The organism is Pseudomonas sp. NPDC089547, from assembly GCF_050280665.1.
Lineage (GTDB): Bacteria > Pseudomonadota > Gammaproteobacteria > Pseudomonadales > Pseudomonadaceae > Aquipseudomonas.
In genome coordinates, this window is the sequence record NZ_JBNNVS010000026.1 from 1 (window position 1) to 57,671 (window position 57,671).

Here is a 57,671-nt window from a genome sequence, read left to right on the forward strand (position 1 = left end):
GCTTCAGGTGGTGTGAGGGCCGCCATGTTTTCGACACAGGCGCTGCAAACCCTAAGGGCATCGGCCTGGCGATCTGCGGTGGTTCGTCCGTCGTGGCCATCGACAGCCCGCAGGAGTGGTGGGCTTCGGTCAACCTGTCGACCGACCGCATCATCCCGCACTTCCAGAACCTGGCCGACGCCATGCACAAGCATGGCGCCAAGATCATGATCCAGATTACCCACATGGGCCGTCGCTCGCGCTGGGACGGCTTCAACTGGCCGACCCTGATGTCGCCGTCGGGTATCCGTGAACCCGTGCACCGTGCCACCTGCAAAACCATCGAGGTGGAAGAGATCTGGCGCGTCATCGGCAACTACGCGCAAGCGGCACGTCGCGCCAAAGAAGGCGGCCTGGACGGCGTGGAACTGTCGGCCGTGCACCAGCACATGATCGACCAGTTCTGGAGCCCACGGGTCAACAAGCGTACCGACGAGTGGGGCGGCAGCTTCGAAGGTCGCATGAAGTTCGGCATGGAAGTGCTCAAGGCCGTGCGCGCCGAAGTCGGTGACGACTTCTGCGTGGGCATGCGTATCTGCGGTGACGAGTTCCACCCCGATGGCCTCAGCCATGAGGACATGAAACAGATCGCTGCCTACTACGACGCCACCGGCATGCTCGACTTCATCGGCGTGGTCGGCTCGGGTTGCGACACCCACAACACCCTGGCCAACGTCATCCCCAACATGAGCTACCCGCCGGAGCCGTTCCTGCACCTGGCGGCCGGCATCAAGGAAGTGGTCAAGGTACCGGTGCTGCACGCACAGAACATCAAGGACCCGAACCAGGCCACGCGCATCCTCGAAGGCGGCTACGTGGACATGGTCGGCATGACCCGTGCGCACATGGCCGACCCGCACCTGATCGCCAAGATCAAGATGGGCCAGATCGACCAGATCAAGCAGTGCGTCGGTGCAAACTACTGCATCGACCGCCAGTACCAGGGCCTGGACGTGCTGTGCATCCAGAACGCCGCGACCTCCCGTGAATACATGGGCGTGCCGCACATCATCGAGAAAACCACCGGCGTGAAGCGCAAGGTGGTAGTGGTAGGCGCCGGCCCTGCCGGTATGGAAGCCGCTCGTGTAGCGGCCGAACGTGGCCACGACGTGACGCTGTTCGAGAAAAAGGACCAGATCGGCGGGCAGATCACCATCGCCGCCAAGGCCCCGCAGCGTGACCAGATTGCCGGTATCACCCGCTGGTACCAGCTGGAGCTGGCGCGCCTGAAGGTTGACCTGCGCCTTGGCACCGCCGCCGACGTGGCGACCATTCAGGACCTGCGCCCGGACGTGATCGTGCTGGCAGTGGGCGGCCACCCGTTCGTTGAACAGAACGAGCACTGGGGCGCTGCCGAAGGGCTGGTGGTCAGCAGCTGGGACGTGCTCGACGGCAAGGTTGCACCGGGCAAGAACGTGCTGGTGTACGACACCATCTGCGAATTCACCGGCATGTCCACGGCAGACTTCATTGCCGACAAAGGCAGCCAGGTCGAGATCGTCACCGACGACATCAAGCCGGGCGTGGCCATGGGCGGTACTACCTTCCCAACCTATTACCGCAGCATGTACCCGAAAGAAGTGATCATGACCGGCGACATGATGCTGGAAAAGGTCTACCGCGAAGGCGATAAGCTGGTGGCGGTACTGGAGAACGAATACACAGGTGCGAAGGAAGAACGGGTGGTTGACCAGGTGGTGATCGAGAACGGCGTGCGCCCTGACGAAGAGCTCTACTACGCGTTCAAGGAAGGCTCGCGCAACAAGGGCCAGATCGACGTGGAGGCGCTGTTCGCCATCAAGCCACAGCCGATCCTCAGCCAGCCGGGCGAAGGCTACCTGCTGTACCGCATCGGCGACTGCGTGGCCCAGCGCAACGTGCATGCGGCGATCTACGACGCCTTGCGCCTGTGCAAGGACTTCTGATCGCTCCGCCTCTCTAGAGGCGGGATTGGCCCCCCATGTAGGAGCGGCCTTGTGTCGCGAAAGGGCTGCGAAGCGGCCCCAAGATCTCCATAGCAGCATAGATTTTGGGGCCGCTTCGCGACCCTTTCGCGACACAAGGCCGCTCCTACATGGGGTCCGCGCTGGCCTTTGAGGTGGCGCAAGAATCCAGCTGTTGTGGGAGCCTCCCATGTTGAACACCCTTCTACCCATCCTGCTGTTCGCGGCCCTTGGCCTGGCAGTGCTCGGCGCCCTGCGCCGGGTGCGCATGTGGCGCCGTGGCCGGGCCGCCAAGGTCGACCTGATCGGCGGCCTGCTGGCCATGCCGCGCCGCTACCTGGTGGACTTGCACCATGTGGTCGAGCGCGACAAATACATGTCCAAGACCCACGTGGCCACCGCGGGCGGCTTCGTGCTGTCGGCGGTTTTGGCGATCCTGGTGCACGGCTTCGGCCTGCAAAGCAAAATCCTTGGTTACGCGCTGTTGGTCGCCACGGTGATCATGTTCAGCGGCGCCATCTTTGTCTTCAAGCGCCGCCTCAACCCGCCTTCGCGCCTGTCCAAAGGCCCGTGGATGCGCCTGCCGAAGAGCCTGCTGGCGTTCGCGGTGAGCTTCTTCATCGCCACCTTGCCGGTTGCCGGCATCCTGCCCGCCAACACCGGTGGCTGGGTGATGGTCGGCATCCTTGGCCTGGGCGTGCTGTGGGGCGTGTCGGAGCTGTTCTTCGGCATGACCTGGGGCGGCCCGATGAAACACGCCTTCGCCGGTGCCCTGCACCTGGCCTGGCACCGCCGCGCCGAACGCTTCGGCGGCGGGCGCTCCACCGGCCTGAAACCGCTGGACCTTGAAGACCCGAACGCCCCGCTGGGCGTGGAAAAACCGGCAGACTTCACCTGGAACCAGCTGCTGGGCTTCGACGCCTGCGTGCAGTGCGGTAAATGTGAGGCCATGTGCCCGGCGTTTGCTGCCGGCCAGCCGTTGAACCCGAAAAAGCTCATCCAGGACATGGTCATCGGCCTGGCCGGTGGCACCGACGCCCAGTTTGCCGGTAGCCCATACCCGGGCAAGCCGATCGGTGAACACGGCGGCCACCCGCACCAGCCGATCGTCAATGGCCTGGTCGACGCCGAAACGCTGTGGTCGTGCACCACCTGCCGTGCCTGCGTCGAGGAATGCCCGATGATGATCGAGCACGTCGATGCCATCGTCGACATGCGCCGCCACCTCACCCTGGAAAAGGGCGCCACCCCGAACAAGGGTGCCGAGGTGCTGGATAACCTGATCGCCACCGATAACCCGGGGGGCTTCGCCCCGGGCGGTCGCATGAACTGGGCCGCCGACCTCAACCTGAAACTGCTGTCTGAAGTAAAAACCACCGAAGTGCTGTTCTGGGTCGGTGATGGTGCCTTCGACATGCGCAACCAGCGCACCCTGCGCTCGTTTGTCAAAGTGCTGAAGGCTTCGGGCGTGGACTTTGCCGTGCTCGGCCTGGAAGAACGCGACAGCGGTGACGTGGCCCGTCGCCTGGGCGATGAAGCGACCTTCCAGCAACTGGCCAAGCGCAACATCCAGACCCTGGCCAAGTACAAGTTCCAGCGCATCGTCACCTGCGACCCGCACAGCTTCCATGTGCTGAAGAACGAGTACGGCGCCTTGGGCGGTGATTACCAGGTGCAGCACCACAGCACCTATATCGCCGAACTGATCGCAGCCAAAAAGCTCAACCTCGGCCAGCACAAGGGTGGCAGCGTCACCTACCACGACCCGTGCTACCTGGGCCGCTACAACGGCGAATACGAAGCCCCGCGTGAAGTGCTCAAGGCGCTGGGTATCGAAGTGCGCGAGATGCAACGTTCGGGCTTCCGTTCCCGCTGCTGCGGCGGTGGCGGCGGCGCGCCGATCACCGATATCCCGGGCAAGCAGCGTATCCCCGACATGCGCATGGACGACATTCGCGAAACCGAGGCCGAGCTGGTGGCCGTGGGTTGCCCGCAGTGCACCGCCATGCTCGAAGGTGTGGTCGAACCGCGCCCACAGATCAAGGACCTGGCCGAGCTGGTGGCTGACGTGCTGATCGAAGAGGAATCGCCCGCCGCCCCAAAGCCGCAAGCGGCCAAACGTGAACCTGCGGAGGTGCATTGATGAGCGACATTATCCGCCGCGACCCACGCGCCGAGTGGATCGCCCGTAACCGCCTGCACCCGCTGCATGCGGCCATGCAGACGCAACAGACCAGCTGGATGGGGCCCAATGGCCTCATCCGCAAGAACCCCCACGCCATTGCCGCAGGCTTTATCGGCCCGGCCGGCATCAAGCGCATCGACCGCAGCGGCGCCCAGCAGGGCACCGGTGTGGGCGGGCGGCGCACGCCGGCGGCCGAGGTCAAGTTGCCGCTGCACCAGGTACCTACGCCTGCGTTCTACATTGCCGTGGTGCCCGACATGGTCGGTGGCCGCCTGAGCAGCCACGACCGCGACCTGCTCGGCCTGGCCCACAGCCTGGCCGGCAGCGACGGTGCAGTGCTGGCGGTGGTGTTTGGCGAACACAAGGAAAGCAACTTTGCCACAGCCGGGGTCGACCGCCTGCTGGTCATCGAAGGCGAGGCGTTCGAAGGTTATGCGCCGGAGCAGTTGGTGCAAGGCTTGCGGGCTGTGGATAACCAGTTCACCCCGCGCCACTGGCTGTTGCCCGACAGCCGCACAGGTGGCGGCGAATTGGGTCGCCGGCTGGGTGCCGCGTTGGGCGAGCGCCCGGCGACGAGGGTGTGGCAGGTTAAGGACGGCCAGTGCATCGGCCGCGCCGGTGCCGGCCAGCAAGACCTGCAACGCGCCGTGCCACGCCTGATCCTGGCGGCGGCGGAGTGCGCCGAGCCGGTCAGCGAAACCCGTCACGAAGCCTTGCCGGTGGAGTTGTCCACAAGCGTGGCGCGCAGCTTGTCGCGCATCGAAGACCTGGGCTCGGTAGCCGTGGACCCGGCCACCATTGCCATGGCCGAGGCCGAGTTCATTGTTTCGGGCGGTAATGGCGTCAAAGACTGGGACCTGTACCACCAGGCCACCGCAGCTCTTGGTGCCACCGAAGGCGCCTCGCGGGTGGCGGTGGACGACGGCTTCATGCCGCGCAACCGCCAGGTGGGTGCCACCGGTACCTGGGTTACCGCACGGGTCTATGTGGCTGTGGGTATCTCGGGCGCCATCCAGCACCTTCAAGGCATCGGCGCCTGCGACAAGGTGGTGGCGATCAACATGGACCCAGGCTGCGACATGATCAAACGGGCCGACCTGTCGGTGATTGGCGACAGCTCGGCGATTCTCAAGGCACTGATCGAGGCTGTGGACAACTACCGCAGCGGCGGCCAGCGCGACGCGGCATAAGGGCACGAGCATGAGTACGAAAGTGATCAGCCTGGTTTCCATCGGTGCCCACCCAAGCTCCGGCCGCGCCCGCCGCGCCGAGCAGGATGCGCGTGCGGTGGAACTGGGGTTGCAGCTGGCTGGGGATAACTTGCAGGTGGTGCATGCCGGCGACCCGCGCGAAGAGGCGCTGCGCGCTTATCTGGGCATGGGCCTGGACCATCTGGATGTGCTGGAGCAGCCGGCCGGTGCCGATGTGCTGGGCGTGCTGGGGGATTACCTGCGCGACGCCGGGGCGCAGCTGGTGCTGACCGGCAGCCAGGCCGAGACGGGCGAGGGGTCGGGCATGTTGCCGTTCCTGCTGGCTGAAAAGCTCGGCTGGCCGTTGATTGTGGGGTTGGCCGAAGTTGAGTCGATAGAGAACGGCACTGCCCAGGTATTGCAGGCGCTGCCACGTGGCCAGCGGCGTCGGCTGAAAGTGCGCCTGCCGTTGCTGGCGACTGTGGATAACGCTGCGCCCAAGCCGCGCCAAAGCGCTTTTGGCCCTGCGCGCCGGGGTCTGCTGGCGGCGCGTAATGTGGCCATTGTCGAAGATGAGCTGTTGGCCGATGCCGAGTTGCAACCGGCCCGTCCTCGGCCCAAGCGTCTGAAGGTGATCAAGGCCAAGAGCGGTGCCGATCGCATGAAGGCGGCGACAGCCAAAGCCAGCGGCGGTGGCGGCAAGGTGCTGAAGGATGTTTCACCGCAGGAAGGCGCCGAGGCCATCCTCAAGCTGCTCGTAGAAGAGGGCGTATTGCGCTGAAGCCTTACGCGGTCGCCGTGTAGGAGCGGCCTTGTGTCGCGATGGGCTGCGCAGCAGCCCCGACAATATTGAGCCAGGTTCGAGATCCTGGGGCCGCGTTGCGGCCCGTCGCGACACAAGGCCGCTCCTACACTACCTGTTTCAAGCGTTTCTGATGACATTGAAGGCCCAAAAGGCCAGGCCCTCTACCACCGGCTCGAAGGTCACCCGCTCCCCCTCCTGCAGCGTTGCCCTGCCAAGTATCAAGATCGCACTGCGCGCCACGAAGTAGTCGCCACTGCCGTCATCAGCCCTGATTACCCCTAATCCGTTTACCGCATGGAACCACTTCACAGAGCCAGTCAGGCGCCTGTGCATAAGTGACCTCTTGCTAATGCCATAGTAATGGCACTCAATCAACCACGAAGCTCGCTCCAGCGAAACTGGCAAAAATGTCAGGTCCTGGGATTGTTGCCCACCGAATCTGTTCGCCAAGGTGTGGATAAAGTGTTGGTGCATGGCTGTGGGCTTTATAGGGCGGGGCTTACAGGTTTTTGATCATAAAATGATCAGTCTTCGTTGGACGGATTCAGAGCAGATAGATATGGCGGTGTCAGGTTTTGCCCACAATCGCTGTTGGCTGCCCTGTGGATAATCTGTTCGGCACTCGCTGAATGCCGCGCAGGGCATGGTCTGCGGAGAATTGATCAAATAATGATCAAAGATATTCTGATCCATGTTTATCAAGGCCTTGCATCGCTTATCCACAACCCGATCGCTGTACGGTCGTGTTTTGCTCACAAACTCTGTTGGTGTATCTGTGGACAAGATGTAGGAACTTCGCTGTAGCCCAACAAGGCCGAGGGCTTGCTGCAATTGATCAAATAACGACCAGTTTCACCTGGTATTTGTGCCAGTACGAAACCAGGTGGCTTGCCGTTAAGGTAGTCGAGAACATTGAAGGAGCTGTGGATAACCATGGCACGCGCTTACTCACCTTATGGCGTTACTGGGGGGCTCCGCCCGGCGACATTACTGGCTTTTTGCGGTCAACGTTTTGATCCGCTGACAGGCAGCTATCCGTTGGGCAATGGCCACCGCTTCTACAGCCCTGGCCTGAGGCGGTTCATCAGCCCTGACTCTCTGAGCCCGTTCGGAAAGGGGGGGATTAACGCATACGCCTACTGCCAGGGCGATCCTGTCAACTTTGTTGACTTAAGTGGACGTTTCCCCGCGATCATGGCGCCAATCAGAAACCTCATCACGGGAGTGATCAACCTGGCTATCAGTGCCGTGAAGGTGTATCGCAACTACCGTACAGAGCGGGACTTCGCCTTGAGTAGTGGTTACCCAGGAAGCCGCTCAGGAGTTTTCACGTACGGCACGCCAGAGCACACCGTCGCACCATGGTCTTCTGGGGATAAACTGCTCTCGGGTGCTGGAGTCATCAGCGCGTCAGTGAGTATTGGCACGGCTACCGGGCGGTTATTATCGCCGCAGGCCGAGGCGTTGGCCTGGGTTGATTTTGGGGTAGCCTCAGTTGCTACTGCCCTGTCAGCTTACGAGCTTTATGGGCTGGCAACATCATCTACCCAGCGGCGCTATCCCATCCAGCCGGTGGCATATCAGGTGCGTACCGGAGAGCGGCATCCAGATACACCGGTGTGAAAGCGCCATGCTTCAGCACATTTGCCGAAGCATGGCGGGTGTATCAGTTACTACTGCGCCTGCACTTCCTTCAGGTACGGCGCCGGCTCCGCCCCCAGATTGTTCAGCACCCGCTGGCTATACCAGTCAATGAAGTTGACCACACCAAACTCGTAAGTCTTCGAGTATGGTCCTGGCTGGTAAGCCGTGGAGTTGATCCCGCGCTGGTTCTCTTCCGCCAGGCGGCGATCCTGGTCGTTGGTAGCGTCCCACACCTTGCGCATGCGCTCCGGGTCGTAGTCCACGCCTTCCACGGCGTCCTTGTGCACCAGCCACTTGGTGGTGACCATGGTTTCCTGGGCACTGATCGGCCACACGGTGAACACGATGATGTGGTCGCCCATGCAGTGGTTCCACGAGTGCGGCAGGTGCAGGATGCGCATCGAGCCCAGGTCCGGGTTCTTGATGCGGCCCATCAGCCTCTGGCAGGCCTGCTTGCCGTCCATGGTCATCGATACCGTGCCCTTGAGCAGCGGCATGCGCACAATGCGGTTACGCAGGCCGTGGCTTTTGTGCAGGTACGGGATCTTCTCGGCTTCCCAGGCGGCGGCAGAGCTGGCCACGTGGTCCTTGAATTCCTGGCTGGCGCGCGGGTCGTTGGTGTCGTCCCACTCCAGCAGGGTTTGCAGCAGCTCTGGGTGCGAACCGGAGCAGTGGTAGCACTCGCGGTTGTTTTCCAGCACCAGCTTCCAGTTGGCCTTTTCCATCAAGGTGGTTTGCACCGCCACCTTGGTGTTCTCCATGTCGTACGGTTCCATGTAGTGCTCGAGGGTGGCCAGGAACTCGTCGATGGCGGGTGGGTTTTCCGCCAGGCTGATGAAGATGTAGCCACCGGCAACCTTTACGTGCACCGGCTTCAGGCCGTACTCCTTCATGTCGAAGTCGGCGCCCATTTCGGTGCCGGCGAACAGCAGGCGGCCGTCCAGTTCGTAGGTCCACTGGTGGTAATGGCAGACCAGCTTGGCCACCTTGCCCTTGTCGCTGACGCACAGGCGCGAACCGCGGTGGCGGCAGACGTTGTGGAAGGCGTGCACCTTACCTTCGGCGCCACGTACCACCAGGATCGGGTTCTTGCCGATCTGTAGGGTGATGTAGTTGCCTTTCGCCGGAATCTCGCAAGTCATGCCGGCGATCAGCCATTCTTTCTGGAAGATCTCCTGCATGTCGATCTGGAACAGACGCTCGTCGGTGTAGAAAGGCTGGGGCAGCGAGTAGGTTCGCTCGCGGGTCTGCAACATCTCGGCGGTGGCCTTGCGTGCAGGTTCCAGTGGATCGCCCAGGCTCAGGGTTGCGGTGACGTCCATCGTGTATTCCTCGGGGCCGTGTGCGGCCGGCAAAAGGTGGCTAATCATTGTTGTGGTGCCGCAAGGCTGTTTATCAGCAAACAGCTAGTTGTTTTGCCGTGGAGTGTGCGTCCGAAGCTGCCGCGAACCGTATCCATGGGCGACATGGCCGATGTGAATTACGACGCGCCAGCCCTTGTAGTGCGGGGCTGGTCGCGATAAGCACGCCGATGTCGCTGGCAGGAATGTGCGTCGCCCTCGGCTTGCGCATTATCCAAGCCATAAAAAGGCCAATAGTCGGCTGCTGGAGATGAACATGTCCGATACCTTCCTCAATCCGGTCACTACCCAGACCTGGGCCAACGGCCGCCACATCGTGCGCTGCGTCAAGGTCATCCAGGAGACCTGGGACGTGCGCACCTTCTGTTTCATGGCCGACCAACCGATCATGTTCTTCTTCAAGCCAGGGCAGTTCGTTACCCTGGAGCTGGAGATCGAAGGCAAGCCGGTGATGCGTTCCTACACCATCTCCAGTTCACCGTCGGTACCGTACAGCTTCTCCATCACCGTGAAGCGCGTGCCGGGCGGCCTGGTGTCCAACTTCCTCCACGACACCATGCACGAAGGCGCCGAGCTGCCGGTTCACGGCCCGGTGGGGTTGTTCAACGCCATCGACTTCCCGGCCGGCAAGACCCTGTACCTGTCGGGCGGCGTCGGCATTACCCCGGTGATGTCCATGGCGCGCTGGTTCTACGACACCAATGCCAACGTCGACATGGTGTTCGTGCACAGCGCCCGTTCGCCGAAGGACATCATCTACCACCGCGAGCTGGAACAGATGGCCTCGCGCATACCCAACTTCAGCCTGCACATCATCTGTGAGAAGCACGGGCTGGGTGAGCCATGGGCGGGTTATCGCGGCTACCTCAACCAGCGCCTGATGGAGCTGATCGCGCCGGACTACATGGAGCGCACGGTGTTCTGCTGCGGCCCGACGCCGTACATGACCGCCGTCAAGCGCATGCTCGAAGCGGTCGGCTTCGACATGAAGAACTACCACGAGGAATCGTTCGGGGCGACGCCGCCAGAGGCTAAGGCCGACGCGGTCGAGCACGCCGAGCAGGCCGCCGATGCGCCGGAAGTGGATGCCTCGGACCTCAACCTGGTGGAGTTCATCGGCAGCGAGAAGAGCATCCGCATTGCGCCGGGCGAAACCGTGCATGCGGCGGCTGCCAAGGTCGGGCTGATGATTCCCAAGGCCTGCGGCATGGGCATATGCGGCACCTGCAAGGTGCTCAAGCTGGGCGGCGAAGTGGAAATGGACCACAACGGCGGCATTACCGAAGAGGACGAAGCCGAGGGCTACATCCTGTCGTGCTGCAGCGTGCCGAAAGGGGATGTGCGGATCGATTACTGATCCGAAATTGCAGGGGGCTGCTTTGCAGCCCATCGCGACACAAGGCCGCTCCTACAGGAGATCGCGGTCCCCTGTAGGAGCGGCCTTGTGTCGCGATGGGCCGCAAAGCGGCCCCGGCTTTTTCAAGTGCGGAACCGGGCTACTAGGCCATTGAGGTCTACGGCAAGGCGCGACAGCTCGGCACTCGCCGCACTGGTCTGATGTGCGCCGGTAGCGCTCTGCACCGACAGGTCGTTGATGTTCACCAGGTTGCGGTCCACTTCCCTTGCCACCTGCGCCTGCTCTTCCGCCGCACTCGCAATCACCAGGTTACGCTCGTTGATCTGCGCCACCGCGCCGGCGATGGTATCCAGCGCCATGCCCGCGCCACGGGCAATGTTCAGGGTGGATTCTGCACGTTCGGTGCTGGTGCGCATCGACTCCACAGCCTCTTCCGTACCGCCCTGGATGCTGCCGATCATCCGCTCGATCTCACTGGTCGACTGCTGGGTACGGTGTGCAAGCGCACGCACTTCATCCGCTACCACGGCAAAACCTCGGCCCGCTTCACCGGCACGCGCGGCCTCGATGGCGGCATTCAGCGCCAGCAAATTGGTCTGGTCGGCCAGGCCACGAATCACATCGAGTACTTTGCCAATGTCACGCGACTGTTCGGCAAGGTGGGTAATCAGTTTGGCCGTAGCCTGCACATCACCGCTCATGCGCTCGATGGCGCCCACGGTTTCCATGACCAGGTCACGACCGTCGCCGGTGGAGCGGCTGGCTTCACTGGACGCTTCAGAAGTGCTCACGGCATTGCGCGCCACCTCTTCCACTGCGCTGGTCATTTCAGTCACGGCCGTGGCGGCCTGTTCAATCTCGTTGTTCTGCTGTTGCAGGCCACGGGCACTTTCATCGGTGACGGCATTCAACTCTTCAGCCGCCGAGGCCAGTTGGGTAGCGGAGCCGGCAATTTGTTGCAGGGTGTCGCGCAGCTTGTCCTGCATGCGGGCCATGGCACGCAGCAGGCGGGCGGCTTCGTCGGTGCCTTCGGTGCGGATGATGTGGGTCAGGTCGCCATCGGCAACCTGCTCGGCGCTCTTGAGTGCTTCTTCGATCGGTTTGACGATGCTACGGGTCAGCAGGAAGGCGCAGGCAAGGGTCAACACAGTTGCGGCGATCAGCAGGCTGATGACCAAAGCGAAGGCGGTGGAATACTGGCTGGCAGCCTTCTCGTTGGTGGCGCGGGTCTGGTCGGTGTTGATGCGCACCAGCGTGTCCATCACCTTGTTGACCTGCTCGGAGTTGGCCAGCAGGTCGCGGTTGAGCAAGGCGCGCAGTTCGTCGGTGCGGTCGGCCTGGCTCAGGGTGCGCATGCGAGATTCCAGTTGGCGGTACTGGTTGAGCAACTGGCCGTACTGGTCGAAGGCGGCCTGTTCGTCGGCGGCGCCGATCATCGGCAGGTAGGCCTGGCGGGCGCGGTCGATCTGGGAGTTGCGCTGGTCCAGCAAGTTCAGGGTATCGCGCTGGGTTTCCGGTTCGCGGTTGAGCAGCAGGCGGTAGGAGAGGGTGCGCATGCGCAGGTTCAGCGCGGTGAGTTCGTCGAGGATCTTGATACTCGGCACGCTGACCTGCTCGATGACAACGCCGGCCTGGCGGATGTTGCCCATCTGCACCAGCGAGAAGATACCAAGGCCTAGCATCAGCAGGCCGATAAGCGCGAAGCCGAGCAGCGCGCGCGGGGCGATATTCATGTTGCGTAGAGACATGGAGGGGAGGGTCCAGGCAAGGGAAAATAGTGCGCAAAGTGCGACAAAACATGACTTTCCGGGCTATCGGTCGTGACCGGCCAGTCTTGAGTGCGACCGGCAAAAAATGTGAGGTAGCTAACCTTTTCCTGACCGGCGGTTGATCCAGGTCGGAACAAGGGGGTGGTTACCCTGTCAATCTGCGGGCTAGACACCTTATGAATCCGATATTTAATGGCGATGGGCCGCACTTTTCTTTATCGTGTGCGCCCCTCGCAACAACCTGAGATAGACCCATGCTGGAAGCCTCCCTGAATCAAATCGAGCAACTGGTCAGCGACCTGATGCAGAAAAACGCTCAACTCACCGAGCAGAACACCGCCCTGGGCACCCAACTGGCCCAGGCCAAGGAAGAGAACGAAACCCTGCAGCTGTCGCTGATGGAGCAGGAAGAGAAGAACGGCGCTACCGCCGCACGTATCCAGGCCCTGGTCGAGCGCGCCAGCGCTGGCGTTGTTGGCGCATGAGATTGCATGAGCAGCCGGTCAATGTCGTGTCGATCCTCGGCAACGATTATTCGATCAAGGCGCCCGAAGGCCAGGAAGAAACCCTGGCCCAGGCAGTGCGGATGCTCAACACCGCCCTGAACGAGACCAAGCGTCAGTACCCGACCCTGATCGGTGACAAATTGCTGGTACTGGCTGCCCTTAACCTGTGCTCCAAGCAGGTTGAATTGCAGAAAGAACACCAGCAGACCCTTGCGCGTACCCAGGCGCAGATTGACGCTACCGTGGATGCCATCGTTCGGACCATCGCGGAGTCCTGATCGATAGCCGGGGGCGCTTCGCACCCCTATCGCGACACAAGGCCGCTCCTACAAGGGAACGCGATCCCTGTAGGAGCGGCCTTGTGTCGCGATAGGGCTGCAAAGCAGCCCCAATTGCCCCACTCATTGTTCCAGGTCACTGGATTAACTGGATACGCAAGTGTATACACTTCTCGCAAAACAATAATGTGCGGGGAGTAGGGGCATGCGTATCTGGCGTAAAAGCATCCAGTGGCAGTTGATCACCAGCATGGGCGCCGCCCTGCTGGCCAGCATCCTTGTGGTGGTCATCATCTTCACCGTGGCGCTCAACCGCCTCACCGAGCGCTACTTGGTCGACACTGCCCTGCCTGCCAGTGTCGAGGCCATCCGCAATGATATCGAACGCATGCTCGGCCAGCCCCTGGTGGCGGCTGCGGACATTGCCGGCAACACCCTGTTGCGCGACTGGCTGGCCGCCGGTGAAGACCCCGCGCAGGCCGCCCGATTCATCGAATATCTGGACGCTGCCAAACAGCGTAACCGCGCCTTCACCACCCTGTTTGTCTCGACCGAAACCGGTCACTACTACAACGAGAATGGCCTGGACCGCACCCTCAGCCGCAGCAACCCCAAGGACAAGTGGTTCTACGGCTACATCGACAGCGGTGCCGAGCGCCTGATCAACATTGACATCGATGGTGCTACCGGCGAGCTGGCGCTGTTCATCGACTACCGCGTGGAAAAGCACGGCCAGTTGGTAGGCGTGGCCGGTATGGGCCTGCGCATGACCGAGCTGTCGAGGCTGATTCACGACTTCAGCTTTGGCGAGCATGGCAAGGTCTTCCTGGTACGCAATGATGGCTTGATCCAGGTGCACCCGGACGCTGCTTTCAGTGGCAAGCGCCAGCTCACCGAACAGCTCGGCACGGACGCAGCCAAGGCGGTAATGGCGGCGGGCGAAGGCCTGCGCAGCAGCCGTTTCAGCCGTGACGGCGAAAGCTACCTGGCGCTTGGCTTGCCCCTGCGTGACCTCAACTGGACCTTGGTGGCCGAGGTGCCGGAGTCGGAAATCTACGCGCAAATGCATCAGGCGGTGTGGGTGACCTGCGTGATTGGCGGTGCCGTGGCCCTGGTATCGCTGCTGCTGGTGGTGCTGCTGGCGCGTGGCCTGGTGCGGCCGATCCGTCGCGTAACAGCTGCGCTGGTGCAGATCGGCAGTGGCGGGGGCGATCTCAGTCACCGTCTGGATGACACCCGCCAGGACGAACTGGGTGACCTGGCTCGTGGCTTTAACCGCTTCCTCGACAGCCAGCGCAGCCTGATCGGCGAGGTGTTGCAGACTTCGGAACAGCTGCATCGGGCGGTTGAACAGGTGACTCAGGTGGTGGACAACACGGCCGAGCGTTCTGGGCGGCAACAGGAAATGACCGAAATGGTTGCCACGGCGGTACACGAAATGGGCCTGACCGTGCAGGACATTGCCCGCAATGCCGGTGATGCGGCGCAGGCCTCGCAGTCGGCACGGGATGAGGCCTTGCAGGCGCGTGAAGTGGTGCGGCGTTCGATTCAGGGCATCGAGGGCATGTCGGGCGACATCGGCAAGGCGGCTGATGCGGTTGGCCAGTTGGCCGATGAAGTTGCCTCGATCGATGAAGTTCTAGCGGTTATTCGCAGTATTTCCGAACAAACCAACCTGCTGGCGCTGAATGCTGCCATCGAGGCTGCACGGGCAGGGGAAATGGGGCGTGGTTTTGCCGTGGTAGCGGACGAAGTGCGCACACTGGCCAGGCGCACGCAGTTGTCTACGGACGAAGTGCAGCAGATGATCCAGCGCCTGAAGCAGGGTGCGGGTTCGGCGGTGAGCTCGATGCAGGCGGGGCAACAGGCGACGGGCACCGGGGTTGAGTCGAGCCAGCGCACAGGGGCGTCGCTGGGTGCGATTACTGATCAGGTGGAGCACATTAGCGACATGAACCATCAGGTGGCTACGGCGACTGAAGAGCAGTCGGCGGTGACCGAGGAAATTAATCGGACGGTGCAGGGGATTTCCGACCTGGCGCGGGAGACGGCAGCCGAGGTGCAAGGGTGCCGGGAAGAGTGCCAGGCGTTGCGTGGCTTGGCGGATGACCTGGCGCGGCAGATGGGCGGGTTCAAACTCTAGATTGCCGGGGCCGCTTTGCGGCCCATCGCGACACAAGGCCGCTCCTACAAGGGACCGCGATCCCCTGTAGGAGCGGCCTTGTGTCGCGAAAGGAGGGCAAAGCCCTCCCGGCAATCTGTCAGGCCGTGATGATGCTGCGGATATCAGCAGCCAGCTCGCGCACCCGCTCTTCCTCGGTATCCCACGAGCACATGAACCGCGCCCCACCACTGCCAATAAAGGTGTAGAACCGCCACCCCTTGCCCCGCAGCGCTTCGATCGCGTGCTCCGGCATTTGCAGGAACACCCCGTTGGCCTCCACCGGGAACATCAACTCCACCCCCGGCAAGTCGCTTACCAGCGACGCCAGCAACTGCGCGCAGTGGTTGGCGTGCTTGCCATGGCGCAACCAGGCGCCATCCTCCAGCAGGCCCACCCACGGCGCCGACAAAAAGCGCATCTTCGACGCCAGTTGCCCGGCTTGCTTGCAGCGGTAGTCGAAGTCTTCGGCCAACTGGCGGTTGAAGAACAGGATCGCTTCACCCACTGCCATGCCGTTCTTGGTGCCGCCAAAGCACAGTACATCGACGCCGGCCTTCCAGGTCAGCTCGGCCGGGCTGCAGCCCAGGAATGCGCAGGCATTGGTAAAGCGCGCGCCGTCCATGTGCAGGTTAAGGCCCAGCTCCTTGCAGGTGGCGCTGATCGCCTTGAGCTCGTCGGGGCGGTACACGGTGCCCACTTCGGTAGCCTGGGTAATGGTGACCACCCGCGGCTTGGGGTAGTGGATGTCCTGGCGCTTGAGCGCCACTTCGCGGATCGATTGCGGCGTCAGCTTGCCGTTGACGCTGGGCGCGGTCAGCAGCTTGGAGCCGTTGGAGAAGAACTCCGGTGCACCGCACTCGTCGGTTTCGACGTGGGCGGTTTCGGAGCAGATGACACTGTGGTAGCTCTGGCACAACGAGGCCAGGGCCAGGGAGTTGGCGGCGGTGCCGTTGAAGGCGAAAAACACCTCGCAGTCGGTTTCGAACAGGTTGCGGAAGTATTCCGAGGCGCGCTCGGTCCACTGATCGTCGCCGTAGGCGCGGTCGTGGCCGTGGTTGGCCTTTTCCATCGCTGCCCAGGCTTCGGGGCAGATACCGGAATAGTTGTCGCTGGCGAATTGTTGGCTCTTATCTGTCATGACACGGTCCTGTGAACGACGCAGAACAGCACTCTAAACCATCGATTCGGCGGTTGCCTATACAAGCTGTGCATAGGTTCGATTCTGGGTGTCTGTGCTGGCCTCTTCGCGGGCAAGCCCGCTCCCACAATGGTCCTGCACCCGCCTATCACTGTGGGAGCGGGCATGCCCGCGAAGAGGCCGGCAGCAAGAGCAAAAAAACGAATGTCGTAAACGCGCCATTGCAAGGCGTGCGCAGGCATCTGACCCGCCCCGACCAGTCATAACATCGCCACAAAGGGCCACAGTGCCCCACGACAAAAAACGATCGCTGCCGGGAGATACACGATGTTCAGCAAGCAAGACCAGATCCAGGGTTACGACGACGCACTGCTGGCGGCGATGAATGCCGAAGAACAGCGCCAGGAAGATCACATCGAACTGATCGCCTCGGAGAACTACACCAGCAAGCGCGTGATGCAGGCCCAAGGCAGCGGCCTGACCAACAAATACGCCGAAGGCTACCCGGGCAAGCGCTACTACGGTGGCTGCGAGCACGTTGACAAGGTAGAAGCCCTGGCCATCGAGCGTGCCAAGCAGCTGTTCGGTGCCGACTATGCCAACGTCCAGCCGCACTCCGGTTCGTCGGCCAACGGTGCTGTTTACCTGGCCCTGCTGCAAGCCGGTGACACCATCCTCGGCATGAGCCTGGCCCACGGCGGCCACCTGACCCACGGCGCCAAGGTGTCGTCTTCGGGCAAGCTCTACAACGCTGTGCAGTACGGGATCAATACCGACACTGGCCTGATCGACTACGACGAAGTCGAGCGCCTGGCCGTCGAGCACAAGCCGAAAATGATCGTGGCCGGCTTCTCGGCTTACTCCAAGACCCTCGACTTCCCACGCTTCCGCGCCATTGCCGACAAGGTCGGTGCGCTGCTGTTCGTCGACATGGCCCACGTTGCCGGCCTGGTTGCCGCTGGCCTGTACCCGAACCCGATCCCGTTTGCCGACGTGGTGACCACCACCACCCACAAGACCCTGCGCGGCCCACGTGGCGGCCTGATCCTGGCCAAGTCGAACGAAGAGATCGAGAAAAAGCTGAACGCCGCCGTATTCCCGGGCGCCCAGGGCGGCCCGCTGATGCACGTGATCGCCGCCAAGGCCGTGTGCTTCAAGGAAGCACTGGAGCCAGGCTTCAAGGCCTACCAGCAACAAGTGATCGAAAACGCCCAAGCCATGGCCCAGGTGTTCATCGACCGCGGTTATGACGTGGTGTCCGGTGGCACCGACAACCACCTGTTCCTGGTCAGCCTGATTCGCCAGGGCCTCACCGGTAAAGATGCCGACGCCGCCCTGGGCCGCGCGCACATCACCGTCAACAAGAACGCCGTGCCGAACGACCCACAGTCGCCGTTCGTCACCTCGGGCCTGCGCATCGGCACCCCGGCCGTCACCACCCGTGGCTTCAAGGTTGCCCAATGCGTGGCCCTGGCCGGCTGGATCTGCGACATCCTCGACAACCTCGGTGACGCAGACGTCGAAGCCGATGTGGCGAAGAACGTCGCGGCCCTGTGCGCTGATTTCCCTGTTTACCGCTGAGTGGAGTAAACGACCATGCAACGCTACTCGGGCTTCGGCCTTTTCAAGCACTCCCTCAGCCACCACGAAAACTGGCAGCGCATGTGGCGCACGCCAACCCCTAAAAAGGTTTACGACGTGGTTATCGTTGGCGGTGGCGGCCATGGCCTGGCCACGGCCTACTACCTGGCCAAAGAGCACGGCATCACCAACGTTGCCGTGATCGAAAAAGGCTACCTGGGCGGCGGCAACACCGCCCGTAACACCACCATCGTGCGTTCCAACTACCTGTGGGACGAGTCGGCGCACCTGTACGAGCACGCCATGAAGCTGTGGGAAGGCCTGTCCCAGGACCTTAACTACAACGTGATGTTCTCCCAGCGTGGTGTGTACAACCTGTGCCACACCCTGCAAGACATGCGTGACTCCGAGCGCCGTGTCAGCGCCAACCGCCTGAACGGCGTGGATGGCGAGCTGCTGAACACCGCCCAGGTTGCGGCCGAAATCCCGTACCTGGACTGCTCCAAGAACACCCGCTACCCGATCCTCGGCGCTACCGTACAGCGCCGTGGTGGCGTGGCCCGTCACGACGCCGTGGCCTGGGGCTTCGCCCGTGCCGCCGACGCCTTGGGCGTGGACCTGATCCAGCAAACCGAAGTCATCGGTTTCCGTAAGGAAAACGGCGCGGTCATCGGTGTGGAAACCAACAAAGGCTTCATCGGCGCCAAGCGCGTCGGCGTGGTCACTGCCGGTAACTCCGGGCACATGGCCAAGCTGGCCGGCTTCCGCCTGCCGCTGGAATCGCACCCGCTGCAAGCGCTGGTATCCGAGCCTATCAAACCGATCATCGACAGCGTGATCATGTCCAACGCCGTGCACGGCTACATCAGCCAGTCCGACAAGGGCGACCTGGTGATCGGTGCCGGTATCGACGGCTGGGTCGGCTACGGCCAGCGCGGTTCGTACCCGGTGATCGAGCACACCCTGCAGGCCATCGTCGAAATGTTCCCCAACCTGTCGCGCGTTCGCATGAACCGCCAGTGGGGCGGCATCGTCGACACCTCGCCAGACGCCTGCCCGATCATCACCAAGACCCCGGTCAAGAACATGTTCTTCAACTGCGGTTGGGGCACGGGCGGCTTCAAGGCGACCCCGGGTTCGGGCAACGTCTTTGCCGCGAGCCTGGCCAAGGGCGAAATGCACCCACTGGCCGCGCCGTTCTCCATGGACCGTTTCTACAACGGCGCACTGATCGACGAACACGGCGCTGCCGCCGTCGCCCACTAACCGGAGCCACCGTCATGTTGCACATTTTCTGTCCCCATTGTGGCGAGCTGCGCTCCGAAGAAGAGTTCCACGCCTCTGGCCAGGCGCACATCGCCCGCCCGCTGGACCCTGCAGCCTGCTCCGACGAGGAGTGGGGTACCTACATGTTCTACCGTGACAACCCACGCGGGATTCACCATGAACTGTGGGACCACGTTGCCGGCTGCCGCCAGTACTTCAACGTCACCCGTAACACCGTGACCTACGAAATTCTGGAAACCTACAAGATTGGCGAGAAGCCGCAAGTGACCGAAGGCGGCAAGCCAAGCAGCGCACCGTCCGCCGTCAAAGGCCAAGGGGAAAAAGTATGAGCCAGACCTATCGCCTCGCCAGCGGCGGCCGTATCGACCGCAGCAAGGTCCTGAACTTCAGCTTCAACGGCAAGACCTACCAGGGTTATGCCGGTGACAGCCTGGCCGCTGCGTTGCTGGCCAACGGCGTCGACATCGTTGGCCGCAGCTTCAAGTATTCGCGCCCTCGCGGCATCATCGCCTCGGGTACCGAAGAGCCGAACGCCATCCTGCAGATCGGCTCCAGCGAAGCCACCCAGATCCCCAACGTGCGTGCTACCCAGCAGGCGCTGTATGCAGGCCTTGTAGCCACCAGCACCAACGGCTGGCCGAACGTCAACAATGACGTCATGGGTATCCTTGGCAAGGTGGGCGGCAGCATGATGCCGCCGGGCTTCTACTACAAAACCTTCATGTACCCGAAATCGTTCTGGATGACTTACGAGAAGTACATCCGTAAAGCTGCCGGCCTGGGCCGTGCGCCGCTGCAGAACGACCCGGACAGCTACGACTACATGAACCAGCACTGCGACGTGCTGATCGTTGGTGCCGGCCCTGCTGGCCTGGCTGCTGCACTGGCCGCTGCGCGCAGCGGTGCCCGCGTGATCCTGGCTGACGAGCAGGAAGAGTTCGGCGGCAGCCTGCTCGACACCCGCGAAACCCTCGATGGCAAGCCTGCTGCCGACTGGGTCAACGCTGTGGTCAAAGAGCTGGAAGGCCTGCCGGAAGTCACCCTGCTGCCACGCGCCACGGTCAACGGCTACCACGACCATAACTTCCTGACCATTCACGAGCGCCTCACCGACCACCTCGGCGACCGCGCCCCGATCGGCCAGGTTCGCCACCGTGTGCACCGTGTACGCGCCAAGCGCGTGGTACTGGCTGCCGGCGCCCACGAGCGCCCGCTGGTGTACGGCAACAACGACGTGCCGGGCAACATGCTGGCCGGTGCTGTGTCCACCTACGTACGCCGTTATGGCGTGGCCCCGGGCCGCAAGCTGGTGCTGTCGACCAACAACGACCACGCCTACCGCGCCGCGCTGGACTGGCACGACGCCGGCCTGCAAGTGGTCGCCATCGCCGATGCCCGCCACAACCCGCGTGGCTCGCTGGTAGAAGAAGCGCGTGCCAAAGGCATTCGCATCCTGACTTCCAGCGCCGTGGTCGAGGCCAAAGGCAGCAAGCATGTCACCGGCGCCCGTGTGGCCGCCATCGACGTGCAGGCGCACAAAGTCACCAGCCCAGGCGAAACCCTTGACTGCGACCTGATCGCCAGCTCCGGTGGCTACAGCCCGATTGTTCACCTGGCGTCGCACCTGGGCGGTCGCCCGGTATGGCGTGACGACATCCTCGGCTTCGTGCCAGGCGATGCGCCGCAAAAACGCGAATGCGTTGGCGGTATCAACGGCGTTTACGCCCTTGGCGACGTGATTGCCGATGGCTTCGAAGGCGGCGTGCGCGCAGCCACCGAGGCGGGCTTCAAGGCGACCGTTGGCACCCTGCCAAAAACCGTTGCACGCAAGGAAGAGGCCACCGTGGCGCTGTTCCTGGTGCCGCACGACAAAGGCACCAAGGGGCCGAAGCAGTTCGTCGACCAACAGAACGACGTGACCGCTGCCGGTATCGAGCTGGCCACCCGCGAAGGCTTCGAGTCGGTCGAGCACGTCAAGCGCTACACCGCGCTGGGCTTCGGTACCGACCAGGGCAAACTGGGCAACATCAACGGCCTGGCCATCGCCGCCCGTTCGATCGGCATCACCATCCCGGAAATGGGCACCACCATGTTCCGCCCCAACTACACGCCGGTTACCTTCGGTGCAGTAGCGGGCCGCCACTGTGGTCACCTGTTCGAACCTGTTCGCTTCACTGCCTTGCATGCCTGGCACGTGAAGAACGGCGCCGAGTTCGAAGACGTCGGCCAGTGGAAGCGCCCTTGGTACTTCCCGAAAGCCGGTGAAGACATCCATGCCGCCGTGGCCCGTGAATGCAAGGCCGTGCGCGACAGCGTGGGCCTGCTGGACGCTTCCACCCTGGGCAAGATCGACATCCAGGGCCCGGACGCCCGTGAGTTCCTCAACCGCATCTACACCAACGCCTGGACCAAGCTCGACGTGGGCAAGGCCCGCTACGGCCTGATGTGCAAGGAAGACGGCATGGTCTTCGACGACGGCGTAACCGCCTGCGTTGGCGACAACCACTTCATCATGACCACCACCACCGGCGGCGCAGCGCGCGTATTGCAGTGGATGGAGCTGTACCTGCAAACCGAATGGCCGGAACTGAAGGTGTACTTCACCTCGGTCACCGACCACTGGGCCACCATGACCCTGTCCGGCCCCAACAGCCGCAAGCTGCTGAGCGAGCTGACCGACATCGACATGGACAAGGAAGCCTTCCCGTTCATGACCTGGAAGGAAGGCAACGTTGGCGGTGTGCCGGCCCGCGTGTTCCGTATCTCGTTCACCGGTGAGCTGTCGTACGAAGTCAACGTGCAGGCCAACTACGCCATGGGCGTGCTGGAACAGATCATCGAGGCCGGCAAGAAGTACAACCTGACCCCGTATGGCACCGAGACCATGCACGTCCTGCGTGCCGAGAAGGGCTTCATCATCGTTGGCCAGGATACCGATGGCTCGATGAACCCGGACGACCTGAACATGAGCTGGTGTGTGGGCCGCAACAAGCCGTACTCGTGGATCGGCCTGCGTGGCATGAACCGCGAAGACTGCGTACGCGAAAACCGCAAGCAGCTGGTGGGCCTGAAGCCGGTCGACCCGACCAAGTGGCTGCCGGAAGGCGCCCAGCTGGTCTTCGATCCGAAGCAGCCGATCCCGATGGACATGGTTGGCCACGTCACCTCCAGCTATGCCTCCAACTCCCTGGGCTATTCGTTCGCCATGGGTGTGGTCAAAGGCGGCCTGAAGCGCATGGGCGAGCGGGTCTACTCGCCGCAGGCGGATGGCAGCGTGATCGAGGCGGAGATCGTGTCTTCGGTGTTCTTCGATCCGAAGGGTGAGCGGCAGAACGTCTAAGGCCCCGGCACCAACGGTGCCTGGTTGGAATGAGGTCTCTGTGGGAGCGGGCGTGCCCGCGAAGAGGGCGGTGAGTCAACCATCGCATTCGCGGGCATGCCCGCTCCCACAGGTCCAGCGTTTCCGGCGGGCATCGTGGTCGACAACAGAATTCAAGGCAGGTAAGAAATGAGCGCTATCAACGTTTACCAGCAAAACCCCGGCGCCGAGGCCAAGGCCCAGTCGCCACTGCACCACGCCGACCTGGCCAGCCTGGTTGGCAAAGGCCGCAAGAACGCAGGCGTAACCCTGCGTGAGAAGAAATTCCTCGGCCACCTGACCCTGCGTGGCGATGGTCACAACCCGGAATTCGCCGCTGGCGTGCACAAGGCCCTGGGCCTGGAGCTGCCGGTAGCCCTGACCGTGGTTGCCAACGGTGACACCTCGCTGCAATGGGTAGGCCCCGACGAGTGGCTGCTGATCGTGCCTGGCGGCCAGGAACTGGAAACTGAGCAAAAGCTGCGTGCGGCCCTCGACGGCCAGCACATCCAGGTGGTCAACGTCAGCGGCGGGCAAAGCCTGCTGGAACTGCGCGGCCCGAACGTGCGCGAAGTGCTGATGAAATCCACCAGCTATGATGTTCACCCGAACAACTTCCCTGTCGGCAAGGCTGTGGGCACCGTGTTCGCCAAGTCGCAACTGGTGATTCGCCGCACCGCCGAAGACACCTGGGAACTGGTGATTCGCCGCAGCTTCTCCGACTACTGGTGGCTGTGGCTGCAGGACGCTTCGGCCGAATACGGCCTGAGCATCGAGGCTTAAGGAGAGCAGAACATGAGTCGGGCACCGGATACCTGGATTCTCACCGCCGACTGCCCGAGCATGCTCGGCACCGTCGACGTGGTGACGCGTTACCTCTTCGAGCAGCGCTGCTACGTGACGGAGCACCACTCCTTCGATGACCGGCAGTCGGGGCGCTTCTTCATTCGAGTGGAGTTCCGCCAGCCGGACGATTTCGACGAAGCCGGCTTCCGTGCCGGCCTTGCCGAGCGCAGTGAAGCGTTCGGCATGGCGTTCGAGCTGACCGCACCGAATCACCGCCCCAAGGTGGTGATCATGGTGTCCAAGGCCGACCACTGCCTTAACGATTTGCTGTATCGCCAGCGCATCGGCCAACTGGCGATGGACGTGGTGGCCGTGGTATCCAACCACCCTGACCTCGAACCACTGGCACATTGGCACAAGATTCCCTACTACCACTTTGCGCTCGACCCCAACGACAAACCAGGGCAAGAGCGCAAGGTGCTGCAGGTGATCGAGGAAACCGGTGCCGAGCTGGTGATTCTTGCGCGCTACATGCAGGTGCTGTCGCCGGAGCTGTGCCGCCGCCTGGATGGCTGGGCGATCAACATTCACCACTCGTTGCTGCCGGGGTTCAAGGGCGCCAAGCCTTATCACCAGGCATACAACAAGGGCGTGAAGATGGTCGGTGCCACGGCGCACTACATCAACAACGACCTGGATGAAGGGCCGATCATTGCCCAGGGTGTGGAGGTGGTGGACCATAGCCACTACCCGGAAGACCTCATTGCCAAAGGGCGCGACATCGAATGCCTGACCCTGGCGCGGGCGGTGGGTTATCACATTGAGCGGCGGGTGTTCCTTAACGCCAACCGGACTGTAGTTCTCTAATACCCGTACCGGCCTCTTCGCGGGCAAGCCCGCGAAGAGGCCGGTACAGGCCACCGCGTCTGTTCCCCCTTCCATACCCCCCAACGACACCCCTGCCGCTATAAGGCATCCCTCTGTCGTTTCCAGTCAGCGCACCTCGCCCCATCAGGCCCACAATCTCCTGCATTCCAGTAACACAAGCCGCCCACGGATGGCGGCGCGTTCAACCACCGCTGCATAAATAAAAATCAAGCGAGGTAAGAGCATGTCTGGCAATCGTGGAGTGGTGTATCTCGGCGCTGGCAAGGTCGAAGTACAGAAAATCGACTACCCGAAAATGCAGGACCCGCGCGGCAAGAAGATCGAGCACGGCGTTATCCTCAAGGTGGTCTCCACCAACATCTGCGGCTCCGACCAGCACATGGTCCGCGGCCGCACCACTGCCCAGGTCGGCCTGGTCCTGGGCCACGAAATCACCGGTGAAATCGTCGAGAAGGGCAGCGACGTCGAGCGCATGCAGATCGGCGACCTGGTATCGGTACCGTTCAACGTTGCCTGCGGCCGTTGCCGCTCCTGCAAAGAGATGCACACCGGCGTGTGCCTCACCGTCAACCCGGCCCGTGCTGGTGGTGCCTACGGTTATGTCGACATGGGCGACTGGACCGGTGGCCAGGCCGAGTACGTGCTGGTGCCTTACGCCGACTTCAACCTGCTGAAACTGCCTGAGCGCGATAAGGCCATGGAGAAGATCCGTGACCTGACCTGCCTGTCCGACATCCTGCCAACCGGCTACCACGGTGCCGTGACTGCTGGCGTAGGCCCAGGCAGCACCGTCTACGTTGCCGGCGCTGGCCCGGTCGGCCTGGCTGCCGCTGCCTCGGCCCGCCTGCTGGGCGCTGCCTGCGTGATCGTTGGCGACCTCAACCCGGCCCGCCTTGCCCATGCCAAGTCGCAGGGCTTCGAAGTGGTCGACCTGTCCAAGGACACCCCGCTGCACGAGCAGATCGTCGACATCCTCGGCGAGCCGGAAGTGGACTGCGCCGTCGATGCCGTTGGCTTCGAGGCCCGTGGCCATGGTCATGAAGGTGCCAAGCATGAAGCCCCGGCCACCGTGCTGAACTCGCTGATGCAAGTGACCCGTGTGGCGGGCAGCATCGGGATTCCGGGCCTGTACGTGACCGAAGACCCGGGTGCGGTAGATGCCGCTGCCAAAATCGGTGCGCTGAGCATCCGCTTTGGCCTGGGTTGGGCCAAGTCGCACAGCTTCCACACCGGCCAGACCCCGACCATGAAGTACAACCGCCAGCTGATGCAGGCGATCATGTGGGACCGCATCAACATTGCCGAGGTGGTTGGCGTGCAGGTGATCAACCTGGACCAGGCGCCGGAAGGGTATGGCGAGTTTGATGCCGGGGTGCCGAAGAAGTTTGTGATCGACCCGCACAAGATGTGGGGCGCGGCTTGATCTTCTGATGTAACAAAGAGCCCCTCAATTTGAGGGGCTTTTTTGTGGCAGTCAGACAGTACAAGGAGGAAAAATCGCTTACCATTAAGTCGATGACTTGGGCTGGAGTTAATCGCTTCTCAGTTTGCCACCGGTTTCAGTGAGTAAGGAATATTTTACTATTGGGGGTTTACTTGAATTATTGGGTACGCTACGGGAGGCTATAAGAAATTCGAGGGATTTCTTTTCATGGTACTTGGGTTTATCGTATGTTGTAGTAGCTATAGAGGTTGACATTAGTCCGTTTGAAGGGGAGCGCTTTTTCGGTATGTCGATCTTAGGTGATTCAAGTTTCACAGTCCGGCTGTTTATATGAAGTTGTTTTTTGTTCTCAAAAGGCGGGTTGAATCCGGGGAAAATATAGCTGGTCAATCGATGTGCCATTTTCTTTAAAAGACTTATGACGAAATGGCCGCTTGGGTCAATATTGTTAACAGGGTCTCCTTCGCAGTAGCAATAGGGATTAAGGCCGCCTTTACCGAATGGGCTCCAGCTGTCCGATGAGCAGAACCTCATCAATACAGGGCTATATGCTCGATAGCCGCAGCCGAGATGGTAGCTGGCAGTCCCAGGTTCCAAGTATTCGCCGTTGAAACCGAGCAGCGTCTGCTCTGATGGCAATTTCGGTTTGTAGCCGTAGGCCGAATAGTTGTGCCTTTCACGATGGCTTTCGCTCTGAGGGGTGCTCATGTCTGGTTCGACCTGTCATGGGAGGTTCAACTATTTTGATCAATCGCCGGGATTTCGATACTGGAAGAAATAACAGTTTCAAAAGCTAACACGAAACCTGCGGGAGCGGGTTTTCCCGCGATTAGCCCATAACAGGAGAACCCTCGCTCAGCGCGCCAGCCGCATCATCCATCAACGCCTTGGCCAACGTGCTCAGATAATGCTAAGCCTAAAGCTACTGCGGGTTGTTGTCCATCAACCCGTCGACCGTCAGTGCCGCACATACCCTATGCACCAAAGCTATGTCGCCGACGTGCTTTCAGGATCATGTTTCTGAACGAATGCTAAGAAGCTCTGAACCCCATAGAGCTGCAAAATTGTTTTCTGGATGTTTCCAGTGTCGATCTCTTTTAAAATGAGGAAGCCAGAATCCGCGACTCACCAAACTGTCTTGCAGTTCCATGGCTGGTATCTCTCTATAGGGGTCGTGAATGTCAGGTGCTTGGCTGTAAAATTCAACATCGAGACGCATGTCGGGTCGCGTGTTGCCTTGGTAACTTGGAGGTATTGGATATTTCCGACCATGTTTCCGATCTTGAATATTAATGCGAATATGCCCTTCCGGTAGTTTTTTGCTGTAGGGAATAATCGGTGGGGGCGATTGATGAGATGAGTTTTTGCTTTTTGATGAGTGGTACGGTGGAGGTGCATCTGTGGGCTTTGGGGTATTTTTTTTAAATCGTTTCAAAACTGCATTGTACAATTTATGAATAAAGTGGCCGGATGGGTCTGTATTGTTAATCGGGTCGCATGAACAATACGCGTAGGCGTTAATTTCACCTTTTCCGAAAGGGCTCAGGCTATCAGGCTGACAGAACTTCATCAGCATAGGTTGATATGACCGATATCCGTTCCCGAGCAAATAGCTCTGCGTCATCTCTTCCAAGTGCTCACCATTGAAAGCAAGCGTACGCACGGTTGGCGTTGGTTTTGCTAAGTATCCGTAAGGCGTATATAAGCTCATTGGTGTTGTCCCGAATCAATCTGACTCTGCCACGTTGTAAGCTTAAGTCTCTCTCTATCGTGTCTACGCGGCTACTGGTAGAAATATCAGGTCGACACCGGCAGCGGCTGGCCCTTTAAGGATGGTTTGGAACAAATGCCCTGCCGATGAGTCAAAAGACCCGTTTCCCAGGCCATCCCGGCCCACGAGGTCCCTCCCGATGAAAGCATTCACCCTGGCAACCCTGATGACCCTGGCCGCAAGCCCGGTGTTCGCCTTCAACCTCAGCGACGCCGCCAACGCCGTGTCGGCAATGCAAAACCAGAAACAGCAGGGCCAGGTGCAAGCGCCTGAAGCGCAGGCCAACCTGCTCAATACCTTGGGCAGCGAATTGAAGATCACCCCCGAACAGGCCGTGGGCGGGGCGGGGGCGATGTTGGGGTTGGCGCGCAATAACCTCAGCAGCGATGACTATGGTCAGCTGACCAAAGCCGTGCCGGGGCTGGACCTGCTGGCCGGGGCCAATGCGCTGGGTGGGTTGAGCGGGTTGGGTGAAATGCTGGGCAAGAACAGCGAAAGCCAGTCGGCGTTGAGCAATGCGCTGGGCAACAACGTGGAAAACCGCAGCGACCTGGACACTGCGTTCAAGGCGCTGGGGATGGACACCGGGATGATCGGGCAGTTTGCGCCGTTGATTCTGCAGTACCTGGGGCAGCAGGGCATTGCCGGGTCGTTGTTGCAGAACCTGGGGAGCCTGTGGACCACGCCGGCACCTGCGGCCACGCCATCGATATGAGTAATTTACCAGCGAATTTCGTTCAGGCGCTGTTGAATTGCTTCTTTTTCGATCTGTAATTTGTAGGCCGTGTCATTGACCGAAGAGAGGCGGCGCCGATAGGAATCGTAGAGCGTGGCGGTTCTGTAGTTCTGTCGAGTCTCAGGGCTCCAGAGATGGTGGAGGTCGCTATACACTAACTCGTTGAACATGTGCATGTTGCTCAGGTCGTTCGTAAGTTTTTTTCGCTCTTGGTATCGATCATGCTCGAACACGGTGTTCTTTGCAAAGCTGACGTTTTTTTTCTGCTGACTGGATTTTACTGAGGGGGTATCCGTTTTCTCCAGTGGCTTCTTGATAATTGGTTTGAGTTCGGTCTGTACGTGTGCAATGGGTTTTAGCCTTCTTCTTCCTGCCTGCAATTGTGCAGGAGTTGGAGCATGCCCTGTGCCGTCCCGATAATTCACGGGATCATTCTTGCAGTAGGCATAGGTATTCAGCCCTCCTTCCAAAAAAGGGCTGAGTTCATCTGGCCCCACAAATCGCATCAAGGTCGGGCTATAGCTGCGGTATCCCAAGCCCAATGCATAGGTGCCGGTAAGCGGGTCATACCACTCACCGTTGAATCCTGGCATCGGGGCCTGATACGCCTCATTATCATGCTGCCCAAACGGGCCGTAGGTACGCGGAACTGACATCGAGTCTGACCTCGCAAGGCGGGTTTGCCTGCAGTCTTGATGTTCGCGAGCCCGCAGGCAACTAGCAGAATTAACAGTATCCATCACCAGCCTTGGTCCGCTTCGGAGAAGTCCACAAGGCGTACCGGGCGGCGGAAGCCGGCGATCAGTACCGCCAGGGACGCAAGGCCCAGCGCAAACCAGCACAGCCCGATCACCAGCGACTGGCCTGCCAATGGCTGGCAGGACAGCGCGACAAACACGCCGGTGAACACGATTTGCGCGCCGACAACCAGGTTACATATGCCATTGAAGCAATGCTCATACCACACGCCGAAATTCAGGTAAGTCGGTATAAGGATAGAGTCTTGTTGCAGTTGCTCGTAACAGATTGGACTCGTCTCTAATGCGAGCAAGTTCAAGTGTGGCGGTTTTTTGTTCGGCGGGTGTTTTGTAAGCGACTGTGGCGGGAAGGTCGAAAAATAGTTGCTCTAGCTTGGGTTGGTTGTTAAACCATTTGTCGACGAAGGCATAATATGCCTGCCGATTTTTGTAGGTGTTTTCTCGCGAAACCGGATTGCTCAAGATCGAGCTGCCTTGACTTTTGGCCCCGCGGCGCCGAGGGGTGGGCAGCTGGAGTGTTTCGGGTACGGAGCTGGTTGTATCAAGGGGGGCAGTGTTGACTTTACTGCGCTTGCCGAAATGATTTTTTTTCAAATAATTATTCTGTGACGTGCCTGAACTTGCGGGCCTTTTAAGCAAGCGTTTGGCCTGTATCAACTGGTTAGCAGTGGGTGCATGACCGGTGGGATCCGCGTAGTTGATGGGATCACCCGCACAGTAAGCATAAGCGTTGGAGCCACCCTCTGCGAATGGACTCAGGCTGTCAGGCGCGACAAAGCGCATCAGGACTGGATTGTAGCTACGATAGCCTTTACCTAACGCATAAAGTCTGTTCAGCGGATCGTACCGATCTCCATTGAAGCCAAGTATCGAGACCAGGCGTGTTTGATCGACGATGTACCCGTACGGGCTGTAGGCAAGGGCGGCGGTTCTCAATTGACAGGGCCTCGCAAAAGACGTGTTGCATCAGTCTTCGTCTTTGCGAGGCCATGCACAACTAGCAGAATTGTCAGAGTCCGCTTTGAAACTGCGCCGCGTTCAACCTGCTTCGGAAAAATCGACGAGGCAGACCGGACGGCGAAAACCGGCGGTCAAGACGGCCAGATACGCTAACCCCAGGGCAAACCAGCACAGGCCAATCACCAGCGTCAGCGCCGACAGGCTGGTCCACAACCACAAGGTCAGCCCCAACCCCACCAGCGGCACCAGGCCATAGCTCAGCAGCCCTTTGAAGCTACGCTGCGAGGCATCGTCCATCAGGTGCGTCTTCACAACCGCCAGGTTCACCGCCGAGAACGCCACCAGCGCGCCGAAGCTGATCAGCGAGGCGAGGGTAGTCAGGTTGATCACAAGCGCCAGCAGCGAAAACGCCGACACCAGCGCAATTGCAAATACCGGTGTACCAAAGCGCGGTGACAGGTAACCGAAGCTGCGTCGCGGCAGCACGTTGTCACGGCCCATGGTGAACAGGATGCGCGACACCGCTGCCTGCGAGGCCAGCGCCGAACCCAGGCTGCCTGCCACATACGCGGCGGTGAAGAAGTTGGTGAGGAACTGCCCGCCAGCCTTGAACATCACTTCGTTGGCCGCTGCGTCGGCATTGGCGAAGCTGCTGCCCGGCAACACCAACTGGCTGACATAGGCCAACAGGGTGAACAGCAAACCGGCGAAAAGGGTGGTAAGGATGATCGCCCGTGGCACGTCGCGGCGGGCGTCGCGGCATTCTTCGGCCAGGGTCGAGACCGCATCGAAGCCCAGGAACGACAGGCACAGTACCGCTGCGCCAGCCATGATCGGGCCGAAGCCAGGCTGTGAGCCATCGCCCAGCAGCGGTGACAGCAGGTCGAGCGGCTGGCCAGCCAATGTCTGGCAGGACAGCGCGACAAACACGCCGATAAACACGATTTGCGCGCCGACGATCAGGTTGCTGGTCTTGGCCACCGAGTTGATGCCGACCACGTTCAGCACTGTCACCAGGGCAATACAGGCGAGTACGAAGGCCCAGGCTGGCACTGCCGGGAAGGCGATGTTCAGGAACAGGCCGATCAGCAGGTAGTTGATCATCGGCAGGAACAGGTAATCCAACAGCAGCGACCAGCCGGCCAGGAAACCGACGTTGGGGCCGAAGGCCATGTTGGTGTAGGAATAGGCCGAGCCCGCGACGGGGAAGCGTTTGACCATGAAGCTGTAGGACGCAGCCGTGAACAGCATGGCCAGCAGGGTGACCATGTAGGCACCGGCGGTGCGGCCACCGGTGAGTTCGGTGACGATGCCGTAGGTGGTGAAGATGGTAAGGGGGACCATGTACACCAGGCCGAAGAACACCAGGGCGGGCAAACCGAGGACACGGCGAAGCTGGGCGGGGGCGGAGCTGGGTTGGGTGGCCATTGATCGATCCAGGCATTTTTGTAGTTGTGCTTTGGTCGATTTTTATCCACTTAGGTGGGGTGTGACAAAGAAGTAATCCTAATGTTGATTATTAGCCATGGTTTTAATCGGGCATTTGTATTGTCTGGTCTGGCCTCTTCGCGGGTGAACCCGCTCCCACAGGGTCCCCACCGGCCTCAGATACTGTGCAGTACTTGTGGGAGCGGGTTTACCCGCGAAGAGGCCAGCGCAGGCAGTAAGAGGCTCAGCCCATCTCTGCCCGCAACTGCTCGATCCGCTGGTCCTTCTCCGCCCACAGCTGGTTCACCCAGGCCTGCACAGTCTGACGAAACTCAGGGTCATTCTCGTAATCCCCCGCCCACAACACCGGGTCCAGTTCGCGCACCTGAATGTCGATAATCACCCGGCTAATGCTGCCGTTTAGCAACGCCCAGAACCCTGGCGCCTTATTGCCGGGATAGACGATGGTCACGTCCAGCAGTGCATCCAGCTGTTCGCCCAGTGCCGCCAGCACAAACGCCACGCCGCCGGCCTTGGGCTTGAGCAGGTAACGATAGGGCGATTGCTGTTCGCGGTGCTTGGCCTCGGTGAAGCGGGTGCCTTCCAGGTAGTTCACTACAGTCACCGGCTGGCGCTTGAACAACTCGCAGGCGGCCTTGGTGATTTCCAGGTCCTTGCCCTTGAGCTCCGGGTGCTTCTCCAGGAACGCCTTGCTGTAGCGCTTCATGAACGGGTAATCCAGCCCCCACCAGGCCAGCCCCAGCAGCGGCACCCAGATCAGCTCTTTCTTCAGGAAGAACTTGAAGAATGGGGTACGGCGGTTGAGGCTTTCGATCAATGCCGGGATGTCGACCCAGGTCTGGTGATTGCTCACCGCCAGGTACGAGGTGTCCTTGCGCAGGTTCTCGACGCCACGAACGTCCCATTGGGTAGGGATGCACAGTGCGAAGATGGCCTTGTCGATTTCGGACCAGGTTTCGGCCACCCACATCACCGCCCAGGAAGCGTAATCACGCCCACGGCCCGGCAGCACCAGCTTGAGCAGGGCGAAGACCAGCAACGGGCAGATCAACACTACGGTATTGAGCAGCAGCAGGGTGGTTGTGAGAATGCCGGTCAGCAGGCGACGCATAAAGAAACTCTTGTTGTGGGACATAAACGGTTGGCAATGATAAGCAGCGCCGTGGCCTACGCCAAATGTCCAATGCCCTGCGGCGCAGACAAATGTTTCACATTATGTTGGTTAGGCTTGTGACAGCGAACCTATCCTGCCAGTGCAGTCTAAGCACTGACCCTTCTCAAGGAAGCCTGCTAGTGAAATCTCTGTTTGCCCTGTTGTCGCTGTTGGCGCTGCCGGTTATGGCTGCCGAACCCACGATCTACGGCCGGTACGAGAACATCGCCCTGCCCGAGTTGGGCGAAACCCTGAAAGCCAAGATGGACACCGGTGCCTTTACCGCGTCGCTGTCGGCCAAGGACATTGAATTGTTCACCCGTGATGGTGACGAGTGGGTGCGCTTCCGCCTGGCCACCAAGGATTCAGATGGCAAGGTGTACGAGCACAAGGTCTCGCGCATCAGCAAGATCAAGGGGCGTGCCGATGAAGAGGAAGAAGGCGATGCGCCGGAAATCTCCAAGCGCCCGGTGGTGGACCTGGAGTTGTGCCTGGGGGACGTGAAGCGCACCGTTGAGGTGAACCTGGTGGACCGCAGCAGCTTCAATTACCCCCTGCTGATTGGCTCAAAAGCGCTGCGCGAGTTCAAGGCGGCAGTGAACCCGGCCAAGAAGTTTACGGCTGGCAAGCCTGACTGCTGATTTGCATTGCCTGTACTGGCCTCTTCGCGGGCGCGCCCGCTCCCACAGGGACCCCGCTGCCCTCAAGGCTTGAGGTGATTCTGTGGGAGCGGGCTTGCCCGCGAAGAGGCCGGTAAGTTAAAAGTCCATTCTTGCCCCGAGTAAGGCCGGACGTCATGCCCCACATCCTCATCGTCGAAGACGAAGCTGCCATCGCCGACACCCTGGTCTACGCCCTGCAAGCCGATGGCCACAGCACCGAATGGGTGACCCTGGGCACCGCTGCCCTCGAACAGCAGCGCCAGCGCCCGGCCGACCTGATCATCCTCGACATCGGCCTGCCCGACATCAGTGGCTTCGAAACCTGCCGCCAATTGCGCCGCTTTACCGAGGTGCCGGTGATGTTCCTCAGCGCCCGCGACGGTGAGATCGACCGGGTGGTAGGCCTGGAAATCGGTGCTGATGACTACGTGGTCAAACCCTTCAGCCCGCGTGAAGTGGCCGCCCGCGTACGCGCCATCCTCAAGCGCATGGCGCCCAGGGCGGAGCCTGCCACCGAAACCGCGCTGTTTCAGCTCGACACCCTGCGCATGCAGATCACCTACCGCAGCCAGCCCCTCACCCTGACCCGCCACGAATTCCGCCTGTTGCAATGCCTGCTGGAACAACCGCAGCGGGTCTTCAGCCGCGAACAGCTGCTTGACGCGCTGGGCGTAGCCTCTGACGTTGGCTACGAGCGCACCATCGACAGCCATATCAAGAGCCTGCGTGCCAAGCTGCGCCAGGTGGCCAGTGACGCCGAGCCGATCCAGACCCACCGCGGCCTCGGCTACAGCTACAGCCCGGACCACGCCTGATGCGCCTGGGTATCCGGATCTTCCTGGTGTACTTCCTGTTCGTCGGGTTGGCTGGCTATTTTTTGCTCAATACCGTGCGCGAACAGATCCGCCCGGTGGTGCGCCAGTCCTCTGAGGAAACCTTGGTCGATACCGCCAACCTGCTGGCCGAGATCCTGCGCGATGACGTCAAGGCCGGTACCCTTGGCCAGAGCCGGCTGCCAGAAGTGCTCAAGGCTTATGGATTGCGTAGCCCCGGCGCGCAAATCTGGGGCCTGGCCAAAACCCAGGTCAGTCACCGTATCTATGTCACCGATGCCAAGGGCATCGTGCTGCTGGACTCGAGCGGTGAGGCCTTGGGCAAGGATTATTCGCAGTGGAACGATGTGCTGCGCACTCTGCGTGGCCAGTACGGCGCTCGCTCCACCCGTAGCGACCCCAATGACGAAAGTACCTCGGTGATGCACGTTGCGGCACCGATCATGGATGACAGCAAGATCATCGGCGTTGTCACTGTCGCCAAGCCCAACAGCTCGCTGCAACCTTACATCGACCGCTCCGAGCAGCGCCTGCTCACCCTCGGCCTGGGGTTGATTGGCCTGGGCTTGTTGATCGGCGCGGCGCTGTCGTGGTGGCTGGCGCGCTCGCTGCGCAAATTGGCCGCTTATGCCCAGGCGGTCAGCGAAGGTGAGCGTGCGGAGCTTCCGCATTACAAGGGCGGTGAGCTGGCGAATCTGGCCCAGGCGGTAGAGCGCATGCGCACTCAACTGGAGGGCAAGGCCTATGTCGAGCGCTATGTGCACACCCTCACACATGAGCTGAAAAGCCCACTGGCTGCCATTCGCGGGGCCTCAGAGCTGTTGCAGGATGACATGCCGGCCGAGCAGCGAGCGCGCTTTGCCGGCAATATCGAACGTGAAAGCGAGCGCTTGCAGCAGATGATCGAGCGCCTGCTGAACCTGGCCCGGGTCGAGCAGATGCAGGCGCTGGAAGATGAGCAACAGGTGGCGCTGGCGGCGCTGGTGGACGAATTGCTGCTGGCCCATGTTGCGCGCATCGAAGCTGCCAGCCTGCACGTGCGTCAGCGGGTGCCCGCCGGGTTGCGTCTGCTGTGCGACCCGTTTCTCATGCGCCAGGCGCTGGCCAACCTGCTGGATAACGCGCTGGATTTCACACCCGAAGGTGGCGCGCTGCTGTTTGATCTGGAGCGCGACGGCGAGCGGGTGGCGTTGAGCCTGTTCAACCAGGGGCAAGCGATACCGGCGTATGCCATCGGGCGGGTCAGCGAGCGGTTCTATTCGCTGCCACGGCCGGGGAGTGGGCGCAAGAGTACCGGCCTGGGGCTGAACTTTGTGGCCGAGGTGATGCAGCTGCATGGTGGGGCGTTGGCGGTGGATAATGTCGATGGCGGGGTGCGGGTGCGGTTGTGGTTGCCGGTGCGGCGTATCAGCTGAGATAGCCGGGGCTGCTTTGCAGCCCATCGCGACACAAGGCCGCTCCTACACAGGAACGCGGTCTCTTGTAGGAGCGGCCTTGTGTCGCGAAGGGGCGCGCAGCGGCCCCAAAAACACACAATCTCCACACAGTTTCCCCAAGGCCTCCACGCAAGGCGCAGACACTGCGCCCACTGCCACAGGAGGCCCCATGAACAAGACCCTCGGTTACAAACTCGGCATGATCGCCGTGCTGATGCTTCTGCTGCTCATCCCGCTGCTGTTGATCAACGGCCTGATCGATGAACGCCAGGCCCTGCGTGACGACGTATTACGCGACATCGCCCAAAGCGCCAGCTTCGACCAGCAGCTCAGCGGCCCGCTGCTGGTGGTGCCTTACCGCAAGTACCAGCGCCTCTGGATCGAAAAGGACGGCGAGCGCACTCAGGAAACCAGCACCATCGCCGGCCACCTGTACTTCCTGCCGGAAACCTTCGACGCCGACCTTGGCGTAGACACCGAACTGCGCGCCCGCGGTATCTACCAGGCCCGGCTTTTTCACGCCAAGGGGCGTATCAGCGGCCGCTTCAAGCTCCCGGAGCGTTGGGGCATCGACAAGGACTTCGACGACTACCGTTTCGACAAACCGTTCCTGGTGGTGGGCATCAGCGATATCCGTGGCATCGAGAATGGCCTGGAACTGAGCATGGATGAGCAAAAGGTGCCATTCGAGGCAGGCACCCAGCTCGACTGGATGCGCGGTGGTGTGCATGCCAGTCTGCCGGGGCTGGACGGCATGCAGGCGCGGGAATTCAGCTACGGCTTCGACCTGGCATTGCAGGGCACCGGCCAGTTGCACATCGTGCCGGTGGGCCGTACCAGCAGCGTGGACATGCGCGCCAACTGGCCCCACCCAAGTTTTATCGGCAGCTACTTGCCCAGCCGTCGCGACATCGACGCCCAGGGCTTCAGCGCCCATTGGCAGACGTCGTTCTTTGCCACCAACCTTGAAGACGCCCTGCGCCAGTGCGCCACGGCCGGGCAGTGCGCCGACTTCAGCGAACGCAGCTTCGGCGTGAGCTTTGTCGACCCGGTGGACCAGTACCTTAAAAGCGAACGGGCGATCAAATACGCGCTGTTGTTCATTGCGCTGACCTTTGCCGGTTTCTTCCTGTTCGAAGTGCTAAAGAACCTGAGCGTGCACCCGGTGCAGTACATTTTGGTGGGCGTGGCGTTGGCGTTCTTCTACCTGTTGTTGCTGTCGTTGTCCGAGCACATCGGCTTTGGCCTGGCCTATGGGCTGTCGGCTTCGGCGTGTGTGCTGCTGATTGGCTTCTACCTGAGCCATGTGCTGCGCAGCCTGGGGCGAGGGGTTGGGTTTGCGGCGGGGCTGGCGGCCTTGTATGCGCTGCTCTATGGGCTGCTGAGTGCCGAGGATTATGCGCTGCTGATGGGGTCGCTGCTGTGCTTCGGTTTGCTGGGGGTGTTCATGGTGCTGACCCGGCGGCTGGACTGGGCGCGGGTGGGGAGAGCGGCATGAGAGAGGACAGAGAAATCGGGCGGTGGTTGGCCCTCAGGATTGGCCTGTTGTTTCCTGTGATACCGAGGTGAGGCCTTCGCGGGCATGCCCGCTCCCACAGGTACTGCACAGCTTTCAAATACTGTGATGTCCCTGTGGGAGCGGGCGTGCCCGCGAAGAGGCCCTGTCAGGCCGCTGGAGATGTGGCGACCATCGAAGGCCGCTTGGCCACTTCGGCATACCACGCCGCCAGCCCGGGATGGCGCTCACGCCAGCCAAACTCAGGCTGGCGCAAATCCAGATACCCCAGCGCACACGCCACGCCAATCGCCGCCAGGTCAAACCCGGACATCAGCTCGGGCAGGTGCTCCTGCTCCAGGTTGGCCAGGCTACGGCGGATCTTGTCCCCCTGTGCCTGCAACCAGCCCTCCCAGCGCTTGTCTTCTGGCCGCAAGAAGCTCTCATAACGCGACGACACCGCCGCATCCATGATCGCATCGGCCTGCGATACCAGCGTCAGGCGCCGCCAGCGCGCCGAGCCCTCGCGGGGCAGCAGCGGCAGGCCGACATGTTGCTGGTCGAGGTACTCGCAGATCACCCGGCTGTCATGTAGCACGGTGCCGTCGTCCAGGCGCAGCGCCGGGATCTTGCCGATCGGGTTGTCCAGATTGAGCTGCGGGTCGCCGCTTACCGGGCTGATATTCACCGGCTGCAATTGCACACGCTCAAGCTGCCCGGTCTCGTGCAAGACCACCATGACCTTGCGCACGAACGGCGACAATGGCGAATGGAAGAGGGTCATCGTGCTCATGCTTCAGTTGCCTTGCAGGCTAGGCGGCAGGCATACACCGGTGCCGCCGATGCCGCAGTAGCCGTCCGGGTTCTTGGCCAGGTACTGCTGGTGGTAGGCTTCGGCAAAGTACACGGTCGGCGCCTGGTCGATTTCGGTGGTGATCTCGCCGAAGCCGGACTTTGCCAGTTCAGCCTGGTACTCGGCTTTACTGGCTTGCGCTTCTTTCAGCTGTTCCGGGCTGGTGCAGTAGATGGCCGAGCGGTACTGGGTGCCAACATCGTTGCCCTGGCGCATGCCCTGGGTCGGGTTGTGCAGCTCCCAGAACATCGCCAGCAACTCGCGGTAGCTGACCTTGTCCTTGTCGAACACCACCAGCACCACTTCGGTATGGCCGGTCAGGCCCGAGCAGACTTCTTCATAGGTAGGGTTGGGGGTGAAGCCGCCGGCGTAGCCGACTACGGTGCTGACAACGCCTTCACGCTGCCAGAAGCGGCGCTCGGCGCCCCAGAAGCAACCCAGGCCGAAGATGGCGAAGTCGACAGCGCCTTCGAAGAAGGGGCCGAGCAGCGGGGTGCCTTCGAACACGTAGTGGAACTCGGGCAGGCTCATTGGCGTTTCGCGGCCAGGCAAGGCCTGCTCCGCGGTTGGCATGACGTTTTTGTTCACCAGGATTTCCGAACGCAGGACCATGGCCGTTCCTCTGTGTTTATTCAGTGGGATAAGTGTTGGGGCATTCGCGGGCATGCCCGCTCCCACAGGTACAGCACAGGTTTCGAAGGTTGTGGTGTTCCTGTGGGAGCGGGCGTGCCCGCGAAAGGGCCCGAATGGCCTCTATAGTGCCCGAGGTTTACGCCGCTGTCAGGCCACCGGTCCACGCGGATAGCGCTTCAACCGCTCAGCCAGCTCCCGCCCCGGAATCGGCCGGTCAAACAGGTAACCCTGGCCCACGTCGCAGCGGTGCCGGCGCAGGAACGCCAGCTGCTCCGGCGTCTCGATCCCTTCGGCCACTACCTTCAGCTTGAGGTTGTGCGCCATGGCCACCACCGCCGAGGTGATCTCCATGTCGTCCTGGTTATCCGGGATCTCGTTGATGAAGCTGCGGTCGATCTTGAGGATGTCGATCGGAAACTTCTTCAGGTAGCTGAGCGACGAATACCCGGTGCCGAAGTCGTCCATGGCCAGGGTCAGGCCCAGGGCCTTCAGCTCGTCCAGCTGGCGGTGGGTGTCTTCGCTGGCTTCCAGCAGCAGGCCCTCGGTCAGCTCCAGCTCCAGCAGGTGCGGGGGCAGGGCTTCTTCCTTGAGAATGGTGCTGATCGAGGCCACCAGGTCCGGGTCGGAGAACTGCTTGGGCGACAGGTTGATCGCTACGTGCAGGTTGCCCAAGCCGGCCTCGCGCAGTTGCTGGCTCATGCTGCATGACTGGCGCACCACCCATTTGCCGATGGGGATGATCAGGCCGGTTTCTTCCGCCACGCTGATGAACTGGTCCGGGCGGATCATGCCGCGCTCGGGGTGGTTCCAGCGCAACAGCGCTTCCAGGCCAAGCAAGCGGCCGCTGCGCAGGCAGATCTTGGGCTGGTAGAACACTTCCAGTTCGTTCTGGGTCAGGGCGCGGCGCAGGTTGTTCTCGACGAACAGCTTGTAGCTGGCCTCGGCATTGAGTACCTCGGTAAACACCTGCACCTGGTGCTTGCCGTTGGCCTTGGCCTTGTGCAGGGCCAGGCCGGCGTTTTTCATCAGGCTGGCCGGGTCGGCGCCGTGCAGCGGCGCGCAGGCCAGGCCCACCGACGCGGTGACGTTGATCAGCTGGTTGTCGACGAACATGGGCTTGTCGAGGGTGCGAAGCAGTTGCTGGGCAACGTGCTGGCCATCTTCCAGGCCAGTGGCGTCGAGCAGCACGGCAAACTCGTTACTGGCAAAGCGTGCCAGCACACCGCCAGTGGGCAGGCTGTTGCGCAGGCGCCGGGCCAGGCTGATCAGCAGCTTGTCGCCAGTCTGGTGCCCCAGGCTGTCGTTGATGCGCTTGAAGTTGTCGATGTCCACCAGCAGCAGGCACATCGAGTTCTCGCCATCGTGGGCAAAGCGTTCATCCAGGCTACGGATGAACGCCGGGCGGTTGCCCAAGTTGGTCAGGTTGTCGGTGTAGGCCAGGCGCTCGATGCGCTGCTGCGCCAGCTTGGTCTGGGTGACGTCTTCGTAGATGCCGATGTAGTGGGTCAGCTCACGGTTGTCGCCGTACACCTTGGAAATCGACAACTGGCCCCAGTAGGGCTCCAGGTTCTTGCGCCGGCTCTTGAATTCGCCCTGCCAGCTGTTGCCCATGGCCAGGCTGGACGGCGAGTCGAACAGCAGTTCGCTGAGGTTTTCCAGCGCGGGCAGCTCGCCCAGGTGGCGGCCTTGCACTTCTTCGGTGCTGTACTGAGTGATGGCGGTGAAGCTTGGGTTGACGTACTCCACCTGGCCATCGCGGTTGACCAGCAGGAAGGCACTGGCGCTTTGCTCCACCGCACGCTGGAACAGGTGCAGGGCGCTGGCCGCGGTACGCCGGTTATAGTTGGTGATCACCTGGGCAAACTGGTCGGCCAGCTCGCCGGCGAAGGCAATTTCGTCTGACTGCCAGGCCCGCGGCTGGCCGGTCTGCTCCAGGCACAGCACGCCCACTACCTGGCCGTCGACGCGGATACTGGCATCGAGCATGGCCTTGTTTTCCGGGCGCAGGCTTTGTGCCAGGGCGCGAGTGCGGGGGTCGTGGCCGGCGTTGTGTGCGTCGATGGCACGGCTGGCATGCAGCGCCTCAAGGTAGTCGGGGAAGCGGCTGCCATCGATGGCTTCGGGCTGGCGATGCTCCTGCGCGTCACGGTACCAGGCAGTGATCGGCTCCAGGCGCTGATCGTCCAGGTGCCAGATGCTGGCGCTGTCGACCTTGTAGATTTCGCAGGCGCTCTGGGTAATCAATTGCGCGGCCTCAAGCAGCGAGTTGCCCGCGCTGTAGCGCTGCCGGGCCAGGCGCAGGATCAGGTCTTGCTGGCCGCGCACGCGCTCCAGGTGCTCCAGTTGCTCTTGCTGGGCGCGCTGGTTCAGCTGCAAGGCCAGTTGCAGGCGGTTGTTGCGCGACTCCAGGTCGGTGGCACCGGGCTCGCCGGTGTCTTCCTGCTGGTCGTCGAGCACGCTCAGGTAGCCACGCAGCAGCTGGCGGTTGTGCTGCTTGTAGGCTTCACCGGTCTCCAGCAGCCGCAGCGAGGCGCTTGGCGTATGCAGGGTGTAGCGCACACGGTAGTAGCCGCGCTGGGACAGTTGCAGCTGAATTTCGTCGTGCAACCGGTAGCGCGCTTCAGGTTCCATCAGGCTGGCGTAGGGCGCATCGACCAGGGCACACAGGTCGCCCGCGTGCAGTCCGAACTGGCGCTCGCAGGCCGGGTCCAGGTAGAGCATGGCCCATGTGGCTTCGTTAAGCCTTTCGAAACGCAGCATGCCGAGCCGCGAGGGCACGGGTAACGGCGTGACGACCTCGGCCGCCACACGGCTGGCGGCATCGGGTTGGCTTTTCATCGAAGACTCGCTTGAAGAGGGAACGCTGGGTAGGACCGCAGCGGGTCTGGCAAGGTTGCATCATGTGCCGAGGGCTGGCAAGCGGCCATGTGTGATGCTGTGTGCGGGTTATCGGCTATTGGGCCGGAATCTGTAGTTTGCGTTGAGAATTTGGGGCCGCTTTGCGGCCCATCGCGACACAAGGCCGCTCCTACAAGGTATCGCGTTTTCCTGTAGGAGCGGCCTTGTGTCGCGATAGGAGGGCGCAGCCCTCCCAGCTTTTTACAGGCAAAAAAAAGCCCCGCCAATTGGCGGGGTTGAGGTACGAGCGTGGCAGCTCGAAAAGGGTACTGCCCCTCGCAAGGAGGGGCAGCGGGCTGCCTTACAGCAGCATGGTGCGGATATCGCCCAGTACGTCGCCCAGGCGCTTGGTGAAGCGCGCGGCGGCTGCGCCGTTGATCACTCGGTGATCGTAGGACAGCGACAGTGGCAGCATCAGCTTAGGCTGGAAGGCCTTGCCATCCCAGACTGGCTGCATGGTTGCCTTGGAGACGCCCAGGATCGCCACTTCCGGCGCGTTGACGATCGGCGTGAAGCCGGTGCCGCCAATGTGGCCGAGGCTGGAGATGGTGAAGCAGGCACCTTGCATGTCGTCGGCCGACAGCTTTTTGGTGCGCGCCTTCTCGGCCAGTGCAGCGGCTTCGGCAGCCAGTTGCAGCAGGCTCTTCTGGTCGACGTTCTTGATCACAGGGACCAGCAGGCCGTCCGGAGTGTCCACGGCAAAGCCGATGTGCACGTACTTCTTGCGGATGATGGCTTTGCCGCTTGGCGCCAGCGAGCTGTTGAAGTCTGGCAGTTCCTTGAGCAGGAAGGCGCAGGCTTTGAGCAGCAGTGGCAGCACGGTCAGTTTCACGCCGGCTTTTTCGGCCACGGCCTTCTGCGCAACGCGGAAAGCTTCCAGCTCGGTGATGTCGGCAGAGTCGAACTGGGTAACGTGCGGCACGTTCAGCCAGCTGCGGTGCAGGTTGGCAGCACCGACCTGCATCAGGCGGGTCAGGGCCACTTCTTCCACTTCACCGAACTTGCTGAAGTCCACAACCGGAATCGGCGGGATGCCGGCGCCGCCGGTTGCGCCGGCGGCTGCCGGGGCTTCCTTGGCCTTCTGCATCATCGCCTTGACGTAAACCTGCACGTCTTCTTTCAGAATGCGGCCGTGCGGACCGGTGGCGGCAACAGCGCCCAGGTCGACACCAAATTCACGGGCCAGCTGACGAACGGCTGGGCCTGCGTGAACCTTGGCGTTGCTGCCAGCAGCCGGTGCGGTAGCAACCGGTGCAGGGGCAGCAGCCGGGGCAGCAGCAGGTGCGGCGGCCGGAGCAGCCTCAGCCTTGGCTGGCGCCGGGGCAGCAGCAGGGGCCGGAGCGGCAGCCGGGGCTGCGCCAGCGACCTTCAGCTTGAAGATCAGGTCGCCAGTGCCGACTTCGTCTTCCAGCTTGCACAGGACTTCTTCGACCACGCCAGCAGCTGGCGATGGGATCTCCATGGAAGCCTTGTCGGATTCCAGGGTGATCAGCGACTGGTCGGCTTCGACGGTGTCGCCGACCTTGACCAGCACTTCAATGATCTTGGCCTTGCCCGACGAGCCGATGTCCGGCACGTGGATGTCCTGCACGCTGGCGGCAGCCGGGGCTGCGGCTGGCGCAGGGGCGGCTTCGGCAGCAGGCGCTGGGGCAGCAGCCGGGGCCGCAGCTGCAGCGGCCGGGGCCTCAGGGGCCGCAGCAGCGGCGCCCTCGGCTTCCAGGACCAGCAGCTCGTCGCCTTCTTTCAGGCGGTCGCCCAGCTTGACCTTCAGTTCCTTGATGACGCCGGCCTTGGGGGCCGGAATCTCCATGGAGGCCTTGTCGGACTCCAGGGTCAGCAGGCTCTGGTCAGCCTCGATACGGTCACCGACCTTGACGAACAGCTCGATGATTTCACCTTCACCGCTGCCGATGTCAGGTACGCGAATGAGTTCGCTCACTTAAAAATACTCCTCAGCAGTCCAGTGGGTTGCGCTTGTCCGGGTCGATACCGAACTTGACGATAGCGTCTGCAACAACCTTGGGTTCGATCTCGCCACGGTCAGCCAGGGCTTCCAGGGCAGCCAGCACCACGAAGTGGCGGTCGACTTCGAAGAAGTGACGCAGCTTCTTGCGGCTGTCGCTGCGACCGTAACCGTCGGTACCCAGGACCTTGAACTCTTTGCTCGGTACCCACTGGCGAATCTGTTCGGCGAACAGCTTCATGTAGTCGGTAGAGGCGATGACCGGGCCTTTGCGACCGTTCAGGCACTGCTCGACGTAGGTCTCTTGTGGCTTCTGGCCAGGCTTCAGGCGGTTGGCGCGTTCTACGGCCAGGCCGTCGCGGCGCAGTTCGTTGAAGCTGGTGACGCTCCACACGTCGGCACCGACGTTGAACTCTTCACGCAGGATCTTCGCGGCTTCGCGGACTTCGCGCAGGATGGTGCCGGAGCCCATCAGCTGAACGTGGTGCGCGGCTTCGCGGGTGTCTTCTTCCAGCAGGTACATGCCCTTGATGATGCCTTCCTCGACACCGGCCGGCATGGCTGGCTGCTGGTAGGATTCGTTCATCACGGTGATGTAGTAGAAGATGTCCTGTTGCTCTTCGGTCATCTTCTTCATGCCGTCCTGGATGATCACCGCCAGCTCGTAGCCGTAGGTTGGATCGTAGGTGCGGCAGTTCGGGATGGTGCCCGCCATCATGTGGCTGTGACCGTCTTCGTGCTGCAGGCCTTCACCGTTCAGGGTGGTACGGCCGGCGGTACCGCCGATCAGGAAGCCACGGGTGCGGCTGTCGCCAGCGGCCCAGGCCAGGTCGCCAATGCGCTGGAAGCCGAACATCGAGTAGAAGATGTAGAACGGCAGCATCGGCTGGTTGTGGCAGCTGTACGAGGTACCGGCAGCGATGAACGACGACATGGCGCCGGCTTCGTTGATGCCTTCCTCGAGGATCTGGCCCTTCTTGTCTTCGCGGTAGAACATCACCTGGTCTTTATCGACTGGCTCGTAGAGCTGGCCGACCGACGAGTAGATGCCCAGCTGGCGGAACATGCCTTCCATACCGAAGGTACGGGCTTCGTCCGGGATGATCGGGACGATGCGCTGGCCGATGTCCTTGTCCTTGACCAGCTGCGCCAGGATGCGCACGAAGGCCATGGTGGTGGAGATTTCGCGGTCGCCCGAGCCGTCCAGGATCGCTTTCAGCGTTTCCAGTGGCGGGGTCGGCACGCTGAAGCTCTTGGCGCGGCGCTGAGGCACGAAACCGCCCAGGGCAGCACGGCGCTCGGCCAGGTACTTGGCTTCGGCAGAACCTTCTTCCGGCTTGAAGAACGGCAGGTTCTCAAGGTCGGCATCCTTGACCGGGATGTCGAAGCGGTCACGGAAGTGGCGCAGGCTGTCGACGTCGACCTTCTTGGTGTTGTGCGCGGTGTTCTTGGCTTCGCCAGCACCGGTGCCGTAACCCTTGATGGTCTTGGCCAGGATAACGGTTGGCTGCTCTTTGTGGTTAACAGCCTGGTGGTACGCCGCGTAGACCTTGTACGGGTCGTGGCCGCCACGGTTGAGCTTCCAGATCTCGTCGTCGGACAGGTCTTCGACCATGGCCTTGAGCTCTGGGGTGTTGAAGAAGTTTTCACGAACGTACGCGCCGTCTTTGGCTTTGTAGTTCTGGTACTCGCCGTCGATGACTTCGTCCATGCGGCGCTGCAGGGCACCGTTGGTGTCCTTGGCCAGCAGTGGGTCCCAGAAACGGCCCCAAACGACTTTGTTGACGTTCCAGCCACCGCCACGGAACACGCCTTCGAGTTCCTGGATGATCTTGCCGTTGCCGCGAACCGGGCCGTCGAGGCGCTGCAGGTTGCAGTTGATGACGAAGATCAGGTTGTCCAGCTTCTCGCGGCCGGCCAGGGCGATTGCGCCCAGGGATTCCGGCTCGTCGCACTCGCCGTCGCCCATGAAGCACCAGACCTTCTGTTTGCCGGCCGGGATGAAGCCGCGCGCTTCCAGGTACTTCATGAAGCGTGCCTGGTAGATGGCCTGGATCGGGCCCAGACCCATCGATACGGTCGGGAACTGCCAGAAGTCAGGCATCAGCCATGGGTGCGGGTACGAAGACAGGCCGTTGCCGTCCACTTCCTGACGGAAGTTGTTCATCTGCTCTTCGTTGATGCGGCCTTCCATGAAGGCGCGGGCGTAGACGCCTGGCGAAGCGTGGCCCTGGAAGAACACCAGGTCGCCGCCGTGTTCGTCGGTCGGGGCCTGGAAGAAGTAGTTGAAGCCGATGTCGTACAGGGTGGCGCTGGAGGCGAAGCTGGAGATGTGTCCGCCCAGGTCCGAGTCTTTCAGGTTGGTGCGCATGACCATGGCCAGGGCGTTCCAACGCACCATCGAGCGAATGCGGCGTTCCATGAACAGGTCGCCAGGCATGCGTGCTTCGTGGGTGACAGGGATGGTGTTGCGGTATGGCGTGGTGATCGCATACGGCAGCTGGGAGCCACTACGGGTGGCCAGCTCGCCCATACGGGTCATCAGGTAATGAGCGCGGTCTTCGCCTTCTTTGTCGAGGACCGACTCCAGGGCATCCAGCCATTCCTGGGTTTCGATTGGATCGAGGTCTTGCATGGCTTGCTCCAGGGCGGAAAGGCAACCAGAATCGATTGCCTGAGATTGCGACTGGCCTTATGGGCAGACGTCGTGAATTCTTGGATTACCGGGGTGTCATCCGGCGCCGTGTAGTTTTACTACATTTGCTTTCGCATTTCATGCTTTTACACGACACGAGTAGTAGTAAAACTACATTTGTGCGACGTTTGGTCGCACCTTGGCTTGTGAGGAAAAACGTTCATGGTGGTTGGCATTGTGTCGCGAACGGGTGGTTCTTGATGATTGTTGCCAAGTTTTCGTTTTTTTCAGCTATTTCCAACTTTTGTACGACAGTCCAACCGTGGTCCGGTCTCCCCTTGGCCGCTTTTTCCCCTCTAATTCACGCCGATCAAGGATAGACCATGCGCCTGCCTTTGCCGCCCGACCTGCCCGCCATCCTCCAACCACTGGTCGCTCGTAACCAGCAATTCCTCAGTGATGCGGTAGTCGCCCATCCGGAACTCGACCTGGCTACATGGAGCCCGGCCCACCGGCAGCAGTTTGATCAGGTTGCCGCCGCCAGCGACTTTGTCCTTGGCCTGGCCCAGCGTGAGCCGGCGATGCTGTTCGACTTGCTGGCCAGTGGCGAGTTGGCGCGCCGTTACGCACCGGGTGAGTTGCGCGGGCAGATCGCCGCGGCTGCCAACGCGGCGCAAAGCGACGACGAGCTGGCGCGCAACCTGCGCCGTGAGCGCAATCGCCAGCAACTGCGCATCATCTGGCGCGACATCACCCGCCAGGCCGAGCTGGGTGAAACCTGCCGCGACCTGTCCGACCTTGCCGATGCCGCCATCGACGAAGCCTACCAATGGCTGTACCCGCGCCATTGCCAGCAGTTCGGCACGCCCATCGGCAACCGCAGCGGCCAGCCACAGCACATGGTGGTGCTGGGCATGGGCAAGCTGGGGGCGGTGGAGCTGAACCTGTCGTCGGACATCGACCTGATCTTCGGCTTCCCTGAGGGTGGCGAAACCGAAGGGGTGAAGCGCTCGCTGGAAAACCAGGAGTTCTTCACCCGCTTGGGCCAGCGGTTGATCAAGGCGCTGGACCCGGTCACCGTCGACGGTTTCGTGTTCCGTGTCGACATGCGCCTGCGCCCCTATGGTTCGGCCGGGGCGCTGGTGCTCAGCTTCAATGCCCTGGAACAGTACTACCAGGACCAGGGCCGCGACTGGGAACGCTATGCCATGATCAAGGCGCGGGTGGTGGCCGGTGACCAGGCTGCCGGTGCGCAGTTGCAGGAAATGTTGCGCCCGTTCGTGTACCGCCGTTACCTTGACTTTTCCGCCATCGAAGCGCTGCGCACCATGAAGCAGCTGATCCAGCAAGAGGTACGGCGCAAGGGGATGGCCGACAACATCAAGCTGGGCGCCGGTGGCATCCGTGAGGTGGAGTTCATTGCCCAGGCCTTCCAGCTGATCCACGGCGGGCGTGACCTCAGCTTGCAGCAGCGGCCGCTGCTAAAGGTACTGGCCACCCTGGAGGGCCAGGGTTATCTGCCGCCAGTGGTGGTGGCCGAGCTGCGCGAGGGTTATGAATTCCTGCGTTATACCGAGCACGCCATCCAGGCCATTGCCGACCGCCAGACGCAGATGTTGCCCGATGATGAGACTGACAAGGCGCGGGTGGCGTACATCCTTGGCTTTGCCGACTGGCAAAGCTTCCACGACCAGCTGACGTACTGGCGTGGCCGTATCGACTGGCACTTCCGCCAGGTGATCGCCGACCCGGATGATGAAGACGGTGAAGGCGAACTGGTGGTAGGTGGCGAATGGTCGCCGCTGTGGGAGCAGGCGCAGGACGAGGAAGCCGCTGGCCGGCAGCTGCAAGAGGCCGGGTTCAAGCAACCTGTGGAAGCCTTGCGGCGCCTGGCCGGGCTGCGCTCCAGCCCGCAACTGCGTTCGATGCAGCGTATTGGCCGCGAGCGGCTTGATGCCTTCATTCCACGCTTGCTGGCCCAAGCGGTGGAGCACGACAACCCTGACCTGGTGCTGGAACGTGTGCTGCCGCTGGTCGAAGCCGTGGCGCGGCGTTCGGCTTATCTGGTGCTGCTCACCGAAAACCCGGGTGCCCTGCGTCGCCTGCTGACCTTGTGCGCTGCCAGCCCATGGATTGCCGAGCAGATCGCCCTTTACCCGTTGCTGCTCGATGAGCTGCTTAACGAAGGCCGCTTGTTCAGCCCACCCCTGGCCCCAGAGCTGGCCAGCGAGCTGCGCGAACGCCTGACGCGCATCCCTGAAGACGACCTGGAGCAGCAGATGGAAGCGCTGCGCCACTTCAAACTGGCGCATAGCCTGCGTGTGGCTGCTTCGGAAATCAGCGGCAACTTGCCGTTGATGAAAGTCAGCGACTACCTGACCTGGCTGGCCGAAGCCATTCTTGACCAAGTGCTGGCCCTGGCCTGGCGCCAGACTGTGGCCCGCCACGGCCAGCCCAAGCGCAGTGACGGCAGTCTGTGCGACCCGGGCTTCATCATTATTGGTTACGGCAAGGTCGGCGGGCTGGAGCTGGGGCATGGCTCGGACCTGGACCTGGTGTTCATTCACGACGGCGACCCGCAAGAGGAAACCGACGGCGCCAAGCCCATCGACAGCGCGCAGTTCTTCACCCGCCTAGGCCAGCGCATCATTCACCTGCTGACCACCCAGACCAACTCGGGCCAGCTGTATGACGTGGATATGCGCCTGCGCCCGTCCGGTGCTTCCGGCCTGCTGGTGAGCTCGCTGGGCGCCTTCGAGCGCTACCAGCAGAACGAAGCCTGGACCTGGGAGCACCAGGCCCTGGTGCGGGCCCGCGTGCTGGTGGGTTGCAAGCAGGTAGGTTCGGCGTTCGAAGGCGTGCGCGCCAAGGTGCTGGGGCAAGCCCGCGATCTGGAAAAACTGCGCACCGAAGTGAGTGAAATGCGCGCCAAGATGCGCGAAAACCTCGGTACCAAGGCCACGGCTGCCGGTACGGCGGCCAACGCCTTCGAGGCCGGTGTACCCTTCGATATCAAGCAGGATGCCGGCGGTATCGTCGATATCGAATTTATGGTGCAATACGCCGCTTTGGCCTGGTCCCACGACCACCCGGCCATACTCCGATGGACCGATAACATCCGCATTCTGGAAGAGCTGGAGCAGGCAGGTTTGATGCCGGCCAGTGACGCGGTGCTGTTGCGTGAAGTGTACAAAGCGTTCCGTTCGGCCTCGCACCGCCAGGCCTTGCAGAAGCAGGCCGGGGTGATCGACGCGGCGCAGTTTGCCGATGAACGCCGTGAAGTGCGGCGGATCTGGGGTGAATTGGGTTTGACTTGAGAATGTTGGGGCCGCTTTGCGGCCCATCGCGACACAAGGCCGCTCCTACAGGGATCGCATTCCCTTGTAGGAGCGGCCTTGTGTCGCGATGGGCTGCAAAGCAGCCCCAAAGGTCCATGTCCCACCACCGGTGGTACACTGTCCGCCACATAGCCTGAATATAAAGAGGGGAGGCCAGGCTGTACCGCAGTCTGTAGCCTCCCCGAGCGTTTCTGGACTAAGCATGAGAATACTGATCATTGGCCCCAGCTGGGTCGGCGACATGGTGATGGCGCAGACCCTGTTCCAGTGCCTGAAACAGCAGCACCCCGACTGCGTGATCGACGTGCTGGCCCCCGAGTGGAGCCGGCCGATCCTGGAGCGCATGCCCGAGGTTCGCCAGGCCTTGAGCTTCCCGCTCGGCCATGGCGCACTGGAGCTGGCCACGCGCCGTCGCATCGGCAAGTCCCTGGCCGGCCAGTACGACCAGGCCATCCTGCTGCCCAACTCGCTGAAATCGGCATTGGTACCGTTCTTCGCCGGTATCCCTAAACGCACCGGCTGGCGCGGCGAAATGCGCTTCGGCCTGCTGAACGATGTGCGCAAGCTGGACAAGGCCCGTTACCCGCTGATGATCGAGCGCTTCATGGCCCTGGCCTACGCGCCCGGCGCCGAGCTGCCGCAGCCGTACCCGCGCCCCAGCCTGCAGATCGAAGCACAAAGCCGCGAAGCGGCACTGGCCAAGTTCGGCCTGGAGCTGGACCGCCCGGTGCTGGCGCTGTGCCCAGGTGCCGAGTTCGGCGAGGCCAAGCGCTGGCCTTCCGAGCATTACGCTGCCGTGGCCGACGCGATGATCCGCCAGGGTTGGCAGGTGTGGCTGTTCGGCTCGAAGAACGATCACCCGGTGGGTGAGCAGATCCGCGACCGGCTGATCCCGGGCTTGCGTGAAGAATCGTCCAACCTGGCCGGTGAAACCTCGCTGGCCGAGGCCATCGACCTGATGTCCTGCGCCCACGCCGTGGTGTCCAACGACTCCGGCCTGATGCATGTGGCTGCCGCGCTGAACCGCCCGCTGGTGGCGGTATACGGCTCGACCTCGCCCGGCTTTACCCCGCCGCTGGCCGAGCAGGTGGAAGTAGTGCGCACCGGTATCGAGTGCAGCCCGTGCTTCGACCGTACTTGCCGTTTCGGCCACTACAACTGCCTGCGCCTGCTGGAGCCGGGCAAAGTAATCGCCGCCCTGCACAGTCTGAGCGGGCCGGACCTGATCGATACCGTGGCCGAGGTCGACTAAGTGCGGGTACTGATCATCAAGACCTCGTCGCTGGGTGATGTGATCCACACCCTGCCGGCGCTTACCGATGCCGCCCATGCCATCCCGGGCATCCGTTTTGACTGGGTGGTGGAAGAAGGCTTCGCCGAAATCCCCAGCTGGCATCCGGCGGTAGACAAGGTTATCCCGGTGGCCATCCGGCGCTGGCGCAAGAACCTTTGGCAAACCGTCAAGAGTGGCGAGTGGAAGGCGTTCAAGCAGCGTATGCGCGAGCATACGTACGACCTGGTGATCGACGCCCAGGGCTTGGTCAAGTCGGCCTGGCTGACCCGCTATGTGAAGGCCCCGGTCGCCGGCCTGGACCGCTACTCGGCGCGCGAGGGCCTGGCCAGCCGCTTCTATGACCGGCGCCTGTCGGTTGCCACGGGCCAGCATGCGGTGGAGCGCGTACGCCAATTGTTCGCCATGGCCCTGGCCTACGACCTGCCGGAAGGTATCGGCAACTACGGCCTGGACCTCGACCGGCTGCAACTGCCGCCAGCCGCCCCTTACGTGGTATTCCTGCACGGTACCACCTGGGCGACCAAGCACTGGCCCGAAGCCTACTGGCGTGAGCTGGCCGAACGCATGGGCCGGCGCAAGCTGGAAGTGCGCCTGCCATGGGGCAACCCGGCCGAGAAGGCACGGGCCGAGCGTATCGCACAGGGCTTGAACAACTGCCAGGTGCTCCCCAAATTGAACCTTGCCGGCGTAGCGCGTGTATTGGCGGCGGCAAAAGCCTGCGTGGCGGTCGATACCGGCCTTGGCCACCTGGCGGCGGCACTCGATGTGCCGACCATTTCGCTGTTTGGCCCGACCAACCCGGGCCTGACTGGCGCCTACGGACGGACCCAGATCCACCAGGCCAGTGACTGGCCTTGCGCTCCCTGCCTGCAGAAGAAGTGCACCTACAAACCGAGCGCCGATGACCTGCGCCGGTTCGATCCGAAACGCGAGTGGCCACTGTGCTTCACTCGCCTGAATCCCGAGCATGTGGCGAGCCGCTTGAGCGCGTTGCTGCTGGCTGAGGATGTCCGTTGATGCAACTGGCTTTCGTGCTTTACAAATATTTCCCCTTCGGCGGCCTGCAGCGCGATTTCATGCGCATTGCCCTGGAATGCCAGAAGCGGGGCCATCAGATCCGTGTGTACACGTTGATCTGGGAAGGTGACATTCCACCGGGCTTTGAAGTACTGGTGGCGCCGGTGAAGGCGATCTTCAATCACCGTCGCAACGAGAAACTCAGCGCGTGGATGGCCGCTGACCTGGCCAAGCGCCCGGTCGACCGCCTGATCGGTTTCAACAAGATGCCGGGGCTGGACGTGTACTACGCCGCCGACGGCTGCTTCGAGGACAAGGCGCAGACCCTGCGTGGAGGCCTGTACCGCCGCTGGGGCCGCTACCGGCACTTTGCCGAGTACGAGCGTGCGGTGTTCGCCAAGGACGCCCACACTGAAGTGCTGATGATTTCCGAAGTGCAGCAGCCGCTGTTCATCAAGCATTACGGCACGCCGGTGGAACGCTTCCACCTGCTGCCGCCCGGCATCTCCCAGGACCGCCGTGCGCCGGCCAATGCCGCCGAAATCCGCGCTGAGTTCCGCAAGGAATTCAACCTGGGCGATGACGACCTGCTGCTGGTGCAGATTGGCTCGGGCTTCAAGACCAAGGGTGTGGACCGCAGCCTCAAGGCGCTGGCCGCGCTGCCTTCGGCCTTGCGCAAGCGCACGAAACTGATGGTGATCGGCCAGGACGACCCCAAGGTGTTCCAGCTGCAGAGCGCCACCCTGGGCCTGGGCGACCAGGTGCAGTTCCTCAAGGGCCGCAGCGACATTCCGCGCTTCCTGCTGGGTGCCGACCTGCTGATTCACCCGGCGTACAACGAGAACACCGGTACGGTGCTGCTCGAAGCGCTGGTGGCCGGCCTGCCGGTGCTGGTGTCGAAGGTGTGCGGCTACGCCCACTACATTGCCGAGGCTGACAGCGGCCTGGTGCTCGATGAGCCATTCGAGCAGGACCAGCTCAATGGCTACCTGCAACGCATGCTCGAAGACCCGCAGGCCCGTGCCAACTGGTCGCGCAACGGCCTGGCGTTCGCTGAAACCGCCGATCTGTACAGCATGCCGCAGCATGCTGCCGACGTGATCCTGGGGCAGAAAACCGCATGAAGCTGATACTGGCCGAACCCTTCAAACGCCTGTGGGCCGGGCGTGATGCCTTCGACGCCGTAGAGGCGCTGCAAGGCGAGGTCTATCGCGAGCTGGAAGGGCGCCGCACGCTGCGCACCGAGGTGGCTGGCGAGGGCTTTTTCGTCAAGATCCACCGCGGCATCGGCTGGGGCGAGATCTTCAAGAACCTGTTCACCGCCAAGTTGCCGGTGCTCGGTGCCGGCCAGGAATGGCGCGCCATCCAGCGCCTGCACGAGGTGGGTGTGCCGACCATGACCGCAGTCGCCTATGGCGAGCGTGGCAGCAACCCGGCCGCACAGCACTCGTTCATCATCACCGAAGAGCTGGCGCCGACCATCAGCCTGGAAGACTTCAGCATCGACTGGCTCAAGCAGCCGCCCGAGCCGCGCCTGAAGCGTGCGCTGATCGCCGAAGTGGCGAAGATGACCGGCGGCATGCATCGCGCCGGGGTCAACCACCGCGACTGCTACATTTGCCACTTCCTGCTGCACACCGACCGCCCGGTGACGGCGGATGACTTCAAACTGTCGGTTATCGACCTGCACCGCGCGCAAACCCGAGCGACAATCAGCCGCCGCTGGCGCGACAAGGACCTGGCCGCGCTGTACTTCTCGGCGCTGGACATTGGCCTTACCCAGCGCGACAAGCTGCGTTTCTTGCGGGGTTACTTCCAGCGCCCGCTGCGGCAAATCCTCAAGGACGAAGCCGCACTGCTCGCCTGGCTGGAGCGCAAGGCGCAAAAACTCTTCGACCGCAAGCAACGCTATGGGGATGCTCTCTGATGGCGGGTTGGACACTGGCGCCAGGCTATGAACACCTGGCGGCGGACTTCGGCAGCCTCGATGCGGTGTTCGCCCTGCAAGGCGAACGCCTGACCCGCGACCCGCTCAGCGAGGTAGTGCGCATCGAGCGCGACGGGGTCAATTATTACGTCAAGCGCTACACCGGTGCCGGCAAGCACATGCGTCGCTACCTGGGCCGGCCACGCATCAAGGCCGAGTGGCAAAACCTCAAGCAGTTCGCCAAGTGGGGCATTCCCACTGCCGAAGTGGTGGCCTGGGGCCTGGAGCGCAACGGCCTGGCCTTTGGCCGGGGCGCGATGATCACCCGCGAGCTGCCGCACACCGAAGACCTGTCGGCGCTGGCAGAGCGCAACGACCCACGCCTGGCCGACCGTGTTTGGGTCGATCACCTCAGCCGCCAGTTGGCGCGGCATACCCGGGTGATGCACGAGCACCGTTTTGCCCATAACGACCTGAAGTGGCGCAACCTGCTGGTTGACGACCAGGGCACGCTATTCTTCATCGACTGCCCTACCGGGGACTTCTGGCGCGGCTTCATGTGGCGGCACCGGATGATCAAGGACCTGGCGTGCCTGGACAAAGTGGCCAAATACCACCTGTCGGCCACCCAGCGCCTGCGCTTCTATCTGCAATACCGTGGCCGCGACCGGCTGAATGAGCGTGATAAAAAGCGCATTCGCCAGGTGCTGGGCTTTTTCGAGGGAAGGGAATGACCGATTACCTGGCCAGCGCGGACCTCGCGCTGCTCAAACGCCATGGCCTGGACGACTTCGAGGCGCTGTGGGCGCTGCAACTGGAAGCCGTGGATGAACCCAACACCGGCCGTGGCGGCTGGAGCAGCGTGTATCGCCTGGAGCTCGAAGGCAAGGGCTACTACCTCAAGCGCCAGAGCGACTACCTGACCCGCACCCTGCACCGGCCGTTTGGCGAGCCCACCTTCGCCCGTGAATTTCGCAACATCAGCCGCTACCAGAAGCTGCACATTCCTGCCTTGCAGGCCGTGTTCTACGGCGAGCGCAAGCAAGGCGGCAAGCACCGTGCGATTCTGATGACCCGCGCCCTGGACGAATGGGCCGACCTCGACAGCCTGCTGGCCCAGTGGCCGCAGCTGGGCGATGCCGAACGCAATGGCATCGTGCAGGCCTGCGGCCAACTGGCGCGCACCCTGCACAGCGCCGGCCAGGTGCACGGCTGCTTCTACCCCAAGCACATCTTCCTGCGCCAGCGGCGTGAGGGCTGGGACGCGCAACTGATCGACCTGGAAAAAACCCGGCCTCTGCTGTTTGGCATGCGTGACCGCCTGAAGGACCTGGAACCACTGCTGCGCCGCGCCCAGGCCTGGAGCCAGGCCGATGTGCGCACCCTGCTGGGGACCTACCTGGCGCAGCCCGCCGACAGCTCGTTGGTCGACACCTGGCTGCAACGCCTGACGCAACGCCGTCGTGAAAAAGAGGCCCGCTGATGCGTTTGTCTGAATTGAAGGATGCCGGGCGCAGCCCGTCGTTGCCCCTGAGCATCACACTGGCCGATGCCGCTGGCAGTGCCGAGCTGCAACTGCTCAGCTTGCTGCGCGTGCTGCCGGGCCAGCGCTATGTCGGCGCTGGTGTCTGGCGGGGTACTCCGGTGCTGGCCAAGCTGCTGGTGGGCGGTAGCGCTGCCCGGCATTTCCAGCGTGAGCTGCAAGGCGTGAAGCTGCTGGCCGAGCAAGGGCTGACCACACCGAAGCTGTTGGCTGATGGCTTGAAGGAAGGCGAGGGCGGCTGGCTACTGTTCGAGTTTCTCGACGGCGCACAAAGCTTGGGCGATGCCTGGGCGGCCGTAGAAAACCTGCCAGTCCTGGCCGATGAGCAACATCTGGTGCTGGGCGAAGCGCTCACCGCTGTCGCGCAGATGCACGCCCAAGGTTTGTGGCAGGAAGACCTGCACCTGGACAACCTGTTGCGTCATGGCGGCAAGCTGTACCTGATCGATGGCGCCGGCATCAAGGCCGAAACGCCTGGCCAGCAGCTGTCGCGCCCACGCGTGCTGGAAAACCTCGGCGTGTTCTTCGCTCAGTTGCCCAAGCGCCTGGAGCCGTTCATCGAAGAGCTGCTGGTGCATTACCTGCTGGCCAATGCCGAACATGCGCTACCGCTGGAAGCCTTGCAGAAGCAGGTGGACAAGGTGCGCGGCTGGCGGCAGAAGGATTACCTGGAAAAGGCCGGCCGTGAGTGCAGCCTGTTCAGCGTACAGCGCACCCTGTCGGGCTTGCAGGCGATTCGCCGCAGCGAGGCCCAGGCCATGCAGCCTGTGCTGGCGCAGGCGGATGCGTTGATCGACAAGGGCCACCTGTACAAGACCGGTGGTGCCGCCAGCGTGGCGCGCATCGAGGTGGACGGGCGCAAGCTGGTACTCAAGCGCTACAACATCAAGAACACCGCGCACTGGTTCAAGCGCTTCTGGCGCCCGAGCCGTGCCTGGCATTCGTGGATCGAAGGCCACCGCCTGGAATTTCTCGACATTGCCACGCCCAGGCCGTTGGCGGTGCTTGAGCAGCGTGTGATGGGCCTGCGCAGCCGTGCCTACCTGGTCACCGAATATGTCGATGGCCCGGACCTGACGGCCTGCTTCGCGCCCTACGTGGAGAACGGCGAGGCGCCGGAGGAGCAGGTGGATGCGCTGGTGCATGTGATGCAGCAGCTGATTCGTGAACGCATCAGCCATGGCGACTTCAAGGGCCACAACTTGTTCTGGGACAACGGCCAGTGGTCGCTGATCGACCTGGATGCCATGTGCCAGCACGCCACTCAGCTCAGCTTTGCCCCGGCTTATGCCCGTGACCGGGCGCGCCTGTTGCGCAACTGGCCGAGTACCAGTGCCTTGCATCAACGGCTGGACCGGTTGCTGCCAAAACTCACCGAGTAAGTTGCAGGCAGGGGTAGCCATTCGCTGCTGCGCCCTGCCTGGCGCACGCGAATGCGCCATTGCTCGTCCTGCCAGCGCAGCACGGCCCAAGGCACGACACCGGCTTGCGCTGCCTCGGGTATGTGCAAGTGATAGTGCTCGGGCAAGAGGTGCCGGCGCAACGGCAGTTGCCCGCCCTGGGTGTGCAGGTAAAGCTGGTCATGCGCCAGGAACAGCCCTTCGGCCTGGCCGGTCGAGGTGCCTGTCAGCGGTTCCGGCAGGCGGCAATCGTCGAACAGTTGCTGCAACTGTGGCAGGCCGTCGTACCACAGCAGGGGTGAGTCGATCACCCAGCCGCCGTTGGCAAGGCGCTTGATTGGTTGGGCGAGGTAAGCATCGGGTCGGCCTGGGTCGATAGCCCGCCAGCGGCTGCCATCGAACGACACCTTGAAATAGCGCCCTTGGGCATCCTGCACGAAGTATTCGGACAACCCTTCGAAGGCCGATGCTTTTTCATACACTTGCTCGCCGTACAGCCCTTCAATGCGATAACGCAGGTTGCGGGCTTCGGGGGTGACGCTGAAACGCAACGGCAGTGGCAGTGGCGGTTGCTTGGGCAGGCCCCGCATGACGCGGCGCATGAGCCCGGTGCTGGCGAGGCTGGTACCAGCGTCGGTGACATGGCTGAGGGCATTGTAGGCGTGGGTGAGCACCCCATTGAGGTCCTCCTGGCGATAGGCATCCACACCGTTCCAGACTTCCAGCGCCATGCGCCCTAATGACAGCGGGATCATGACCTTGAGCGGCAGGGAGATGCTGATCAGGTCCAGCAGGCTCCAGCTTAATTTCAGCGCCTGCTCGGCATCGGTTTCAGCGGTGCTGTGGCTGCCAGCATCGGCTGCTGCCAGCATGTTACGGACTTCAGCCATATAGCAGGCCTGGAACAGGTCGCCATCGATGGCGGGTGTTTGCAGTGCTTTGCCCAGGCGGCCGCGGAGCAGCAGCTGCTCGACCCAGGATGGCGGCAGTAGCTCCAGGCGCTGCGTGATATAGGTGCGCAGCGCCGGTTTCTGGCGCAGCAACTTCAGCAGGTCACGTGTACCCGAGAACGAGCGCCAGGCGCGCCGGTCGGGTGCGTCTGGCGTATACAACACGAACGAGGTGACGCTGGGTGAGTCGCTGGCAAGCAGCAGCACCCCGCGCACCGAGTGTTGATTGACCAGCAACTGGCGC

Annotated in this window: 46 protein-coding genes and 1 pseudogene (1 of these 47 running past the window's edge); 29 read left to right on the forward strand and 18 right to left on the reverse strand. The window is 62.1% G+C overall.

Going from position 1 to position 57,671, the window contains the following annotated elements:
- The 4 genes from dgcA to ACQKPZ_RS18020 form a co-directional block, all read left to right on the forward strand.
- Nucleotides 1-1,964 (forward strand): dimethylglycine demethylation protein DgcA (gene dgcA / locus ACQKPZ_RS18005; RefSeq protein ID WP_427540642.1); only part of this gene is annotated, 1,964 nt, incomplete at its 5' end.
- A 208-nt stretch (nt 1,965-2,172) separates the two neighbouring features.
- Nucleotides 2,173-4,125, forward strand: a complete 1,953-nt coding sequence (dgcB, locus tag ACQKPZ_RS18010) for a dimethylglycine demethylation protein DgcB (RefSeq protein WP_427540645.1) — start codon at nt 2,173-2,175, stop codon at nt 4,123-4,125.
- Nucleotides 4,125-5,357 carry an electron transfer flavoprotein subunit alpha/FixB family protein gene (locus ACQKPZ_RS18015; protein WP_427540648.1) on the forward strand — a complete coding sequence of 411 codons (1,233 nt, stop codon included), beginning with the start codon at nt 4,125-4,127 and terminating at the stop codon, nt 5,355-5,357. The genes dgcB and ACQKPZ_RS18015 overlap by 1 nt, the downstream gene beginning before the upstream one ends.
- A gap of 10 nt (nt 5,358-5,367) precedes the next feature.
- A complete protein-coding gene (locus ACQKPZ_RS18020) occupies nt 5,368-6,138 on the forward strand; it encodes an electron transfer flavoprotein subunit beta (RefSeq protein ID WP_427540651.1) in 771 nt (256 codons plus the stop codon).
- A gap of 141 nt (nt 6,139-6,279) precedes the next feature.
- Here the strand turns inward: ACQKPZ_RS18020 and ACQKPZ_RS18025 are convergent, their stop codons facing one another.
- Nucleotides 6,280-6,636, reverse strand: a complete 357-nt coding sequence (locus ACQKPZ_RS18025) for a cold-shock protein (RefSeq protein WP_427540654.1) — start codon at nt 6,634-6,636, stop codon at nt 6,280-6,282.
- 459 nt (nt 6,637-7,095) lie between these two features.
- Here ACQKPZ_RS18025 and ACQKPZ_RS18030 point away from each other — a divergent pair, with 459 nt between their 5' ends.
- Entirely contained in the window at nt 7,096-7,785 is a 690-nt protein-coding gene (locus ACQKPZ_RS18030; RefSeq protein WP_427540657.1) for an RHS repeat-associated core domain-containing protein, read from the forward strand.
- Between the two features lie 50 nt (nt 7,786-7,835).
- On the opposite strand, the gene gbcA is transcribed toward ACQKPZ_RS18030, so the two are convergent.
- Nucleotides 7,836-9,128 carry a glycine-betaine demethylase subunit GbcA gene (gene gbcA, locus ACQKPZ_RS18035; RefSeq protein WP_427540660.1) on the reverse strand — a complete coding sequence of 431 codons (1,293 nt, stop codon included), beginning with the start codon at nt 9,126-9,128 and terminating at the stop codon, nt 7,836-7,838.
- Between the two features lie 295 nt (nt 9,129-9,423).
- Here gbcA and gbcB point away from each other — a divergent pair, with 295 nt between their 5' ends.
- A complete protein-coding gene (gbcB, locus tag ACQKPZ_RS18040; RefSeq protein ID WP_427540663.1) occupies nt 9,424-10,524 on the forward strand; it encodes a glycine-betaine demethylase subunit GbcB in 1,101 nt (366 codons plus the stop codon).
- A 122-nt stretch (nt 10,525-10,646) separates the two neighbouring features.
- Here the strand turns inward: gbcB and ACQKPZ_RS18045 are convergent, their stop codons facing one another.
- Together ACQKPZ_RS18045 and ACQKPZ_RS18050 are read right to left on the reverse strand one after the other, a co-directional pair.
- Entirely contained in the window at nt 10,647-11,519 is an 873-nt protein-coding gene (locus ACQKPZ_RS18045) for a methyl-accepting chemotaxis protein (RefSeq protein ID WP_404943662.1), read from the reverse strand.
- Nucleotides 11,502-12,272 (reverse strand): annotated as a pseudogene (locus tag ACQKPZ_RS18050) (MCP four helix bundle domain-containing protein); the annotation flags it as partial. The gene ACQKPZ_RS18045 and the pseudogene ACQKPZ_RS18050, both read right to left, overlap by 18 nt.
- 275 nt (nt 12,273-12,547) lie before the next feature.
- On the opposite strand from ACQKPZ_RS18050, the gene ACQKPZ_RS18055 reads away from it, so the two are divergent.
- The 3 genes from ACQKPZ_RS18055 (at nt 12,548) to mcpH (ending at nt 15,220) form a co-directional block, all read left to right on the forward strand.
- Nucleotides 12,548-12,778 carry a hypothetical protein gene (locus ACQKPZ_RS18055; protein WP_391137569.1) on the forward strand — a complete coding sequence of 77 codons (231 nt, stop codon included), beginning with the start codon at nt 12,548-12,550 and terminating at the stop codon, nt 12,776-12,778.
- On the forward strand, nt 12,775-13,077 hold the full coding sequence (locus tag ACQKPZ_RS18060; protein ID WP_427540666.1) for a cell division protein ZapA: 303 nt from the start codon (nt 12,775-12,777) through the stop codon (nt 13,075-13,077). The genes ACQKPZ_RS18055 and ACQKPZ_RS18060 overlap by 4 nt, the downstream gene beginning before the upstream one ends.
- A gap of 205 nt (nt 13,078-13,282) precedes the next feature.
- Nucleotides 13,283-15,220, forward strand: coding sequence for a methyl-accepting chemotaxis protein McpH (mcpH, locus tag ACQKPZ_RS18065; RefSeq protein WP_427540669.1), 1,938 nt, complete (start codon nt 13,283-13,285; stop codon nt 15,218-15,220).
- Between the two features lie 118 nt (nt 15,221-15,338).
- Here mcpH and ACQKPZ_RS18070 read toward each other — a convergent pair whose 3' ends face one another.
- Entirely contained in the window at nt 15,339-16,379 is a 1,041-nt protein-coding gene (locus ACQKPZ_RS18070; RefSeq protein ID WP_403194235.1) for a low specificity L-threonine aldolase, read from the reverse strand.
- A gap of 327 nt (nt 16,380-16,706) precedes the next feature.
- Here ACQKPZ_RS18070 and ACQKPZ_RS18075 point away from each other — a divergent pair, with 327 nt between their 5' ends.
- The 7 genes from ACQKPZ_RS18075 (at nt 16,707) to fdhA (ending at nt 25,702) form a co-directional block, all read left to right on the forward strand.
- On the forward strand, nt 16,707-17,960 hold the full coding sequence (locus tag ACQKPZ_RS18075; RefSeq protein ID WP_016484535.1) for a serine hydroxymethyltransferase: 1,254 nt from the start codon (nt 16,707-16,709) through the stop codon (nt 17,958-17,960).
- Nucleotides 17,961-17,975: 15 nt separating this feature from the next.
- Nucleotides 17,976-19,226, forward strand: a complete 1,251-nt coding sequence (locus ACQKPZ_RS18080) for a sarcosine oxidase subunit beta family protein (protein WP_003255680.1) — start codon at nt 17,976-17,978, stop codon at nt 19,224-19,226.
- Nucleotides 19,227-19,240: 14 nt separating this feature from the next.
- The gene (locus ACQKPZ_RS18085) at nt 19,241-19,576 is read left to right on the forward strand and encodes a sarcosine oxidase subunit delta (RefSeq protein ID WP_346645733.1); all 336 of its coding nucleotides are present in this window, start codon (nt 19,241-19,243) and stop codon (nt 19,574-19,576) included.
- Nucleotides 19,573-22,587 carry a sarcosine oxidase subunit alpha gene (locus tag ACQKPZ_RS18090; RefSeq protein ID WP_391137583.1) on the forward strand — a complete coding sequence of 1,005 codons (3,015 nt, stop codon included), beginning with the start codon at nt 19,573-19,575 and terminating at the stop codon, nt 22,585-22,587. The genes ACQKPZ_RS18085 and ACQKPZ_RS18090 overlap by 4 nt, the downstream gene beginning before the upstream one ends.
- A 168-nt stretch (nt 22,588-22,755) precedes the next feature.
- Nucleotides 22,756-23,388: a sarcosine oxidase subunit gamma gene (locus tag ACQKPZ_RS18095; protein ID WP_427540672.1), complete on the forward strand. Its 633-nt coding sequence runs from the start codon at nt 22,756-22,758 to the stop codon at nt 23,386-23,388.
- A 12-nt stretch (nt 23,389-23,400) separates the two neighbouring features.
- Nucleotides 23,401-24,258 carry a formyltetrahydrofolate deformylase gene (gene purU, locus ACQKPZ_RS18100; RefSeq protein ID WP_427540675.1) on the forward strand — a complete coding sequence of 286 codons (858 nt, stop codon included), beginning with the start codon at nt 23,401-23,403 and terminating at the stop codon, nt 24,256-24,258.
- A gap of 244 nt (nt 24,259-24,502) precedes the next feature.
- Nucleotides 24,503-25,702 (forward strand): formaldehyde dehydrogenase, glutathione-independent, encoded by a 1,200-nt coding sequence (gene fdhA, locus ACQKPZ_RS18105; protein ID WP_012270123.1) that lies wholly within the window; start codon nt 24,503-24,505, stop codon nt 25,700-25,702.
- A 108-nt stretch (nt 25,703-25,810) separates the two neighbouring features.
- On the opposite strand, the gene ACQKPZ_RS18110 is transcribed toward fdhA, so the two are convergent.
- Nucleotides 25,811-26,431: an RHS repeat-associated core domain-containing protein gene (locus ACQKPZ_RS18110; protein WP_427540678.1), complete on the reverse strand. Its 621-nt coding sequence runs from the start codon at nt 26,429-26,431 to the stop codon at nt 25,811-25,813.
- 304 nt (nt 26,432-26,735) lie between these two features.
- Nucleotides 26,736-27,434 (reverse strand): RHS repeat-associated core domain-containing protein, encoded by a 699-nt coding sequence (locus ACQKPZ_RS18115; RefSeq protein ID WP_427540681.1) that lies wholly within the window; start codon nt 27,432-27,434, stop codon nt 26,736-26,738.
- A 199-nt stretch (nt 27,435-27,633) separates the two neighbouring features.
- Between ACQKPZ_RS18115 and ACQKPZ_RS18120 the strand changes: the two genes are divergently transcribed.
- Nucleotides 27,634-28,209 carry a DUF2780 domain-containing protein gene (locus tag ACQKPZ_RS18120; RefSeq protein ID WP_427540684.1) on the forward strand — a complete coding sequence of 192 codons (576 nt, stop codon included), beginning with the start codon at nt 27,634-27,636 and terminating at the stop codon, nt 28,207-28,209.
- A 5-nt stretch (nt 28,210-28,214) separates the two neighbouring features.
- Here the strand turns inward: ACQKPZ_RS18120 and ACQKPZ_RS18125 are convergent, their stop codons facing one another.
- From ACQKPZ_RS18125 to ACQKPZ_RS18145, 5 genes are all read right to left on the reverse strand, one after another.
- Nucleotides 28,215-28,886 carry an RHS repeat-associated core domain-containing protein gene (locus tag ACQKPZ_RS18125; protein ID WP_427540687.1) on the reverse strand — a complete coding sequence of 224 codons (672 nt, stop codon included), beginning with the start codon at nt 28,884-28,886 and terminating at the stop codon, nt 28,215-28,217.
- 83 nt (nt 28,887-28,969) lie between these two features.
- Nucleotides 28,970-29,197, reverse strand: coding sequence for a hypothetical protein (locus ACQKPZ_RS18130; RefSeq protein WP_427540784.1), 228 nt, complete (start codon nt 29,195-29,197; stop codon nt 28,970-28,972).
- A complete protein-coding gene (locus ACQKPZ_RS18135) occupies nt 29,187-29,924 on the reverse strand; it encodes an RHS repeat-associated core domain-containing protein (RefSeq protein ID WP_427540690.1) in 738 nt (245 codons plus the stop codon). Before ACQKPZ_RS18135 ends, ACQKPZ_RS18130 begins: the two co-directional genes overlap by 11 nt.
- Nucleotides 29,925-30,026: 102 nt before the next feature.
- Nucleotides 30,027-31,376 (reverse strand): APC family permease, encoded by a 1,350-nt coding sequence (locus ACQKPZ_RS18140; RefSeq protein ID WP_427540693.1) that lies wholly within the window; start codon nt 31,374-31,376, stop codon nt 30,027-30,029.
- Nucleotides 31,377-31,620: 244 nt separating this feature from the next.
- On the reverse strand, nt 31,621-32,508 hold the full coding sequence (locus ACQKPZ_RS18145) for an acyltransferase (protein WP_427540696.1): 888 nt from the start codon (nt 32,506-32,508) through the stop codon (nt 31,621-31,623).
- A gap of 182 nt (nt 32,509-32,690) precedes the next feature.
- Here ACQKPZ_RS18145 and ACQKPZ_RS18150 point away from each other — a divergent pair, with 182 nt between their 5' ends.
- The 4 genes from ACQKPZ_RS18150 to creD all read left to right on the forward strand — a co-directional run bounded on the left by ACQKPZ_RS18150 (nt 32,691) and on the right by creD (nt 36,979).
- Nucleotides 32,691-33,191 carry an ATP-dependent zinc protease family protein gene (locus ACQKPZ_RS18150; protein WP_201204008.1) on the forward strand — a complete coding sequence of 167 codons (501 nt, stop codon included), beginning with the start codon at nt 32,691-32,693 and terminating at the stop codon, nt 33,189-33,191.
- Between the two features lie 155 nt (nt 33,192-33,346).
- A complete protein-coding gene (gene creB, locus ACQKPZ_RS18155; RefSeq protein WP_427540699.1) occupies nt 33,347-34,027 on the forward strand; it encodes a two-component system response regulator CreB in 681 nt (226 codons plus the stop codon).
- Nucleotides 34,027-35,460, forward strand: a complete 1,434-nt coding sequence (gene creC / locus ACQKPZ_RS18160; RefSeq protein ID WP_427540702.1) for a two-component system sensor histidine kinase CreC — start codon at nt 34,027-34,029, stop codon at nt 35,458-35,460. Before creB ends, creC begins: the two co-directional genes overlap by 1 nt.
- Before the next feature lie 190 nt (nt 35,461-35,650).
- Nucleotides 35,651-36,979: a cell envelope integrity protein CreD gene (gene creD, locus ACQKPZ_RS18165; protein WP_427540705.1), complete on the forward strand. Its 1,329-nt coding sequence runs from the start codon at nt 35,651-35,653 to the stop codon at nt 36,977-36,979.
- Nucleotides 36,980-37,145: 166 nt separating this feature from the next.
- Here creD and ACQKPZ_RS18170 read toward each other — a convergent pair whose 3' ends face one another.
- The 5 genes from ACQKPZ_RS18170 to aceE form a co-directional block, all read right to left on the reverse strand.
- Nucleotides 37,146-37,769 (reverse strand): glutathione S-transferase, encoded by a 624-nt coding sequence (locus ACQKPZ_RS18170; RefSeq protein WP_427540708.1) that lies wholly within the window; start codon nt 37,767-37,769, stop codon nt 37,146-37,148.
- Nucleotides 37,770-37,772: 3 nt separating this feature from the next.
- On the reverse strand, nt 37,773-38,441 hold the full coding sequence (gene msrA, locus ACQKPZ_RS18175; RefSeq protein ID WP_403194266.1) for a peptide-methionine (S)-S-oxide reductase MsrA: 669 nt from the start codon (nt 38,439-38,441) through the stop codon (nt 37,773-37,775).
- Between the two features lie 168 nt (nt 38,442-38,609).
- Entirely contained in the window at nt 38,610-41,300 is a 2,691-nt protein-coding gene (locus ACQKPZ_RS18180; RefSeq protein ID WP_427540711.1) for a putative bifunctional diguanylate cyclase/phosphodiesterase, read from the reverse strand.
- Between the two features lie 361 nt (nt 41,301-41,661).
- Complete coding sequence (aceF, locus tag ACQKPZ_RS18185; RefSeq protein WP_427540714.1) at nt 41,662-43,299, reverse strand: dihydrolipoyllysine-residue acetyltransferase; 1,638 nt, start codon at nt 43,297-43,299, stop codon at nt 41,662-41,664.
- A gap of 13 nt (nt 43,300-43,312) precedes the next feature.
- Nucleotides 43,313-45,958, reverse strand: coding sequence for a pyruvate dehydrogenase (acetyl-transferring), homodimeric type (gene aceE, locus ACQKPZ_RS18190; protein ID WP_391136551.1), 2,646 nt, complete (start codon nt 45,956-45,958; stop codon nt 43,313-43,315).
- Nucleotides 45,959-46,341: 383 nt separating this feature from the next.
- Here aceE and glnE point away from each other — a divergent pair, with 383 nt between their 5' ends.
- From glnE to ACQKPZ_RS18230, 8 genes are all read left to right on the forward strand, one after another.
- On the forward strand, nt 46,342-49,275 hold the full coding sequence (gene glnE / locus ACQKPZ_RS18195; RefSeq protein WP_427540717.1) for a bifunctional [glutamate--ammonia ligase]-adenylyl-L-tyrosine phosphorylase/[glutamate--ammonia-ligase] adenylyltransferase: 2,934 nt from the start codon (nt 46,342-46,344) through the stop codon (nt 49,273-49,275).
- 223 nt (nt 49,276-49,498) lie between these two features.
- On the forward strand, nt 49,499-50,548 hold the full coding sequence (gene waaF / locus ACQKPZ_RS18200) for a lipopolysaccharide heptosyltransferase II (RefSeq protein ID WP_391136557.1): 1,050 nt from the start codon (nt 49,499-49,501) through the stop codon (nt 50,546-50,548).
- Entirely contained in the window at nt 50,549-51,607 is a 1,059-nt protein-coding gene (waaC, locus tag ACQKPZ_RS18205; RefSeq protein WP_427540720.1) for a lipopolysaccharide heptosyltransferase I, read from the forward strand.
- A complete protein-coding gene (locus tag ACQKPZ_RS18210; protein ID WP_427540723.1) occupies nt 51,607-52,731 on the forward strand; it encodes a glycosyltransferase family 4 protein in 1,125 nt (374 codons plus the stop codon). The genes waaC and ACQKPZ_RS18210 overlap by 1 nt, the downstream gene beginning before the upstream one ends.
- A complete protein-coding gene (gene rfaP / locus ACQKPZ_RS18215; protein ID WP_427540726.1) occupies nt 52,728-53,534 on the forward strand; it encodes a lipopolysaccharide core heptose(I) kinase RfaP in 807 nt (268 codons plus the stop codon). The genes ACQKPZ_RS18210 and rfaP overlap by 4 nt, the downstream gene beginning before the upstream one ends.
- Nucleotides 53,534-54,268, forward strand: coding sequence for a lipopolysaccharide kinase InaA family protein (locus ACQKPZ_RS18220; protein ID WP_427540729.1), 735 nt, complete (start codon nt 53,534-53,536; stop codon nt 54,266-54,268). Before rfaP ends, ACQKPZ_RS18220 begins: the two co-directional genes overlap by 1 nt.
- Nucleotides 54,265-55,017 (forward strand): lipopolysaccharide kinase InaA family protein, encoded by a 753-nt coding sequence (locus ACQKPZ_RS18225; RefSeq protein ID WP_427540732.1) that lies wholly within the window; start codon nt 54,265-54,267, stop codon nt 55,015-55,017. Before ACQKPZ_RS18220 ends, ACQKPZ_RS18225 begins: the two co-directional genes overlap by 4 nt.
- Entirely contained in the window at nt 55,017-56,459 is a 1,443-nt protein-coding gene (locus tag ACQKPZ_RS18230; RefSeq protein WP_427540734.1) for a lipopolysaccharide kinase InaA family protein, read from the forward strand. Before ACQKPZ_RS18225 ends, ACQKPZ_RS18230 begins: the two co-directional genes overlap by 1 nt.
- Here ACQKPZ_RS18230 and ACQKPZ_RS18235 read toward each other — a convergent pair.
- Nucleotides 56,420-57,671 carry the 3' end of a dermonecrotic toxin domain-containing protein gene (locus tag ACQKPZ_RS18235; protein WP_427540737.1) on the reverse strand. The gene runs 1,550 nt beyond the window's last position, so the window shows 1,252 of its 2,802 coding nt (coding positions 1,551-2,802); its start codon lies off the right edge, out of view — the gene reads right to left on this strand; its stop codon occupies nt 56,420-56,422. The two genes, ACQKPZ_RS18230 and ACQKPZ_RS18235, sit on opposite strands and share 40 nt — an antisense overlap.

Bases quoted from the DNA above. Each gene is read 5' to 3' on its own strand.
- dgcB (WP_427540645.1), top strand. From the start codon at position 2,173: ATGTTGAACACCCTTCTACCCATCCTGCTGTTCGCGGCCCTTGGCCTG.
- ACQKPZ_RS18015 (WP_427540648.1), top strand. From the start codon at position 4,125: ATGAGCGACATTATCCGCCGCGACCCACGCGCCGAGTGGATCGCCCGT.
- ACQKPZ_RS18020 (WP_427540651.1), top strand. From the start codon at position 5,368: ATGAGTACGAAAGTGATCAGCCTGGTTTCCATCGGTGCCCACCCAAGC.
- ACQKPZ_RS18025 (WP_427540654.1), bottom strand. From the start codon at position 6,636: ATGCACCAACACTTTATCCACACCTTGGCGAACAGATTCGGTGGGCAA.
- ACQKPZ_RS18030 (WP_427540657.1), top strand. From the start codon at position 7,096: ATGGCACGCGCTTACTCACCTTATGGCGTTACTGGGGGGCTCCGCCCG.
- gbcA (WP_427540660.1), bottom strand. From the start codon at position 9,128: ATGGACGTCACCGCAACCCTGAGCCTGGGCGATCCACTGGAACCTGCA.
- gbcB (WP_427540663.1), top strand. From the start codon at position 9,424: ATGTCCGATACCTTCCTCAATCCGGTCACTACCCAGACCTGGGCCAAC.
- ACQKPZ_RS18045 (WP_404943662.1), bottom strand. From the start codon at position 11,519: ATGGCCCGCATGCAGGACAAGCTGCGCGACACCCTGCAACAAATTGCC.
- ACQKPZ_RS18055 (WP_391137569.1), top strand. From the start codon at position 12,548: ATGCTGGAAGCCTCCCTGAATCAAATCGAGCAACTGGTCAGCGACCTG.
- ACQKPZ_RS18060 (WP_427540666.1), top strand. From the start codon at position 12,775: ATGAGATTGCATGAGCAGCCGGTCAATGTCGTGTCGATCCTCGGCAAC.
- mcpH (WP_427540669.1), top strand. From the start codon at position 13,283: ATGCGTATCTGGCGTAAAAGCATCCAGTGGCAGTTGATCACCAGCATG.
- ACQKPZ_RS18070 (WP_403194235.1), bottom strand. From the start codon at position 16,379: ATGACAGATAAGAGCCAACAATTCGCCAGCGACAACTATTCCGGTATC.
- ACQKPZ_RS18075 (WP_016484535.1), top strand. From the start codon at position 16,707: ATGTTCAGCAAGCAAGACCAGATCCAGGGTTACGACGACGCACTGCTG.
- ACQKPZ_RS18080 (WP_003255680.1), top strand. From the start codon at position 17,976: ATGCAACGCTACTCGGGCTTCGGCCTTTTCAAGCACTCCCTCAGCCAC.
- ACQKPZ_RS18085 (WP_346645733.1), top strand. From the start codon at position 19,241: ATGTTGCACATTTTCTGTCCCCATTGTGGCGAGCTGCGCTCCGAAGAA.
- ACQKPZ_RS18090 (WP_391137583.1), top strand. From the start codon at position 19,573: ATGAGCCAGACCTATCGCCTCGCCAGCGGCGGCCGTATCGACCGCAGC.
- ACQKPZ_RS18095 (WP_427540672.1), top strand. From the start codon at position 22,756: ATGAGCGCTATCAACGTTTACCAGCAAAACCCCGGCGCCGAGGCCAAG.
- purU (WP_427540675.1), top strand. From the start codon at position 23,401: ATGAGTCGGGCACCGGATACCTGGATTCTCACCGCCGACTGCCCGAGC.
- fdhA (WP_012270123.1), top strand. From the start codon at position 24,503: ATGTCTGGCAATCGTGGAGTGGTGTATCTCGGCGCTGGCAAGGTCGAA.
- ACQKPZ_RS18110 (WP_427540678.1), bottom strand. From the start codon at position 26,431: ATGAGCACCCCTCAGAGCGAAAGCCATCGTGAAAGGCACAACTATTCG.
- ACQKPZ_RS18115 (WP_427540681.1), bottom strand. From the start codon at position 27,434: ATGAGCTTATATACGCCTTACGGATACTTAGCAAAACCAACGCCAACC.
- ACQKPZ_RS18120 (WP_427540684.1), top strand. From the start codon at position 27,634: ATGAAAGCATTCACCCTGGCAACCCTGATGACCCTGGCCGCAAGCCCG.
- ACQKPZ_RS18125 (WP_427540687.1), bottom strand. From the start codon at position 28,886: ATGTCAGTTCCGCGTACCTACGGCCCGTTTGGGCAGCATGATAATGAG.
- ACQKPZ_RS18140 (WP_427540693.1), bottom strand. From the start codon at position 31,376: ATGGCCACCCAACCCAGCTCCGCCCCCGCCCAGCTTCGCCGTGTCCTC.
- ACQKPZ_RS18145 (WP_427540696.1), bottom strand. From the start codon at position 32,508: ATGCGTCGCCTGCTGACCGGCATTCTCACAACCACCCTGCTGCTGCTC.
- creB (WP_427540699.1), top strand. From the start codon at position 33,347: ATGCCCCACATCCTCATCGTCGAAGACGAAGCTGCCATCGCCGACACC.
- creC (WP_427540702.1), top strand. From the start codon at position 34,027: ATGCGCCTGGGTATCCGGATCTTCCTGGTGTACTTCCTGTTCGTCGGG.
- creD (WP_427540705.1), top strand. From the start codon at position 35,651: ATGAACAAGACCCTCGGTTACAAACTCGGCATGATCGCCGTGCTGATG.
- ACQKPZ_RS18170 (WP_427540708.1), bottom strand. From the start codon at position 37,769: ATGAGCACGATGACCCTCTTCCATTCGCCATTGTCGCCGTTCGTGCGC.
- msrA (WP_403194266.1), bottom strand. From the start codon at position 38,441: ATGGTCCTGCGTTCGGAAATCCTGGTGAACAAAAACGTCATGCCAACC.
- ACQKPZ_RS18180 (WP_427540711.1), bottom strand. From the start codon at position 41,300: ATGAAAAGCCAACCCGATGCCGCCAGCCGTGTGGCGGCCGAGGTCGTC.
- aceE (WP_391136551.1), bottom strand. From the start codon at position 45,958: ATGCAAGACCTCGATCCAATCGAAACCCAGGAATGGCTGGATGCCCTG.
- glnE (WP_427540717.1), top strand. From the start codon at position 46,342: ATGCGCCTGCCTTTGCCGCCCGACCTGCCCGCCATCCTCCAACCACTG.
- waaF (WP_391136557.1), top strand. From the start codon at position 49,499: ATGAGAATACTGATCATTGGCCCCAGCTGGGTCGGCGACATGGTGATG.
- ACQKPZ_RS18210 (WP_427540723.1), top strand. From the start codon at position 51,607: ATGCAACTGGCTTTCGTGCTTTACAAATATTTCCCCTTCGGCGGCCTG.
- rfaP (WP_427540726.1), top strand. From the start codon at position 52,728: ATGAAGCTGATACTGGCCGAACCCTTCAAACGCCTGTGGGCCGGGCGT.
- ACQKPZ_RS18220 (WP_427540729.1), top strand. From the start codon at position 53,534: ATGGCGGGTTGGACACTGGCGCCAGGCTATGAACACCTGGCGGCGGAC.
- ACQKPZ_RS18225 (WP_427540732.1), top strand. From the start codon at position 54,265: ATGACCGATTACCTGGCCAGCGCGGACCTCGCGCTGCTCAAACGCCAT.
- ACQKPZ_RS18230 (WP_427540734.1), top strand. From the start codon at position 55,017: ATGCGTTTGTCTGAATTGAAGGATGCCGGGCGCAGCCCGTCGTTGCCC.